This is a genomic window from Campylobacter concisus, from assembly GCF_003048555.1.
Classification (GTDB): Bacteria; Campylobacterota; Campylobacteria; order Campylobacterales; family Campylobacteraceae; genus Campylobacter_A; species Campylobacter_A concisus_AO.
In genome coordinates, this window is sequence record NZ_PIRR01000004.1 from 1 (window position 1) to 57,671 (window position 57,671).

57 protein-coding genes and 2 tRNA genes (1 of these 59 running past the window's edge) are annotated in these 57,671 nt (G+C 39.5%); 24 read left to right on the forward strand and 35 right to left on the reverse strand.

All coding sequences use genetic code 11. The features are described from left to right. Window positions 1-149: 149 nt before the first annotated feature. Window positions 150-596, reverse strand: a complete 447-nt coding sequence (gene ybeY, locus CVS92_RS00985) for an rRNA maturation RNase YbeY (protein WP_107788200.1) — start codon at window positions 594-596, stop codon at window positions 150-152. A 58-nt stretch (window positions 597-654) separates the two neighbouring features. Between ybeY and queC the strand changes: the two genes are divergently transcribed. Continuing rightward, window positions 655-1,335 (forward strand): 7-cyano-7-deazaguanine synthase QueC, encoded by a 681-nt coding sequence (queC, locus tag CVS92_RS00990; RefSeq protein ID WP_107788201.1) that lies wholly within the window; start codon window positions 655-657, stop codon window positions 1,333-1,335. Window positions 1,336-1,619: 284 nt separating this feature from the next. On the opposite strand, the gene mrdA is transcribed toward queC, so the two are convergent. The 13 genes from mrdA to CVS92_RS01055 all read right to left on the reverse strand — a co-directional run bounded on the left by mrdA (window position 1,620) and on the right by CVS92_RS01055 (window position 13,233). Next, window positions 1,620-3,458 (reverse strand): penicillin-binding protein 2, encoded by a 1,839-nt coding sequence (gene mrdA / locus CVS92_RS00995; RefSeq protein WP_107788202.1) that lies wholly within the window; start codon window positions 3,456-3,458, stop codon window positions 1,620-1,622. Continuing rightward, window positions 3,455-3,946, reverse strand: coding sequence for a hypothetical protein (locus tag CVS92_RS01000; protein ID WP_107788249.1), 492 nt, complete (start codon window positions 3,944-3,946; stop codon window positions 3,455-3,457). The genes mrdA and CVS92_RS01000 overlap by 4 nt, the downstream gene beginning before the upstream one ends. Window position 3,947: 1 nt before the next feature. Further along, a complete protein-coding gene (gene yihA / locus CVS92_RS01005) occupies window positions 3,948-4,559 on the reverse strand; it encodes a ribosome biogenesis GTP-binding protein YihA/YsxC (RefSeq protein WP_107788203.1) in 612 nt (203 codons plus the stop codon). Beyond that, window positions 4,556-5,032: a lipopolysaccharide transport periplasmic protein LptA gene (gene lptA / locus CVS92_RS01010; RefSeq protein ID WP_072594780.1), complete on the reverse strand. Its 477-nt coding sequence runs from the start codon at window positions 5,030-5,032 to the stop codon at window positions 4,556-4,558. Before lptA ends, yihA begins: the two co-directional genes overlap by 4 nt. Then, window positions 5,005-5,532 carry an LPS export ABC transporter periplasmic protein LptC gene (locus CVS92_RS01015; RefSeq protein WP_107788204.1) on the reverse strand — a complete coding sequence of 176 codons (528 nt, stop codon included), beginning with the start codon at window positions 5,530-5,532 and terminating at the stop codon, window positions 5,005-5,007. Before CVS92_RS01015 ends, lptA begins: the two co-directional genes overlap by 28 nt. Continuing rightward, on the reverse strand, window positions 5,523-6,011 hold the full coding sequence (locus CVS92_RS01020; protein ID WP_107788205.1) for a KdsC family phosphatase: 489 nt from the start codon (window positions 6,009-6,011) through the stop codon (window positions 5,523-5,525). Before CVS92_RS01020 ends, CVS92_RS01015 begins: the two co-directional genes overlap by 10 nt. Beyond that, complete coding sequence (gene hisB, locus CVS92_RS01025; protein WP_199906395.1) at window positions 6,008-6,583, reverse strand: imidazoleglycerol-phosphate dehydratase HisB; 576 nt, start codon at window positions 6,581-6,583, stop codon at window positions 6,008-6,010. Before hisB ends, CVS92_RS01020 begins: the two co-directional genes overlap by 4 nt. Before the next feature lie 15 nt (window positions 6,584-6,598). After that, the gene (locus CVS92_RS01030) at window positions 6,599-7,456 is read right to left on the reverse strand and encodes a septal ring lytic transglycosylase RlpA family protein (RefSeq protein ID WP_107788207.1); all 858 of its coding nucleotides are present in this window, start codon (window positions 7,454-7,456) and stop codon (window positions 6,599-6,601) included. Next, a complete protein-coding gene (locus tag CVS92_RS01035; protein WP_107788208.1) occupies window positions 7,443-8,654 on the reverse strand; it encodes a lytic transglycosylase domain-containing protein in 1,212 nt (403 codons plus the stop codon). The genes CVS92_RS01030 and CVS92_RS01035 overlap by 14 nt, the downstream gene beginning before the upstream one ends. 64 nt (window positions 8,655-8,718) lie before the next feature. Beyond that, window positions 8,719-9,504: a TatD family hydrolase gene (locus CVS92_RS01040; RefSeq protein ID WP_107788209.1), complete on the reverse strand. Its 786-nt coding sequence runs from the start codon at window positions 9,502-9,504 to the stop codon at window positions 8,719-8,721. Further along, a complete protein-coding gene (locus CVS92_RS01045) occupies window positions 9,501-10,757 on the reverse strand; it encodes a diguanylate cyclase (RefSeq protein WP_107788210.1) in 1,257 nt (418 codons plus the stop codon). Before CVS92_RS01045 ends, CVS92_RS01040 begins: the two co-directional genes overlap by 4 nt. An 87-nt stretch (window positions 10,758-10,844) precedes the next feature. Then, window positions 10,845-12,365: an AAA family ATPase gene (locus CVS92_RS01050; protein ID WP_199906393.1), complete on the reverse strand. Its 1,521-nt coding sequence runs from the start codon at window positions 12,363-12,365 to the stop codon at window positions 10,845-10,847. Continuing rightward, entirely contained in the window at window positions 12,358-13,233 is an 876-nt protein-coding gene (locus CVS92_RS01055) for an NAD(+) kinase (protein WP_107788251.1), read from the reverse strand. The genes CVS92_RS01050 and CVS92_RS01055 overlap by 8 nt, the downstream gene beginning before the upstream one ends. A 92-nt stretch (window positions 13,234-13,325) precedes the next feature. On the opposite strand from CVS92_RS01055, the gene aspS reads away from it, so the two are divergent. The 6 genes from aspS (at window position 13,326) to CVS92_RS01085 (ending at window position 17,705) form a co-directional block, all read left to right on the forward strand. Next, complete coding sequence (gene aspS, locus CVS92_RS01060) at window positions 13,326-15,083, forward strand: aspartate--tRNA ligase (RefSeq protein WP_107788211.1); 1,758 nt, start codon at window positions 13,326-13,328, stop codon at window positions 15,081-15,083. A 255-nt stretch (window positions 15,084-15,338) separates the two neighbouring features. After that, a complete protein-coding gene (locus CVS92_RS01065) occupies window positions 15,339-15,908 on the forward strand; it encodes an adenylate kinase (RefSeq protein ID WP_107788252.1) in 570 nt (189 codons plus the stop codon). 137 nt (window positions 15,909-16,045) lie between these two features. Then, window positions 16,046-16,510 carry a hypothetical protein gene (locus CVS92_RS01070; RefSeq protein ID WP_107788212.1) on the forward strand — a complete coding sequence of 155 codons (465 nt, stop codon included), beginning with the start codon at window positions 16,046-16,048 and terminating at the stop codon, window positions 16,508-16,510. Between the two features lie 71 nt (window positions 16,511-16,581). Further along, window positions 16,582-16,917, forward strand: coding sequence for a NirD/YgiW/YdeI family stress tolerance protein (locus CVS92_RS01075; RefSeq protein ID WP_107788213.1), 336 nt, complete (start codon window positions 16,582-16,584; stop codon window positions 16,915-16,917). Between the two features lie 69 nt (window positions 16,918-16,986). Then, entirely contained in the window at window positions 16,987-17,505 is a 519-nt protein-coding gene (gene ppa / locus CVS92_RS01080) for an inorganic diphosphatase (protein WP_021090924.1), read from the forward strand. Between the two features lie 123 nt (window positions 17,506-17,628). After that, window positions 17,629-17,705 (forward strand) — tRNA-Ile (locus CVS92_RS01085). Window positions 17,706-17,807: 102 nt separating this feature from the next. Here the strand turns inward: CVS92_RS01085 and CVS92_RS01090 are convergent. Genes CVS92_RS01090 through CVS92_RS01115 form a run of 6 tightly spaced genes read right to left on the reverse strand, consistent with a single transcriptional unit; the run spans window position 17,808 to window position 26,056 of the window. Continuing rightward, window positions 17,808-18,467, reverse strand: coding sequence for a M48 family metallopeptidase (locus CVS92_RS01090; protein ID WP_107788214.1), 660 nt, complete (start codon window positions 18,465-18,467; stop codon window positions 17,808-17,810). Continuing rightward, entirely contained in the window at window positions 18,457-21,534 is a 3,078-nt protein-coding gene (locus CVS92_RS01095) for a type I restriction endonuclease subunit R (RefSeq protein ID WP_107788215.1), read from the reverse strand. Before CVS92_RS01095 ends, CVS92_RS01090 begins: the two co-directional genes overlap by 11 nt. Window positions 21,535-21,551: 17 nt before the next feature. Further along, window positions 21,552-22,793, reverse strand: coding sequence for an HAD family hydrolase (locus tag CVS92_RS01100; RefSeq protein ID WP_199906394.1), 1,242 nt, complete (start codon window positions 22,791-22,793; stop codon window positions 21,552-21,554). A gap of 2 nt (window positions 22,794-22,795) precedes the next feature. Continuing rightward, complete coding sequence (locus CVS92_RS01105) at window positions 22,796-23,983, reverse strand: restriction endonuclease subunit S (RefSeq protein ID WP_107788217.1); 1,188 nt, start codon at window positions 23,981-23,983, stop codon at window positions 22,796-22,798. After that, window positions 23,980-25,470, reverse strand: coding sequence for a type I restriction-modification system subunit M (locus CVS92_RS01110; RefSeq protein WP_107788218.1), 1,491 nt, complete (start codon window positions 25,468-25,470; stop codon window positions 23,980-23,982). The genes CVS92_RS01105 and CVS92_RS01110 overlap by 4 nt, the downstream gene beginning before the upstream one ends. Window position 25,471: 1 nt before the next feature. Continuing rightward, window positions 25,472-26,056 carry a restriction endonuclease subunit S gene (locus CVS92_RS01115; protein WP_107788219.1) on the reverse strand — a complete coding sequence of 195 codons (585 nt, stop codon included), beginning with the start codon at window positions 26,054-26,056 and terminating at the stop codon, window positions 25,472-25,474. Between the two features lie 371 nt (window positions 26,057-26,427). Between CVS92_RS01115 and CVS92_RS01120 the strand changes: the two genes are divergently transcribed. Genes CVS92_RS01120 through nifB form a run of 3 tightly spaced genes read left to right on the forward strand, consistent with a single transcriptional unit; the run spans window position 26,428 to window position 28,920 of the window. Then, on the forward strand, window positions 26,428-27,288 hold the full coding sequence (locus tag CVS92_RS01120) for a substrate-binding domain-containing protein (protein WP_107788220.1): 861 nt from the start codon (window positions 26,428-26,430) through the stop codon (window positions 27,286-27,288). After that, entirely contained in the window at window positions 27,281-28,093 is an 813-nt protein-coding gene (locus CVS92_RS01125; RefSeq protein ID WP_107788221.1) for a 4Fe-4S binding protein, read from the forward strand. The genes CVS92_RS01120 and CVS92_RS01125 overlap by 8 nt, the downstream gene beginning before the upstream one ends. Next, window positions 28,093-28,920: a nitrogenase cofactor biosynthesis protein NifB gene (gene nifB / locus CVS92_RS01130; RefSeq protein ID WP_107788222.1), complete on the forward strand. Its 828-nt coding sequence runs from the start codon at window positions 28,093-28,095 to the stop codon at window positions 28,918-28,920. Before CVS92_RS01125 ends, nifB begins: the two co-directional genes overlap by 1 nt. Window positions 28,921-29,419: 499 nt before the next feature. Here nifB and CVS92_RS01135 read toward each other — a convergent pair whose 3' ends face one another. From CVS92_RS01135 to CVS92_RS01150, 4 genes are read right to left on the reverse strand one after another with little or no spacing between them, the layout of a single operon-like run. Next, window positions 29,420-30,775, reverse strand: a complete 1,356-nt coding sequence (locus CVS92_RS01135; RefSeq protein WP_107788223.1) for a sensor histidine kinase — start codon at window positions 30,773-30,775, stop codon at window positions 29,420-29,422. Next, window positions 30,759-31,418 carry a response regulator transcription factor gene (locus tag CVS92_RS01140; protein WP_107788224.1) on the reverse strand — a complete coding sequence of 220 codons (660 nt, stop codon included), beginning with the start codon at window positions 31,416-31,418 and terminating at the stop codon, window positions 30,759-30,761. Before CVS92_RS01140 ends, CVS92_RS01135 begins: the two co-directional genes overlap by 17 nt. A 41-nt stretch (window positions 31,419-31,459) precedes the next feature. Continuing rightward, window positions 31,460-32,083 (reverse strand): hypothetical protein, encoded by a 624-nt coding sequence (locus CVS92_RS01145; RefSeq protein ID WP_107788225.1) that lies wholly within the window; start codon window positions 32,081-32,083, stop codon window positions 31,460-31,462. 45 nt (window positions 32,084-32,128) lie between these two features. Beyond that, window positions 32,129-32,614, reverse strand: a complete 486-nt coding sequence (locus CVS92_RS01150; protein ID WP_107788226.1) for a PepSY domain-containing protein — start codon at window positions 32,612-32,614, stop codon at window positions 32,129-32,131. 442 nt (window positions 32,615-33,056) lie between these two features. Between CVS92_RS01150 and CVS92_RS01155 the strand changes: the two genes are divergently transcribed. The 8 genes from CVS92_RS01155 to CVS92_RS01195 all read left to right on the forward strand — a co-directional run bounded on the left by CVS92_RS01155 (window position 33,057) and on the right by CVS92_RS01195 (window position 40,556). Beyond that, window positions 33,057-34,214: a tyrosine-type recombinase/integrase gene (locus CVS92_RS01155; RefSeq protein ID WP_107788227.1), complete on the forward strand. Its 1,158-nt coding sequence runs from the start codon at window positions 33,057-33,059 to the stop codon at window positions 34,212-34,214. Between the two features lie 259 nt (window positions 34,215-34,473). Then, window positions 34,474-34,641: a type II toxin-antitoxin system RelE/ParE family toxin gene (locus CVS92_RS09115; protein ID WP_234398677.1), complete on the forward strand. Its 168-nt coding sequence runs from the start codon at window positions 34,474-34,476 to the stop codon at window positions 34,639-34,641. Beyond that, entirely contained in the window at window positions 34,628-34,900 is a 273-nt protein-coding gene (locus tag CVS92_RS01165; RefSeq protein WP_107788228.1) for a helix-turn-helix domain-containing protein, read from the forward strand. The genes CVS92_RS09115 and CVS92_RS01165 overlap by 14 nt, the downstream gene beginning before the upstream one ends. Before the next feature lie 1,131 nt (window positions 34,901-36,031). Further along, on the forward strand, window positions 36,032-36,814 hold the full coding sequence (gene fdhD, locus CVS92_RS01175; RefSeq protein ID WP_107788229.1) for a formate dehydrogenase accessory sulfurtransferase FdhD: 783 nt from the start codon (window positions 36,032-36,034) through the stop codon (window positions 36,812-36,814). Then, complete coding sequence (locus tag CVS92_RS01180) at window positions 36,807-37,574, forward strand: winged helix-turn-helix domain-containing protein (RefSeq protein ID WP_107788230.1); 768 nt, start codon at window positions 36,807-36,809, stop codon at window positions 37,572-37,574. Before fdhD ends, CVS92_RS01180 begins: the two co-directional genes overlap by 8 nt. A 27-nt stretch (window positions 37,575-37,601) precedes the next feature. Further along, window positions 37,602-37,790 (forward strand): hypothetical protein, encoded by a 189-nt coding sequence (locus tag CVS92_RS01185; protein WP_004321084.1) that lies wholly within the window; start codon window positions 37,602-37,604, stop codon window positions 37,788-37,790. A 182-nt stretch (window positions 37,791-37,972) separates the two neighbouring features. Next, window positions 37,973-39,301 (forward strand): aminotransferase class V-fold PLP-dependent enzyme, encoded by a 1,329-nt coding sequence (locus CVS92_RS01190; RefSeq protein WP_107788231.1) that lies wholly within the window; start codon window positions 37,973-37,975, stop codon window positions 39,299-39,301. 70 nt (window positions 39,302-39,371) lie between these two features. Continuing rightward, on the forward strand, window positions 39,372-40,556 hold the full coding sequence (locus tag CVS92_RS01195; protein ID WP_107788232.1) for a hypothetical protein: 1,185 nt from the start codon (window positions 39,372-39,374) through the stop codon (window positions 40,554-40,556). 73 nt (window positions 40,557-40,629) lie between these two features. On the opposite strand, the gene tupA is transcribed toward CVS92_RS01195, so the two are convergent. Further along, window positions 40,630-41,448: a tungstate ABC transporter substrate-binding protein TupA gene (gene tupA / locus CVS92_RS01200; protein WP_107788233.1), complete on the reverse strand. Its 819-nt coding sequence runs from the start codon at window positions 41,446-41,448 to the stop codon at window positions 40,630-40,632. A gap of 72 nt (window positions 41,449-41,520) precedes the next feature. Here tupA and tupB point away from each other — a divergent pair, with 72 nt between their 5' ends. From tupB to fdh3B, 6 genes are all read left to right on the forward strand, one after another. Continuing rightward, on the forward strand, window positions 41,521-42,213 hold the full coding sequence (gene tupB, locus CVS92_RS01205; RefSeq protein ID WP_107788234.1) for a tungstate ABC transporter permease TupB: 693 nt from the start codon (window positions 41,521-41,523) through the stop codon (window positions 42,211-42,213). Window positions 42,214-42,306: 93 nt separating this feature from the next. Beyond that, entirely contained in the window at window positions 42,307-43,260 is a 954-nt protein-coding gene (gene tupC, locus CVS92_RS01210) for a tungstate ABC transporter ATP-binding protein TupC (protein WP_107788235.1), read from the forward strand. Between the two features lie 300 nt (window positions 43,261-43,560). Then, a complete protein-coding gene (locus CVS92_RS01215; RefSeq protein WP_107686650.1) occupies window positions 43,561-44,286 on the forward strand; it encodes a molecular chaperone in 726 nt (241 codons plus the stop codon). Continuing rightward, entirely contained in the window at window positions 44,273-44,449 is a 177-nt protein-coding gene (locus tag CVS92_RS01220) for a twin-arginine translocation signal domain-containing protein (protein ID WP_084040950.1), read from the forward strand. The genes CVS92_RS01215 and CVS92_RS01220 overlap by 14 nt, the downstream gene beginning before the upstream one ends. 47 nt (window positions 44,450-44,496) lie before the next feature. Continuing rightward, window positions 44,497-47,307, forward strand: a complete 2,811-nt coding sequence (locus CVS92_RS01230; RefSeq protein ID WP_234398678.1) for a molybdopterin-dependent oxidoreductase — start codon at window positions 44,497-44,499, stop codon at window positions 47,305-47,307. Window position 47,308: 1 nt separating this feature from the next. After that, on the forward strand, window positions 47,309-47,950 hold the full coding sequence (fdh3B, locus tag CVS92_RS01235) for a formate dehydrogenase FDH3 subunit beta (protein WP_084040953.1): 642 nt from the start codon (window positions 47,309-47,311) through the stop codon (window positions 47,948-47,950). A gap of 197 nt (window positions 47,951-48,147) precedes the next feature. On the opposite strand, the gene CVS92_RS01240 is transcribed toward fdh3B, so the two are convergent. The 10 genes from CVS92_RS01240 to CVS92_RS01290 form a co-directional block, all read right to left on the reverse strand. Next, window positions 48,148-50,391 (reverse strand): molybdopterin oxidoreductase family protein, encoded by a 2,244-nt coding sequence (locus CVS92_RS01240; protein ID WP_234398676.1) that lies wholly within the window; start codon window positions 50,389-50,391, stop codon window positions 48,148-48,150. Between the two features lie 258 nt (window positions 50,392-50,649). Continuing rightward, window positions 50,650-52,329 carry a hypothetical protein gene (locus tag CVS92_RS01250; RefSeq protein ID WP_107788239.1) on the reverse strand — a complete coding sequence of 560 codons (1,680 nt, stop codon included), beginning with the start codon at window positions 52,327-52,329 and terminating at the stop codon, window positions 50,650-50,652. A gap of 34 nt (window positions 52,330-52,363) precedes the next feature. Next, on the reverse strand, window positions 52,364-52,630 hold the full coding sequence (locus CVS92_RS01255; RefSeq protein ID WP_084040956.1) for a helix-turn-helix transcriptional regulator: 267 nt from the start codon (window positions 52,628-52,630) through the stop codon (window positions 52,364-52,366). 333 nt (window positions 52,631-52,963) lie between these two features. Then, window positions 52,964-53,038: transfer RNA gene (locus CVS92_RS01260), tRNA-Asn, on the reverse strand. A 112-nt stretch (window positions 53,039-53,150) separates the two neighbouring features. Next, window positions 53,151-54,173 (reverse strand): tRNA 2-thiouridine(34) synthase MnmA, encoded by a 1,023-nt coding sequence (mnmA, locus tag CVS92_RS01265; RefSeq protein WP_107788240.1) that lies wholly within the window; start codon window positions 54,171-54,173, stop codon window positions 53,151-53,153. 48 nt (window positions 54,174-54,221) lie between these two features. Beyond that, a complete protein-coding gene (locus CVS92_RS01270; protein ID WP_107788241.1) occupies window positions 54,222-54,815 on the reverse strand; it encodes a TIGR00730 family Rossman fold protein in 594 nt (197 codons plus the stop codon). Beyond that, on the reverse strand, window positions 54,815-55,663 hold the full coding sequence (gene fliY / locus CVS92_RS01275; protein WP_072594737.1) for a flagellar motor switch protein FliY: 849 nt from the start codon (window positions 55,661-55,663) through the stop codon (window positions 54,815-54,817). Before fliY ends, CVS92_RS01270 begins: the two co-directional genes overlap by 1 nt. After that, window positions 55,653-56,756, reverse strand: a complete 1,104-nt coding sequence (gene fliM / locus CVS92_RS01280; protein ID WP_054196277.1) for a flagellar motor switch protein FliM — start codon at window positions 56,754-56,756, stop codon at window positions 55,653-55,655. The genes fliY and fliM overlap by 11 nt, the downstream gene beginning before the upstream one ends. After that, the gene (locus tag CVS92_RS01285; protein ID WP_021090868.1) at window positions 56,756-57,460 is read right to left on the reverse strand and encodes an RNA polymerase sigma factor FliA; all 705 of its coding nucleotides are present in this window, start codon (window positions 57,458-57,460) and stop codon (window positions 56,756-56,758) included. Before CVS92_RS01285 ends, fliM begins: the two co-directional genes overlap by 1 nt. Further along, a protein-coding gene (locus tag CVS92_RS01290; protein WP_021090750.1) for a hypothetical protein crosses the window boundary here: on the reverse strand, window positions 57,432-57,671 show its 3' portion. It continues 105 nt past the right edge of the window; only the last 240 of its 345 coding nucleotides appear in the window; its start codon lies off the right edge, out of view — the gene reads right to left on this strand; it ends in the stop codon at window positions 57,432-57,434. The genes CVS92_RS01285 and CVS92_RS01290 overlap by 29 nt, the downstream gene beginning before the upstream one ends.

Sequence of the window (57,671 nt, forward strand, 5' to 3'; positions counted from 1 at the left end):
TGCCAGAAGGCTCATTGTTAAAAGTACAAAATGCAATCTACTTTAAAAATTTAAGCGAGATAAAAAAGCTTAAAAATTTTATCTATATATTGATTTTATGCCAAAAAGAGGAGCTTTTAGAAGAGCTTCACAAAACATCTGAAGAAAATCTACTCTTTTAAGTTTTTATTATTTATAAGATCGATTAGCCTAACATCCTCGCTTCTTACGATTAGACTTTTAGGCAGCTCAAATTTTTTTATCACTTCGCACTCTTTTTCTCTCATTTCACCATCATCTTTTTCATGATCAAATCCCAAGATATGAAGTAATCCATGTATAAAAAGTAGTGCGGTTTCGGCCTCTTCACTATGATTTAGCTCAGTGGCTTTCTCTTTTACCATATCTTTGTTTATAACGATTGAGCCAAGTGGGGCATGAATGACAAGCTCAAGCGGAAAGCTTAAGACATCTGTAGTTTTATCAATGCCTCGCTCGGTTTTATTTAGTTCTCTCATCTCTTCCTTATCGACAAAAACTAGCTCGATTTCTCCTAGTGTCAAATATTCACAAATTTCATCTAAAATTTTTGGATAGCTCTCTTCGCAAAGTATCATTTTAGGCTCTTTCCTTGGTAACTTTTTGTATAATTCTAGCAAAAATAAAAGGCAAAATATGAAAAAAGCAGTTTGTATAATGAGTGGTGGTATGGATAGTACGCTTTGTGCTGTAATGGCAAAAAGGGCTGGATATGAGATCGTAGCGCTTCATTTTGACTATAACCAAAGGACAATGAAACGCGAAAAATGTGCATTTAACGAAATTTGCGAAAGATTAGGTATTACAAAAAAGATGAGTTTAGATGTTAGCTTTATTGCCAAAATAGGCGGGAATTCTTTAACCGATGAAAGCTTGCAAATAAGAAAAGATGGAGTGGAAAAAGATGTGCCAAATACTTACGTGCCTTTTCGAAATGGTATTTTTATCTCGGTCGCTGCCGCACTTGCTGAAAAAGAAAATGCACAAGCTATCTATATCGGTGTCGTAGAAGAAGATAGTTCAGGCTATCCTGACTGCAAAGAAAGCTTCATAAAAAGTATAAACGGGTCCATAAATTTAGGCACATCACCTAGTTTTTCGTGTGAGATAATTACTCCACTTGTAAATTTAAGCAAGGCTGACATCGTAGCAAAATCTCTTGAGCTTGGCTCGCCACTAGAGCTTACTTGGAGCTGCTATGAGAGCGAGGACAAGGCATGCGGGCTTTGCGATAGCTGCAGGCTAAGGCTAAATGGCTTTAAAAAGGCAAATGCCACTGATAAAATCTCATATAAAAATCAAAAAATTTCCTTATGAGTCTCTAAAAGTAGCAAAGAGATATCTTACTTTGCTACGTTTTACTATATTTAAACATTTTGGAAATTGATATTTTTCCTAATCACCACATTTTATTAAGCAATGCCATTTAACGAATTTAAAGATACATCAACACTTAGGCTCTTGCTAGCTACCAAAAACATAAATTCTCGATCAAGCTTGCCAAATTTAATAAGGAGGATTAAAAAGTAGTTAATAAATTTAGCCAAGGGTACAGTAAAAATTTATAAGTAAGTGGTTGCTACCACGGCTTTTTAGTGATCTTATTTCTTCTTATTGTCTTGTTTTTTATTTTGATCGCTTTGGATTTTTTCTAAATTTATATATCCCATTTCAACGAGTTTATTATAAATTTGAGCGATTTTTGGTCCAGCCGCACTTCCACCATGGCCACCATGCTCGATAACCATTGTGATAACGTATTGCGGATCTTCATAAGGCGCATATGTAGTCATCCACGCATGAGATCTTTGCAAATACGCCATATCCTCTTCTTTCATACGTTTCTTTTCAGTTTGAGAAATTCCAACGACCTGGGCAGTACCTGTCTTTGCAGCAACTTTAACTAGGCTTCCAATAAAATGCCTATTTGCCGTTCCTCTTTGGTGATTTGCTACTTCATACATTGCATGCCTAATGGCTGGTAACTGTGATTTTTCAAACGGCGTAAAAGCATCATCTGTTGGTGTAAAATCAACATCCTTGCCATCAATGCTCTTTAAAAAATGTGGAGTCACATTTAGCCCAGTTGCAAGGCCTGCTGTATATTTTGCCACTTGCATAGGCGTGACCAAGAAATTTCCCTGTCCGATAGAGGTGATGAGGGTCTCGCCTTGAAACCACGCCTTGCCATACTTCCTCATCTTCCACTCTCTACTTGGCAAAGTCCCCACAAACTCATTTGGCAAATCAACCTCGGTTTTTCTACCAAAACCCATACGTTCAAGTATCGGTACAATAGCGTCGATCCCTATCTTTTGACTACCTTTATAAAAATAATCATCACAGCTCTCTCTAATTGCCGTATTCATATTAACATTTCCATGTCCATGAGAGTTCCAGCAGCGGAATTTACGCCCTCCAAGCTCATACGAGCCACTACAAAAAAAGCTATCGTATTTACTCATACCATTATCCAAAAACGCAAGCGCCATACCCATTTTTACGACAGAACCTGGCGGATAAAGGCCGTTTATTAGCTTGTTTGTGAAAGGATGATCGACGTTTTTTACAAGCTCTTCCCATTCAGGCTGAGAAATTCCAAGCACAAATGGGTTTAGATCGTACTCTGGAAAGCTACCAGCAGCTATGATAGCACCGTCTTTTAGACTCATGACTATGACGCTTCCTGCATCTTTGCCAAAGACATCAGCCACAAACTGCTGAAGCTCAAGATCGACTGCAAGCTTGATGTTTTGACTTTGTGGTGCTTGATAATTTATCTGCTCGATCTCTTCATTTAAGGCATTTACCTTTATCTTTTTAAACCCTTGAATTCCTTGTAAGATCGGATTATAAAACCGCTCCACGCCACTTCTTCCAATGTAATTTGTAAGCTTCGTCAAAGGATCATTATCCATATCTTTTTGATTTGCCCTACCGACATAGCCGATGATGTGAGAAGCTAGATCGTTATACGGATAGTGGCGTTTTGAAGCGGGCCTTATCTCTAAATTTTCACGCAAAGAAAGTGATGCAAAAAATGGCAAAAATTTATCATAATCAATAAATTCAACCACATTTATAAAATCTTGGTTATAAGCTGAGTCGTTTTTTATGTATTCATTTTTAAGTTTAGTGACATTTAGATCACTAAATAGTGAGCCAATGTAAGCTAGCTCATCATCTAAAATTTTTACCTTTTTATTAGCACTTAAATGAGGTCTAATGGATACTGAAAAACCAAGACGATTAACAGCCATTGGCTTATCATGTGCGTCAAAAATAATACCCCTAACTGGCGGAATATAAATAGTCTTTATAGCGTTTTGCTCTGCAATTTCGTTGTAGTAAGTATTTGAGTTTATGCTTAGGTGATAAATTCGTCCCAAAAGTATAATCCAAAAAAGAGCGATCACACTAAAGACGATGCGCATTCTCATAGCACTTTATCCCTAAAAAGAACAATAGCAAGGATGCTTTCAAATGCTATAAAAAATAGATATTCAAATGAAAATGCTAAATTTTGCTCATTTAAAACGTAAGCAAATAGGTTATTTACAAGAAATGTTAAAGTATATCCAGCTGCTACAAAGATGATAAGTAGGCAGTTTCGCCACTTCATTGTGGTATATAGCCAGTCTAAAATAAAATTATAAAAAAGCAAAAATGCAATAATTGTTGAAAAAAGATGAAATCCATGAATTTGCTCAGCAAATATTATAAAAATTATCGCAAAGTACCAATTATGCTTAAACTCGTCGTATTGCTTTTGTTTTCTTGAATACTCCAAAATCATATAAGTAAAAAAAATGCCAATGAGTGGTGGCAAAAAGCCAAATTGCGTAGTTGCGATCTCGTATGAGAATAAAAAAACAGCCCACCAAAATTCTTTAAAAATTTTAATATCTAAGCTGCTTATGGTTTGCATTTTATCTACCAAGAACGTTATTTATGATAGCTTCTCTAGCCTTTTCGATACCGCTTTTATTAAGAGTTGAGACCAAGATGCCGCTTGGATCAAATTTCATTACCGCACTCTTTTGGCTTTGATTTAGCTTATCACTTTTTGTATATAAATTTAAAATTTTCTGGTCAGCTCTTAAAAAGCTTTTTAGATAAGCATCTACATTTACGTCTATGTCTAAATCAAAATGTCTAGCGTCAATTAGATGTATAAAAAGTCTAATGTCGATTCTAAATTTCAAAAACTCATCTAAATTTTTACGCCATTCATCATGCTTTGACTTTGCCACTTTTGCATAGCCAAAGCCTGGCAAATCAACCAAAATGAGCTTAAATTTATCTTTTTCGCCCTCTTCTTTTTGCTCACAAAACTCGGCCTCAAAAAAATTTATAAGCTGAGTTTTACCAGGAGTCGATGAGCTTTTGGCTAGATTTTTTTGATTTACAAGTGTATTTATGAGGTTACTTTTACCAACATTTGATCTGCCCAAAAAGACGACTTCGCTTGTTACGAAGCTTGGAGCCTCTTTTATACTTGGACTTGATGTGATAAATTTAGCACCTAGTGGCCTTATCACTTATCTTTTTCCTCTACCTGAAAGATAAATTTAACAGGCTTTTTCTCATCACTATTTACGCTATATGTGCCATCTTTTTGATTGACAACGATCTTTTCGCCATAAACATTTTTATCAGTTTCTACCTCATGCAAATAGCCATTTCCACTAACAGTATATATCTGTTTTGCTGGCTCGTATGTAAGAGTATTGCCTTTACCGTCGTAGTGCTTATCTTTTATAAAAATTTTTGCTCTAGCATTGCCAGTGGCCACATATTTTATAGGCTGGCGTTTTTTGTCAAAATAGACAACCACCTTATCTGCCTTAAGCTCATCAAATGAACCCTTTTTGATATTTACATTACCTATAAATTCACTAGTTTGCTTATTTTCATCTGCAAAAAAATCATTTGATGTGATTTCAACTTGCTCTGCATTTAAAAATGTAAAACCCAATATCACCGCTAAAATCGCTGATTTTCTTCTACCCATGCCCTTAACCCTTTTACCTGCGTTTGTTTTTTGCCAAGATCATAGCTTCCACTCTCACCCAGCGCCTTATCATTATTTCTTATGAGTGTGAAATTTGCTTCAGATCTTACTATTTTTGTTTTTGTTCCATATATCACTTCCTCACTTATAAATCTCAAACTATCGTTGTTTTCATAGTTTGCATTCTTTTGAAAGATGATTTCGTCATTTTGTGAGATTGCTTTGTCTGAGCTTAGAAAATGTTTTAAATTTCCTCTTAAAATTTTTGCTTTAAAACTCAAAAATTCATCTTTATCGTTGTATCTATTTAGCTCATCAGCCTCGTAGACTCCGCTTATTTTCGTGGAATTTATCTCATAATCTATCACGTCATTTATCTGCATATTTGATATCTTTGTGTCGATCTTTAAAACATTTGCAAGGTATGGATCTTGAGCTGCCAAAAATATCATCACGACACTAAAAATGGCCACGACGAAGTAGAAAATTTTTACAACCAACGCTTAGACCACTCGTCATATAAATTTTCTGATTTTATAATAAGCTCGATCATCTCTCTAACCGCGCCATTGCCACCTTTGTGTTTTAGCTTTGTCTTTACTTCAAGCTCTTTTATCGCATCTTTTGGTTTAAAGCTCCAAGCAACTGCATTTAAAATCTTATAGTCATTGTAGTCATCGCCGATAGCTGCTGCGTTTTTAAAGCTAAGCCCTTCAAATTTTAATATCTCACTCGCCACTTCAAATTTATCACCAACACCTTGATAGACGTGATTTATCTTTAGATCTTCAGCTCTTCGCTCAACAATAGCTGACTTTCTGCCAGTTATGATAGCTACTTTTTTGCCAAGTTTTAGCCAGCTCTCTATCGCGTAGCCATCTTTTACATCAAAAAATTTAAGCTCTTCGCCGTTTGCATTATAGATGATCTTGCCATCAGTGAGGCAGCCATCAACATCTAAAAATATAATCTCTATCATAAAACGCCTTTTGTACTTGGAGTGCCGATCCTTGCGTTTTTAGCAAGTGCTCTACGAAGTGCGACGGCGAATGATTTAAATGTTGCTTCGATGATGTGGTGAGTGTTTTTACCACGAATTTGATTTAGATGAAGCGTGATAGCTGAATTTATAGCAACTGCCCTAAAAAATTCCTCCGCAAGCTCAGTGTCAAACTCCCCTACTTTGGCATTTTCATTAAAATTTTCATAGACAAGGTAGGCTCTATTGCTAAGATCTAACGCACAAAAAACAGCTGCCTCATCCATAACAACACTCGCCTCACCAAATCTTTCAACACCACTTAAAGGATACAAGGCCTCTTTTAAAAGCTGACCCAAAACTATGCCGACATCCTCAACGCTGTGGTGAAAATCCACATACGTGTCGCCCTTGCATGAAATTTCAAGATCAAGCAAAGAATGCTTTGTAAAAGCTTCAAGCATATGGTCAAAAAAGCCAATGCCAGTATCTATCTTTGCAACCCCGGAGCCGTAAATTTTAAGCTTCATTAAGATTTGTGTCTCTTTTGTATTTCTAGTTAGTTCTAAAATTTCTTCTCTCACGCCCTAACCTCTTACTATAAAAGCACCTTGGAATTTACCGCTTCTTGCATAATCCCTAGCCTCGTCCTCACTTCTAAAGCCATTTAAAAATACCCTATAAATGGTCGAGCCATCTATAGTAAATGTCCTAACTACCGACTTATAACCATCTATGCTTTGATGCTCTCTTTGATATCTGTTTGCGCCCTCAAGGTTTTTAAATGAGCCAATTTGCACCATAAAATCTCCACCTACGACTCGTTGCTCTGACGAAATAATAATGCCTCCAGTTGGAGCTGTCGGAGAGACTGGATTTGGCACTTTTATGCCAGTGCTTGTCGGTTTTGCTTGAGTGTTAATGCTTGCAATAGCATTTATATCTTCATTAAAGCCTATGACTTCCATACTGACTGGAGCTGTGCCTGTACCGATAATATCAAGTTTAGTTGCAGCCGCCTTTGAAAGATCTAAAACTCTATCAGCCACAAAAGGTCCACGATCATTTACACGAACAATGACGCTTTTTTGATTTCTTAAATTTGTTACTTTAAGGATCGTATTCATCGGCAAAGTTTTGTGTGCTGCAGTCATATTGTACATATTATAAATTTCGCCGTTTGAGGTTGTTTTACCATGAAAATTTGGACCATACCAGCTCGCTGTACCACTTGCCCTATCACCCACACTTACAACGGTTGGGTAGTATGTTTTGCCATTTATCGTGTAAGGTCTCATTGTTGCTTTTTGGATAGAAGCTGAATTATTGCCTCTTACATTAGTTGGGCCACTTGGTGTAAATGGTGCCCCGTTCCAAGAGCAACCAGTAACTAGAAGAGTAAAACTTAGTCCTATATAAAATTTTAGGCTCTTATGGTATGACAATATTTACTCCAACATTTAAATTTGAACTAGCAAAAGAATTTGCATCTTTTAAATCTTTTTCGCTCACATTAAATTTTTTAGATAAAGAAGCTATCGTGTCACCAGTTTGGACTATATAGTTTTGAGATTTATTTTGTGCGGAAAATGGAATAATTAGTTTTTGATTATAGCTTACGGCATTTGTGCTAAGCTCGTTGTAGTCCTTGATCGCTCTATGACTAACACCTGTTTTTTTAGAGATAGAAAGTAGTGTTTCGCCTTTTTTTACAACGTAGGTATAAAAATTATTTTTACCGTTAAATGGCTTGAAATTTTCTGCAAAAAGCTGTTTTTTGTTTTCAGGGATATAAACATAATAATCTTTTAGAGTTGGTGGAGTAAATACAAATTTTAAATGCGGGTTGTTATTTTTCATTTTTTTTGTACTAAGGCCGATACTATCGCCTATTTGAGCTAAATTTGTACCGCCAGGTACTTTTACTTTTACAAGCTTTAGTCCTCCGTTTATGTTCAATAAAGATGAATCTTTAGACATCAAGAAGTCCGCGTCTTTTGCGGTATATGCTGCTCTTAAAATTTTAATAACAAAATTTCTAGTTTCGGCTGGAAGGTATTTTTTCTCCGCGTCAAGAAGCGTTACAAGATCATCTGTGCCAGCTTTTTGTATAGCTCTTTTTAAGGCTCCATCGCCGCAGTTATAGGCCATAGCTGCTAGATACCACTTGCCAAATTGATTTTTAAGCGACTTTAAATAATTTGTAGCCGCAATAGTAGACTCTACTGGATCTTTTCTCTCATCTACATATTGACCCACTTTTAAACCATGAAGTCTAGCCGTTTGCTCCATAAACTGCCACATGCCAGTAGCTTTTGCGTTTGAGACTGTATGATTTGAAAAGCCTGATTCTATCATAGCTAGATAAAAGAATGACTCAGGTACACCGGATTTTTTGATCTGCTCTTTTACCATCGGTATATACATATAACCATTTTTTAGAGCTTCTGTAAATGTTTCAAGTTGTGATTGTTTGATACCTTGTCTCATCTTTGCATAGTGAGAAGTCTTCATAAAGCTAGCATCAATGTCTAGCTCTTTTAAAATTTTTACCTGAGTATCGTATGAGCTTTTTTCAGGTGTATTTGCTAGTAGCAAGGTACTACATGCAAACATTAAAAATATTTTAAGCATTGCTTTCATTTCTATCCTTTTTCGTGTCAAAACTTAAGATGCTAGCATCTTAAACAAGTGCAACGCTCAAAATTTAAGCAAAGCACTTAAACAACCTTTTGGCATTATTTGAAGTTTTTTCGCAAGCAACTTCAAATTCAAGGTTTAAAATTTCAGCTATCTTTTTAGCAACAAATGTCGTAAACGCCGGCTCATTTCTCTTGCCACGATTTGGTTCTGGCGTGAGATAAGGAGCGTCAGTTTCAATAACTATCCTATCAAATGGGATTTTTGGCAAAATTTCGACTAAATTTTTAGCATTTTTAAATGTTAAAACACCGCCTATACCAAAATAAAAATTCCCAAATTTACAAAGCTCTAAAAGAAGCGGCGAAGCATTATAACAATGCAAAATCGCTCCAGCTTCAAGCTTTGGTGCATACTCTTTTAAGATATTAAAAGAGTCCTCATTAGCCTCCCTAATGTGAAGAATAACGGGTTTTTTTAACTCAACAGCTAAATCAAGTTGAGCTAAAAAAATACGTTTTTGATCCTCTTTTTCTTTTATCTTTTCATTTTCATCTTTTGGCAAGCGAAAGTAGTCAAGACCACATTCACCAATCGCCACACACTTTTCATCTTTGGCAAATTTTCTTAAAATTTCAATGCTAAAACTCTCTTTATCATATGGATGAACTCCAGCGGCAAAGAAAATGTCAAAATTTTCACGCGCTATTTTAGCTGCTTTTGGTAAATCATTGATATCAGCCCCCGGAATAATAAAGCCCTTTAGCCCTAAATTTCTAGCTTCATCTAAAATTTTATCAAGGTCAGGATCATAAACTTTACTATCCAAATGACAATGCGTATCTATAATCATAAAGCTATTTCTACTCTGTTTCTACCATTTTCTTTTGCGGTGTAAAGTGCTGAATCGCAAGCCTCAAGCATATCGTCTATCTCGCAATGCCCATTGCCAAAAGATACACCTATAGATATGGTCACTCTTATTTTTTGTTTTTTTATAACTACTTCATTTTCAGCCACTTTGGCTCGTAAATTTACAAAAAATTTGACAGCTTCTTCTCTGCCTATCTTTTTAAGCACAACGCAAAACTCTTCGCCGCCAAATCTAGCAACGATGTCACTTCCTTTTGTATTGTCATTTAAAATTTTTGCAATTGATTTTAGTATCCTGTCTCCGCCATCATGGCCATATGTATCATTTATCTTCTTAAAATAATCAATATCAATCATTGCAAAAGCATAAGGCTCATTGGTCTCTTCAGCTGCTTGGACATACTCTTCCACGTCGGAATAAAAAAATCTTCTATTATAAACCCCAGTCAAGAAGTCACGATTTGCAAAATTTGCTATCTTATTTATATTTTCCATCGCTTCGATCGTATTATTAACACGGCATATTAGCTCTTCTTTTGAAAATGGTTTTGCTATAAAATCGCTCGCACCATTTTTTAAAAATATTGATGCGTCAGTCTTTTCGCTAGGCGATGTCATAACGATTACACCAAGACTATTTTTATCTTTTTCTTTTCTAACCTCTTTTAGAACTTCAAGACCATCTTTTACCGGCATTCTATAATCAGTTATTATAAGATTTATATCAGGATTATCCGCAAAATAGTTCATTGCCTCTTCGCCGTGAGCTGCGGCCAAAACTTTAAACTGAAGGCTGGTTAATATCTTTTTTATCATATTTCTAAAAGGAAGCGAGTCTTCGACAACCAAAACCTTATATTGTCTATTTTTGCTCAGTCTATTTATCATTTGAAAGATATAGTTGATATCGTCCATGTTTCCTTTATAAACATAATCAACAATATCTTTATTTATAAATTTTTCCCTTGTTTCATCATCAATACTACCTGTTAAAACAATAGCTGAAAGTCCTTTGGAAAGTGCATAATCAACGATCTCGCCATTTGGAGCATCTGGCAAATTTAAATCCAAAATAGTCATAAAATAATCTTTATCATGCTCATTAATTAGCATTTGAGCCTCGGCAAAACTGTATGCGACATCAATTGCCATCTCGTCAATACTCTTTTCCATTTGCATAACAATCAGCTTTGCTAACGCCTTATTATCATCAACTACAAGAATTCTTTCCATATTATTTCCATAAAAATTTTATCAAATTAGTGACGATTTTATCAAATAAATTTATTTACAAAGCTTAAATTAATAATTTAAATTAAGCTACTTTAAAAGCCCTTTAGCAAAATTTATTGCTTCTTCGCTTATATGTTCGCCACTTATCATACGCGCAAGCTCGTTTACACGCTCCTCTTTGTCAAGCTCTCTTACGACCGAGTTTTCCTCGTGACGCTCTACCAAAAAGTGTGAATTTGCCTTTGAACTAAGCTGTGGCTGATGTGAAATGGCAAAAATTTGATAAAAATTTGCAAGCTTAAGCAAGACATTTGCGATGCTCATCGCCTCTTTTCCACTTAAATTTGCATCTATTTCATCAAGTATGATGACATCACCGCCCGTTTTTGTGATCTCGCTAGATGCGGCTATAAAAGCCAGTCTTAGGCGGTTTAGCTCGCCTGAACTTAAATTTTTAAGTGAGGTCTCGTTTAAATTTAAACAAACCTCATCAAGCCCTAAAATATCAAGTCTTTTTTCTTCTATTTTTAGTGTAATATCTGGCATATAAAGCTCTTTTAGGTATAAATTTATCATCGTCTCAAGCTCTTTTAAATTTACGCCCCTTACCCTGCTTAAAGCACCAGCTAGCTCATTTGCCTTTTTGCTCAAAATTTCAAATTTCTTCTCAAGTTCACTCTTTTCAAAGCTTAAATTTTCATATCTGGCAAGCTCTTTTTCCTTTTTAGCAAGTGCTTCCAACGCCTCTTCCTCGCTGCCGTATCTTCTGATGATGGCATTAAGAGCTTCTATCCTATCAAGCACGCTCTCCACGTCGATATCGTCAAGCTCCTCCATATTTAGGCTATCTCTTGCGACCCTTAGCTCGTTCATCGCATCTTCAAAAAAGCCGTTGTCAAGGTCGCTGATGCTTAGCGCCTCATTTACGCTGTGCTCTAGCTCAAATATCCGCTCAGCCCTAGCCCACGCCTCATTTATCTTATCCTTTTTACTAAGCCTCTTTTTTGTCTCCATAAGCTCTTCAAACTCGCCTTTTTTAGGTTCCACGCTTCTTATCTTCTCGATCTCAAAGCTAGCAAGCTCCTTTAGCTCCTCGACCTTTTTCTCTTCCTCTTTGATAGTGGCTAGCTCTTTTGAAATTTTAGAAAATTCTAAAAATGCCTCTTCAAATTCCTGCTTTGTTTCTTTAAATTTCTCATTTTTCGAAATTTCTAGCCTGTCAAGCAAATTTAGAAATTTCTCATTTTCAAATTCATTTGCCTCTTTTGCCGAGAGATATTTGATGTGCTCGCGCGCCACTTGGGCTAAATTTTTCTTTGAGATGGCTTGTTGATTTATAAAATACCTCGTGCTCTTATCTTTTAAAAGCTTAAAAATATTGACCTCTTCGTTTTCTATGCCAAACTCATCAAGCTCAAATTTATGCTCCACGTCAGCCTCAATCAGCCTTGCTTCGCTATCTTTTAGCCCAAAAACAGCCATTATGGCGCTCATTAGCACCGACTTACCAGCGCCGCTAACGCCCGTAAATACGCTAAGACCCTCTTTAAAATTTAGCTCGACATTTTTAAAATTTAGATAATCCTTAATCAAAATTCGATCAATCATTATAACCCCAGTGAAGTTTCTCTTTTAAAATTTGAAAATAATCCCTACCGATATGGCGTATGAGCCTCGCTTTTTTCTCGCTCAGACTCATGCTGACGGCTGAAATTTTACTCATATCAAACCTATCTTGCCCATCAAGTACCAAAATCGCATCACTATTTGTTCTAAATTTGACTGTGTGATTTTTCGTAAGCACGACTGGACGCTGTGTAAGCGAGTGCGAACAGATAGGAGTTACTGTGAAAACTTCGCTTAATGGATAGATAATAGGACCATTTGCGCTCATGTTATATGCCGTTGTTCCAGCAGGTGTCGCCACTATAACGCCATCTCCAAAATATGAATTAAAATATTTTTCATTTAAAAGTGCCTCGATATGTGTCATCGAACCACCATTTTTACTAACGATGACTGCATCGTTAAATGCTATCTTTTGCTCGGTTTTGCCATCATTTTTATGAAGCGCGACATCAAGCATAAAAGGCATTTCTACCTCAAATTTACCATCAAAAAAGTCTTTAAAAAATTTCTCACTCTCATTAATCATTATGTCAGTTAGAAATCCGAGTCTACCAGCGTGTATGCCAAGGACAAGTGGCGAGATGTGGGCTAGCTTTCTACAAGTTGAAATGATCGTGCCATCTCCGCCAAGAGTGATCAGAAATTCACACTCTTTGGCCAATTTTATAAGCTCAAAACCACTTTTTTCTATGCGCTTAGCACAATTTTTTTCAAGCAAAATTTCTGCGTTATACTTTTTTAAAATTTTTTCTAATTTTTCTAAATCTTGCCTAAATAATGGATAATCTTTAGCAATAAGTCCTACTTTTTTTGTGCAAAAAGTATTAAATTTTTGTTCATTTTTCATGTAAATGATTGTAACATATTTTATTTTAACAAAGCTTTTCAAAAGAAAAAAGCGACTATAATTGCCTAAAAAACATTGCAAAGGAGCATTTTATGCGAAGTCATTATTGCACCGATCTTAGCAAAGCTGATATCGGTAAAGAAGTAATACTTTGTGGCTGGGCAAACACATATAGAGACCACGGCGGCGTCGTTTTCATCGACTTAAGAGATGTTAGCGGGCTTATACAATTAGTTTGCGACCCTGCTGACAGCAAAGAAGCACACGACGTGGCTGCAAAAGTAAGAGATGAATATGTCTTAAAAGCAAAAGGAAAAGTAAGAGCTAGAGGCGAAGGACTAACCAATCCGAAGCTAAAAACTGGCGAGATAGAAGTAATAGTAAGTGAGCTAATCATCGAAAATCCAAGCGAGCCACTACCATTTATGATAGGCGATGAGAGCGTAAATGAGGACATCAGGCTAAAATACCGCTTTTTAGACCTTAGAAGCGAGCGCTTGCAAAATATATTTAAAATGCGTTCTCGCGCAGCGATCGCAGCTAGAAATAGCCTAGATAAAATGGGCTTTATCGAGTTTGAAACTCCAGTTTTAACACGCGCAACTCCAGAAGGTGCGAGAGACTATCTAGTGCCAAGCCGTGTATATCCGGGCCAATTTTACGCACTCCCACAAAGTCCACAGCTATTTAAACAGCTTTTGATGTGTTCTGGCTTTGATAAATATTTTCAAATCGCAAAATGCTTCCGCGACGAGGACTTAAGGGCTGATCGCCAACCAGAATTTACCCAAATAGATATTGAAATGAGCTTTGTCGAGCAAGAAGATATCATAAATATGGCTGAGACGATGCTAAAAGACATCTTTAAAGCCTGCGGATACGATATCAAAACGCCATTTAGACGTATGAGCTACAAAGAGGCAACCGAGACTTATGGCTCAGATAAGCCTGATCTTAGATATGATCTAAAAATGATCGATGTGATCGATATTTTCGAGCGCTCAAGTAATGAAATTTTTAGCTCTATCGCAAAAGATAAGAAGAAAAACCGCATCAAAGCGCTAAAAGTGCCAAATGGCGACAACATCTTTAGTAAGCGCGAGATGAATAGATTTGAGGAGTTTGTACGTAAATTTGGTGCACAAGGTCTTGGCTACTTCCAAATGAAAGAAGAAGGACTAAAAGGCCCACTTTGTAAATTTTTCGAGCAAAGCGATCTTGACGAGATCGTCTCAAGATGTGAACTAAAAGTTGGTGACGTCGTATTCTTTGGCGCTGGTAAGAAGAAGATCGTGCTTGATTACATGGGAAGATTTAGAATTTTCCTAGCTGAGCAAATGGGCATCATTGATCAAGACAAGCTTGAGTTTTTATGGGTGCTTGACTTCCCAATGTTTGAGCAAAATGACGACGGCAGCTACTCTGCGATGCACCATCCATTTACAATGCCAAAAAATATAGACGAGCCTGATCTTGAAGATATCCTCTCTATCGCTCACGACGTCGTGCTAAACGGCTTTGAGCTTGGCGGCGGAAGTATAAGAATTCACAAAAACGACATCCAACAAAAAGTCTTTAAGCTTCTTGGCATAGATGAAGCCGAGCAGCGTGAGAAATTTGGCTTCTTGCTTGATGCCTTGACATTTGGTGCGCCTCCACATGGCGGTATTGCGATCGGCTTTGACAGATTAAATATGCTTGTAAATAAAGCAAGCTCGATCCGCGACGTCATAGCCTTTCCTAAAACACAGCGCGCTCAGTGCCCACTCACAAAGGCACCAAGCTACGCTAGCAACGAACAACTTAGAGAGCTAGGACTAAGGATAAGAGAAAAAGAGCAAAAGGCTTAAAATTTGCCTTTAAAAAGAGATGGAATTTTGTCTTTAAATATTTTTTTTAGACAAAATTCCATCCTGTAATTTAAATTTATAAAAAGATGCCTCCGACTTGGCGGCTAATTAAATCAAAACTTGCCTAAGTAGTTTGAGATGATTTTTGTGGTTGCGACGTAAAATTTTGCGCAGATAGAACACTTAGTTCATCAAGCTAAATTTTACTAGCTCCGCAAAAAGCGCTCAAAAGACAAAGGCAATAAAAGGGAAAAAATGAAGAATTTATTTTTAATCATAGGCGCTCCAGGCAGCGGCAAAACAACAGACGCATCACTCATCGCACAGCATGATGAGAAATTTGCACACTTTTCAACTGGCGATCTTTTAAGAGCTGAAGTAGCTAGCGGTAGCGAGCTTGGCAAACTAATAGACGGCTTTATCTCAAAAGGAAATTTAGTCCCACTTGACGTTGTTGTAAATGCGATCGTCTCAGCTATCAAAAGCTCGAATAAATCAAACATCATAATCGACGGCTATCCAAGAAGCGTTGAGCAAATGACTGAGCTTGACAAAGTCTTAAGCGAGCAAGATGAAATTTCTCTAAAAGGCGTCATCGAAGTAGATGTTAGCGAGGACGTGGCAAGGGCTAGAGTACTTGGCCGTGCAAGAGGCGCTGACGACAATAACGAAGTCTTTAACAACCGCATGAAAGTATATCTTGATCCGATCAAACCTATCCGCAAATTTTACAGCGAAAAAGAGCTACTTCACGTGGTAAATGGCGAGCGTGGCATCGATGAGATCGTAGCTGATATCAAAAATTTACTAGCTAAACTTTTATAAACTCACAGACCTTGCATCAAAATGTGCAAGGTCCCAAAGAAATATCATTCGAATATACTTATTTTTAATTTTATTTTAAATGTAACTTCTCTACAATTCTAAATTTATTTTTAACAGACCTAAACAAAGATGAAATTATGCATAAATTTAAATTTATAATACTACTTGCGATCATAGCTATTTTTACTTTTACAGGATGTGCCAAAAAGTATATAGAGATGGTTGAAAAGGATACCACATATAAGTACAGCAGTGCTAAAGCGGTTTGTGGAGAAACTGAACTTGATAAAAAGCTGGAAGGACACATAAATACATTTTTAAAAAAGAAAAACCAATACGGTGACGACCTAATCATAAAATGCGATATACAAAGAACAAAAAATGGAGTTAGGATCCTTAGACACTTAACCCTAGGCATAGGTGGTGCTGGCAAATCCGAGACATTCGCAGTCATAAATTTAGTCGATCAAAGTGGCAAAGAGGTGGCCAAATTTAACGTTACTGTCGAGATTAGATATGGCTTTCTTGGTGGTAGCGCAGATAGAGCGCTACCGATTACCGCTAAAAACATCTATAAAATTGTTACAAAAGATTTTATGTAAAAACTTACCTTTTATTAATATCATAAATGTACTATCCTTTAAAATTTCACAACCGATTTTAAAGGATAAAAATGAAAAAGATCATAACCGCTGCAATATCTGCTAGCATCGCAATGGCTGGAGGCTTCATATCAAAGCACTCAAGCGAAACAATAAGCGTAAAAGATGCCTTAAAACTAAACGACGACACCAAAGTTGTGCTAGAAGGTAAGATAAAATCACATATAAAATCAGACAAATATGAATTTATCGATAAAAATGGTGATGTTATTGTTGTTGAAATCGACAATAACAAATGGGGCAACATAACAGTCAATGAAGATACACCTTTACGAATAAGAGGTGAGATAGATAAAGACCTTACAAAAACAGAGATCGATGTAGATAGCGTAGAGGTTGTAAAGTAGTTAAATTTACGAGTATTTAATGCAAAAAATACTAAAATCAAGAAAATTTCTAATACAAAGGACGAATATATGGACGTTTCAAAGATCAAATTTGGCTCAAACCCAGACAAAATCAATGCCGTAATCGAAATACCTTATGGCTCAAATATCAAATACGAGATCGATAAAGATAGCGGCGCAGTCGTGGTTGATCGCGTGCTTTACTCAGCGATGTTCTACCCAGCAAACTACGGATTTGTGCCAAATACACTTGCAGCTGATGGCGATCCAGCTGATATTTTGGTACTAAACGAGTATCCACTCCAAGCTGGCAGCGTCATCCCTTGCCGCTTAATAGGCGTTTTGGTGATGGAAGATGAAGCAGGCATGGACGAGAAGCTTTTGGCTGTACCAGTTACAAAGATCGATCCAAGATATGAAGCGATAAAAAGCTACGAAGATCTACCAGTTGCAACACTAAATAAAATAAAAAATTTCTTTGAAACTTATAAAATTCTTGAGCCAAACAAATGGGTAAAAGTGAAAGAATTTAAAGATGCAAATGCTGCAAAAGAAATTTTAGACGCTGCTATTAAAAATTATAAATAATTTAAAGCCCTATTTTAGGGCTTTTCTCTTTTTAAATTTGCTAGTTTTATACGCTGCATAAAAAAGGATATTTTTATATTTAGATAAGCTTTTTCTTGTATAATACGATTTTCTTTCAACTGTGGGTTCATAGCTCAGTTGGTTAGAGCATCCGGCTCATAACCGGATGGTCCCAGGTTCGAGTCCTGGTGAACCCACCACTTACTTTATCAACATTAAAAAATTAAAAATTTTTCATCACTTTTCCTTAGATTTTAAAATACAAAAAAATGTTTAATAACCCAAAATTTAAGCCAAATTTTCTAAGCTCTTTCCAAAATTTCCTTGCGTTTTTGCCAATCAGGCATATAAAGCGCTAGATAGTCATAAAATTTCTTTGAGTGATTTGGATACAGTAGGTGAGCAAGCTCGTGAAATACGACGTACTCGATGCATGCTTTTGGCTTTTTGATAAGCTCTATATTCAAATTTATATATGATTTATAGGGATTGCAACTCCCCCATCTTGTTTTCATCTGCCTTATTTTTACGCTTTTGATATCTTGTTTTACTATTTTGTTAAATTCTTGCAAGATATTAAAAAAATATAACATCGCCTTTTCATAGTACCACTCATAAACCAAATTTTCTTTTCGTTTTATATCGCTTTCATCTTTTACAAATAGCTCAAGATAGCCACATTGAAGCTTTACACGCTCCTCTTTAGACTGCACGACTTTAAGCCGGTAGCTTCGCCCAAGATATTTAAAGTCTTCGCCACTTACGTATTCTTTTTTGGGCGTCTTAAATGAGGCAAAAAACGCACGCTTTTGCACTATCCATTTAGCTCTTTTTTTTATGATAAATTTTATATGCTCATCGCTTGCGGCTTTTGGCGCAGTTAGGATTGCTTCGCCATTTGGTCTAACTTTTAAGGTGATATTTTTCACCTCTTTTTTGATGATTTTTACCTCATTTAACATAAAAGCTTATCTCTATTCCACGGATAGTTTGGTAAATTTTTTCCTTCTCATCGATAGAAACGCCGTATTCGTCCTCGACATCCCAAAGGGCATCCTCCATAGCGCTTGTTATCTCATTTTCTACATCTTTATTTTTGTGCCATTCTGGTTTTTTGGAGGCCTCTTTGTAAATTTCATAAAATTTCACGCTCAAATTTTTAGCAACCACCTCAACATCCACAAGCTCCACATCTGCCAAAATGTCAAGCAAATTATCATAAATAGCAAATAAAATTTTCTTACCATTAAATTCTTTTGGATACCTGTCTTCATTTGGCTTTAAAGCACCAGTTATTAGGTCTTTTAGTAGTTTTGCTTTGGCAAGTTTTTCTTCCTCACTTAGCCTTTTTGCTTTATACTCGTCGATGATGTCTTGTATCTGCTGCGCTATTGATTTATAAAACGCTGGGTTTGAGTCCATTTTCTCTTTTACCACCGCGCTTACTGCGCTGATGATCGTGTCAGCCTTTGCATTTTTACCCTCAACCCTTTGCACCTCATCGTCAAATTCCGTCTCAAAGATATTTACAAGCCTTGTAAGCTCATTGATCCCTTGTGCATTTACGTAAGTATCAAGCAGCTTTTGCATCTGCGCTTCGTATTTGCCAAAGTCGCAAGCCTCGTGATATCTTAGCTGCACAGCCTTTCTTAGCTCGTTATAAAATTTAACCCTCTGCTTATAAGCTTTGATCTCCTCTTCGCTTAATATGTCATAAATTTTCTCACTTGAAAGCGCTAGTTTAAACGCCCTTGCAAACTGTGATAGCCACTCTTTAAAGTCATCTCGTTTTTGCACGTCCTCTAAAACCGCCACGTAGCTTTCTAGATCATCTTTAAATTTCACGCTGCTAAAAAGATCATCCAGATGAGTATAGTAAGTCTTAGCCTTTATTATCTCGCTTTTTACGTCTATCACGGCTCCAGTTATATCTTCTGGGTCAAAGCCACTTAGCGAAGCATAGCTAGTAAGCGCCTCATCAAGCTCACCTAAAAGCCCTCTATAATCAATAATATAGCCATAATCTTTCCCATCATAAAGCCTATTTACTCTAGCTATGGCTTGGAGCAAATTATGCTCTTTTAGCTGTTTATCTATATAAAGCGTGCTTGCTCTTGGTGCGTCAAAGCCAGTTAAAAGCTTATCCACAACAATAAGCAAGTCTATCTCGTCACCATAAATAAATTCATCCTTCACATGTTTTAGATACGCTTCCTCGCTACCGTAGTCCTTTATAGTCTCTTGCCACGCCTTTGCGACATACTCTTTATGCCCGCCCTCAAGCTCCTCGTGCTCGTTGCTTGATATCACATAAGCACTTTTTATCTCTCCAAATTCTTCAAATATCTGATGATATTTTATAGCGTCATATTTTCTTTGCGTTGCTAGCATCGCCTTAAAGCCACTTTTTTTCAAAGTCTTTTTGATGTGCTCATTTATATCCACAGCTATTAGCTCCAGCCTTTGCTCGCTTGATGCCACACGCTCAAACCTCGCCCACTTTTGCTGCAAGTCCCTTTTAGCTTCATCGCCAAGCTCTCTTGATATGAGGTCAAATTTCCTAGTTAGCCCCTCAGGGTCTAGCACCTCTTGACCCACATATCGCCCCTCGTAGAGTAGCGGCAACACGGCTCCGTCTTTTACCGCATCATCTATCGTATATCTATGAATTTCTCCGCCAAATTTAGCAAAGCTGTTTTTCTCGCGCTTTAAAAGCGGCGTGCCAGTAAATCCTATATAACAAGCAAGAGGCAACGCCTTTTTCATAGCCTTATGCAGATCGCCGCCTTGCGTGCGGTGGCTCTCATCCACTAGCACAAATATATCGCCATCTCTTATCACTACCTTTTGATTTTTCACCTTTTCAAATTTATGCACAAGCGTAGTTATCACACTAATGCCACTTTGTAGCTTTTCTATCAGATCGCTTCCGCTACTTGCTCGCCCTGCTTTTACGTCCGTGTTTTCAAAGGTCTCATGTATCTGCCCGTCTAGATCTATCCTATCAGTTACTACGATGATCTTTGAGTTTATATAAATTTGCTTTAAAAGCTTTGTTAGCATCACCATAGTAAGCGACTTGCCGCTTCCTTGCGTGTGCCAGATGAGTCCGCCCGCTCTTACGCCGTCCTTTACCATTGATACTCTCTTTAGCGTCTCTTCGATAGCGAAAAACTGCTGATAGCGGCAAACCTTTTTCATTTTCTTATCAAACACTATATAGTGCCTAACTAGCCTTAGCAGCCTATCTTTAGATAGTAGAGCAAAGAGCGTCATATCAAGCGCACTTATCTCTCTATCATTTATCAAGCTCTTTAAGCTCTCTTTTGCTTTTGCTTCGTCCTGCTCTTTCCACACACTATAAAATTTAAACGGCGTTCCAGTAGTGCCGTATCTTGCTCCACTGCCATTTGCCGCGATAGTTAGCTGGATGTATTTAAAAAGGTGCGCTATCTCATCTTTACCCTGCTCTTTTTCTAGCTGCTTTATGCCGTTTTTAAAGCTCACGCTTGATTTTTTAAGCTCGATTACAACTATTGGTATGCCGTTTATAAAAAGCACAAGATCAGGCCTTCTGTGTTTTTGTGCGTCGCTCTGGCTTACTCTACTTACTTCAAATTCTTCAGTCACATAAAAGTCGTTGTTTTGCAAATTTTCAAAGTCTATAAATTTAAAAGAGAAGCTCCTCTTCGTCCCATCTTCTAAATTTTCTTCTAAACTGGTGCCAAGCAAGAGTAAATTCGTGATCCTTTCATTTGCGACCATTAGCCCTTCGTTTAAAGATACCCCAGCTAGCTCATCGACCGCTTTTAAAACGTTACTTTGGCTAAATTTATATCGCTTGCCCTTATACTCGTAGCCATTTATCTCGCCAAGCTTTTTGGTTAAAATTTCCCTAAACAAAACCTCGCTTGTTTTACCGCCGCGAAGCTTTAAATTTTCCTCCCTGCTTATAAATTTATAGCCCAAGCTTTGAAGCAAATTTATGCTGTTTTGCTGGATCTTATTTTCTGAAGTATCTGGGGTCATTTGGTATCCTTATTTGGCTAACTTCTCTTTAAAGATTTTTTTACGATTTCATTATTATCGTATTTATTAGTATTGCTAATATCATTCAATAAAAACCTCAATGCCTCTTTAGTCTCTTCATCTATCTCATCTTTTTTAAAACGTATAACAGAGAAAAAATCATCATCTAACTTATCAAAATTCTTCTCCAGTAAATCCGCAGTATGCTCATTTTTATTTTGATTTAATTTCGCTATTTTAGCTGTTCCAATATAATTTCCATTATTCCATATATAAAACGAGGTTTGATATCCGTGGTCATCCCATGAATATTTTTTTAAATATATTTTATTTGTTTTGTTAGTATCTTCTAATTTAAATCCTTCCGTTTTAAGAACACTTAAATAATATTGTTTATCCCTTGCTTGATTATTGGATTTTTGTATGTTTATTTCTACAGTATTTTGCTTATTATATATTTGCAATTTTCCATTTTTTAAATTTAAACTAATTCTATCTATCGTAGATTTTATAATAGCATCTATCTCCGATCCATCAGTATAGTCAGCTTTGGCAATATAATTAACTCTATTTTGCTCCAAAAGTGTTTTGGCAGTCTCTTTATTTTCATCATAAACAGCAATTGAAGTTCCACCATTAGTTTTTAGTAACTTCATAGCTGGAACATCAGTTTCTCCATCACCTATATATATCATGTTCTCAAATAAAATACGTCTTTCATTCTCTGGTATATATTTATTAATTAGTTTATTGTCCCAAGCGTTAAGAATTCCTTTGCTTATCCTGTATAAATATTGAGTTTTTGTCGTATAGTTAATTGCCAAAGCTGGCCAAGTCGGTTTGCCGTATTCATCATACATAAATGATGACGCATAAATATTTTTAAATTTATTCGCTATAGTAGTTCCATCGATCATTTCTTTAGTACCTGATGATACTATATAATGCTCAATCGATATCCCCTTTTGTGCAGCATAATCATTAATCCTTTCAAAAAACTCTTCCACGCCGTTAAAGTATTTAACAGTTTTACCGTGTTTGCTAAGCTCCTCTCTTGTAATTTTTGCACCAGCACCATATGCTTTTGTCACAATCAAATACATATACGACAATATCTCATCCATATTGTTTTCTTCAGATAATTCTTTTACTTTATTCCAGAAATCTTCTTTTTTTATACCCAGTGTTGTTGGTATAAAAGAATTTTCTTGTATATTGCCTCTTGCCAGTGTTCCGTCAAAATCATATGCGATTGCCATTATTACATTGCTTTTTTCACATAACATGTTCTTGTTTCTCCTATTAGTAGTTTTTGCATCAAGCCTTGTTTTTGCTTTTTTAAATTTTCTAGCTTTAAATTTAGTAAATTTATCTCATCATCACAAGCCATTAAAACTTCTGCGATTTTTTGTTGTTCGTTTAAATTTGGAAGCTTTATTTTAAACCTTAAAAAATCCTCTGGACTAACTGCCATTCTTTCATACACGGTCCCCTCTTCAAATTTTCTAACTTTTTGTATAAAATCATTTTGAGTTAGATAAAATCCAGCAAAATCGTTATCAAGCTCATTGCAACATTCAAATGTTACATATATGGGTGAAAAGATGCCATCGCCATAAATATTTTTGCAAATTACACCAAATTTTAAATTTGCTGGATTGTAGCAAATATCGTTTAATCTTGTTATTTTATACTGCTTATTATCATCTTTTACTAAAAAATCCCTATCATATCTTTCACTCTTTGGAACAACTCCGTCTTTTGTTAAAGATACATGCTCCATATCAAAACCTTTGTTTTGATATGCTTTACGCTCTTTTAGAATTTTACCAAGCTTTGTCTCTTGCCACTCGTCTTTGAACTCGGGAAAGCGGATTTTAGCTGTGAGTAAATTTTGCATAATGGCTTTTTTAAACTGCTTTTTGCTTTCTATCAAATTTATAGTTAAATTTATAGCCTCATCCCAAGTAGATAAAATTTTCGCTATCTTTTTTTGCTCTAGTTCAGGCGGTATAAAAAACGGCATCTCTGACATATATTCCCAGTCTGCGCGCGGCATTTTCGTACCAGACGTTTTATTAGCGATTTGGTTAAATTTATCCGACTGCACTAGATAAAATAAAAAATCGTTCGTAACCTTTTTACCTTGTAAAACCCAAATTTCAGATGAGCAAACGCCATCAAATTTAGCTTGACAAAATTTTTGCAGATACGGGCGAAGTTTTCCGTATAAAATTTGTCCTTTTTTAAATTCGTTTTTTATACTTTTTTGTTCACCAGAGCTTATAAAACCTAAAATTTGACCTGTTTTTTGAGATAAATGTTCAAGCTCAATGCATTTTTTGACCTCGTTGCTTTTGGTCGGATCAAATTTAGACGACGATATTTTACAAATTTCGCCTAGCTCGCATTTACTCCATCCGCTTGGTAAATTTTTAAATTCGCTCATAGCCCAAGCTCCGCAAGATACTCGCTCATCTTGCTTTGAACGCTTTTTAGCTCGGCTTCAAGGCGTGAAATCTCAGCCTTTGTAGCCTCGATATCCACAAGCTCTTCTTCTTCAAAAGTATCGACGTAGCGAGGGATGTTTAGGTTATAGTCGTTCTCTTTTATCTCGCTAAGGCTTGCTAGGTGGGAGTATTTTTCTATCTCGCTTCTGTTTTTGTAGGCAGTGACTATCTTTTTGATATTTTGCTCGGTTAGCGTGTTTTGGTTTTTACCTTTTTCAAATTCTTTGCTAGCGTCGATAAATAGCACATCTTCGTTTGCGCGGTTTTTCTTAAAAATGAGTATGCAAGCAGGGATACTCGTGCCGTAAAATAAATTTGCCGGTAGTCCGATGACGGCGTCAAGCAAATTTTCTTCGATCAGCTTTTGGCGGATCTTGCCCTCATTTGCCCCGCGAAATAGCACTCCATGCGGAAGCACGACACCCATTTTACCGTTATTGTTTAGACTTTTTATCATGTGCACGACAAATGCGTAGTCGCCCTTGCTCTTTGGCGGCAAAGCATAACTGCCAAATCTCATAAAAGGATCGTTCCCAGCAAAATCAGCCCCCCATTTATCGAGGCTAAAAGGGGGATTTGCCACGACTATATCAAAGGTCTTTATAAGGTTATCTTGTAGATGAAGCGGGTTTCTGATCGTATCGCCCCACTCGATGACGGCGTCGTTTATCTCGTGCAAGAACATATTCATCTTGCAAAGCGCATGAGTTTGGCCGTTTTTCTCTTGTCCGTAAAGGCGGAAATTTTTGCTACCGACCTCTTTTGAAGCCTTGATAAGAAGCGAACCAGAACCGCAAGTAGGATCATAGATCATATCGCCATCTTTTGGCTCAACTAGCTTTGCAAGAAGCGTCGAAACCTCGCTCGGCGTATAAAACTCTCCGCCTTTTTTGCCTGCGTCGCTCGCAAAATGAGCTATAAGATACTCGTATGCGTTGCCTATTATGTCGTTGCCCTCAAGCATAGAGGGGCGAAGATCTAGCCTAGCGTCGCTAAAATCCTCAAGCAAATTTTGCAAGATGGCGTTTCTCTCTTTCGTGTCGCCGAGCTTGTTTTTGTTATTAAAGTCGATGCTTCTAAAGATGCCCTCAAGCTTGTCTTTGTTGTCTTCTTCGATCTTTTCTAGAGTTTTGTTTATTATCTCGCCTAAATTTACGGCTTCTTTGTGCGCCAAAAGATACTCAAAGGTGCAACTCTCATCAAGCTTAAATTTCTCTTTCTTTAGCTTTGCTTCGATCCTCTCGCTCTTGTCGCCGTATTCGGCTTTAAGCAACTCAAGTTTTTCCTTATAAAAATCAGATAGATACTTAACAAAAAGCATCGTTAAAACATAGTCTTTATAGTCGCTTCCGTCCATCGTGCCGCGAAATGTGTCGCAAGCCTTCCAAACGACGTTATTTATGATCTCTTGTGTGGTCTTTTGCATCTTAGTTCTCCTCTTTTATTAAATTTTCAAATATTCTTTTGTGATATTTTTGCTTTTGGACTGCTAGATTCTGCAAAATTTCGCTCTCCTCGCGAGCTAAATTTAGGTATTTTACTATCTTGTTTTGGGTTTGCAAATTTATGGCAGGTATTTTTATGTTATTTAAGCTTGCAACGCCTATCATCGCTATTGTAGTGCCTGAAACATCTGGCGCAAGGGCTCTTTTAACGGCGCTGCTGTTTAGATAATGCGCCACAAAATGCGGATCAAATATGTCGCTTTTAACCCTTATGCGAACCATCAAAGACGAATAGATAAGATCATCATACTCCTTGTCTATATAAACGGCGAAATTTGGCTCTCTAAGCCGCAACAAAATATCACCACGGCTTACTTTATACTCCTCGCTTATTTGCTCATTTGATATAAACTCATCGGCAAATGTGTCATCAAAGAGTGCATTTTCGTTAAAGGACTTTAGCGAGACTACTTTATAGCGAAATTTCTCATCTACGTTTTTGTCCGCCTTTTTGCGGTTTAAAACTAGACCGGTTTTTATATCAGATATGTCGCTTATTTTTATCATTTTAAGATGCTCCTTTCTGTATTATTTTAAAAATAATACTAATGCTTTTATGAGCGAAGTATAACAAAAAAAGTAAAAACTAGCAATATATTTTTATATTATTTACAAAATAATACATCAAATTGACGACTAAAATCTTACTTATTTTTTAGACATTAAATTTACAATATAATTTTTTATCTTATTAAAATTATCTCGCTTTTTAAAACTACTTTTGGTTATAATTACACCAAATTTGGTCGCAGTTGCGATTTACATTTGCATAAATTTATCTTCAACTACCATTTTGCAAATTTCAAAAGTCAAATTTCACAAGTTTCGCGTGCCGAAAATATCAAATTTACATTTCTTAAATCCCAAAAGGAGATTTCATGGAATTAAAACAAACCGGTATATCACGCCGTGGCTTTTTAAAAGGTGCTTTAGCCACAGCTGCTGCTGCCACTCCGCAAACAATGCTAGCTGGCTTTACGCCATTTAAGTCTGACTCGCTTCAGGTTTGGTCGTGTGGAGGCCTATCTGAAGCATTTAACGAGCTAAATGCCATTTACGAGTCAAGAACAGGACACAACATCCAATACACTGGCGCCTTTGCTGGTGCTCTTGGTAAGTCGCTTTTAGCACTTCAAAGCACGACCGAGCTCTTTGGAGCAAGGGTTTTAGACCTTTCTAAAAAACTTCGTAAAGCTGGACTTAGCCTCCACTTTAGGCCGCTATGCTTTACTGACTACGTCCTAGTCGTGCCAAAAGGAAACCCTGCTGGTATTCGCGACTTAAAAGACCTTGCAGAGCCAGGAGTTAGAGTGATGCTGCCTCTTAGATCATCGCCCCCTGGCAGTGGCCCAGTCAAAGGGATATTAAAAAACTCAAACCTCACTGATGCGGTGATGAAAAACATGGTCGCAAACGGATCATGCGTCATAAATATGATGTGCGAGCTAGTTGATGGCAAGGGCGATGCCTCGATCATCGAAAAGCGCCTAACAACGCACAATAGGTTTAAAGATAAGATCGAGTATATGCCCATCGATGAAAAGCTCATCCCGCCTGGACCGCTCACTTTTACGCTAAATATAATGAAATATGCAAAAGATAAAAGGCTCGCAAATGACTTTGCAGACTTTGTTTGCGGCACCGAAGGGCAAGAAATTTTTGAAAAACATGGCTTTACCTCCATTTATTCAGCGCGTGGGCTAGAGCTTATAGAAAGGTTTGGTGTAAAAGATGTGTAGTAGCTGTAATAGCGCATGCTCTAATAGCAGTGCATGCGGCAATGTAAATTTAAAAAAGAAAAGCAAAAACTCTCCCACAACAAAGATAAGACGCCTAGTGCAGCTCATCTTTATAGCAGGCATCGGACAATGGGCGTATTATGGCATTTTTAGATGCCCCTTTGTAGTGCCATTTGTAAATTGCCAAAACTGCCCTATTATCACCTGTTGGGGGCGGATCACGTCGCTGTTTTTTGGATTTTGGCTATTTATCCCAGCGCTTGTCATCCTCTTTGGTAGAGCATTTTGTGGCTGGGTCTGTCCAGCAGGCTTTGTCAATCAAATGCTTGGTAAATTTGCCTTTTTCAAGCTAAAAATTCGCAGCAAAAAGCTAATAATCGCTCAAATAGGCATGCTAATTGCCATAGCAATCAGCCTTTGGGTCTATTTCGTCTGGGGCAATCCTCGCATGATGATACCTATAAGAACGAGCGACGAGTACCTAACTGCCGTCACTTTGTCACTTCGCTTTGGCGAATGGGAGTGGGTCACTCGCACAGTGATCATCATCTCAGTTATGCTAGCCTCGCTAATTGTAGCTAACCTTTGGTGTCGTTTCGTCTGTCCATCAGGCGGCGTGCTTGAAATTTTGCGTAGATTTTCGATATTTCGTGTCTATAAAACAAGTGCTTGTGACGACTGCGACGCATGCTTGCGCAAATGCGAGATGGGGACAAGACCTGATGAGATGAACTGCACAAACTGCGGTGACTGCCTCAATGTCTGCCATGCAAATGCCATTAAATTTGGAAGGAAAAAGAACTAATGATTTTTCGCACTAAGGCTGATCTAGACAGCCACCCATGCTTTAACAAAAAGGCCTCCGCTAACTACGGACGCGTGCATCTGCCAGTAGCACCTCACTGCAACATCCAGTGCAACTTCTGCAACCGCATATATGACTGCGCTAATGAAAACCGTCCTGGCGTAACAGCAAAGGTGCAAACTCCAGATGAATCAGTGAAATTTTTAGAAAAGCTCTTTAAATTTAGACAAGACATCTCAGTCATCGGCATCGCTGGACCTGGCGATCCGATGTGTGACGCTGATAAGACGCTAGCGACCTTTGAAAAGTGTAAGTCCCACTTCCCAAATACCCTGCTATGCCTATCAACTAATGGACTAGCGCTGCCTGAACACGTTGATGAGATCGTGCGTCTTGGCGTGAGCCACGTGACAGTGACTGTTAATGCCGTGACGCCAGATGTTGGCTCGAAGGTCTATTCGTGGGTGAGATATGAGGGTAAAAACTACTACGGCGAAGAGGCTGCTAGGATACTGCTAGCGCGCCAGGACGAGGGCATCCGTAAGCTAAAAGAGGCTGGTATGCCAGTAAAGATAAACACCGTCGTCATCCCTGGGGTCAATATGGACCATATCCAAAGCATCTCAGCAAAGGCAAAGCAGTGGGGAGCTGACATAATGAACTGCATGGCGATGATACCGGTGCATGATACGCCTTTTGAAAATTTAAAATCCCCTTCAACCGATGAGATCCACCGCATCCGCAGATCAATAGGTAGTGACATAAATCAAATGTCGCATTGCAGTAGATGTCGCGCTGATGCATGCGGCAAACTTGGCGAAAGATAGCGATAAAAGGCACTGAATTTAGTGCCTTTTGCATTTTTGGTTTTTGGTTTTACTTGTGGCTCTCGGCTAAATTTTGTAAATTTTGTTAGATATCAAAGTTATAAAAGGCATAAAAAGGTGCTGTTTATTAGTAGCTAGAATGAGTTTTGCTCAAAATCAAAGTGGCTAAAATTCTTTACATTGCTTTGCAAAACATCTTTTTACAAACCCTTTTAAAAGCCATTTAAATGGGCTTTAAATCATACGTCTTAGTACTTTACTTACTATACAGACCTCAACCGCTACTATCTTCATCTATCTCGTAACTTTGATAGTCTTTGTTGATGCTTATGATATGAGCATGCCCTAAGAGCTCTTTTTGGGGCAACTTAACCATGAAATTTCTGCAAAAGTTTATGACTTTAACTTTGTTTTAAAAATATAGACGCCGTTTTATGCGGCGTTTAAATTTATACTCGTATTTATTTGCTATTTCATAAATTTTGTCTTAGCAAACTGCCTAAATTTTCACTTCTTTTAAATTTACAAGCTCAAATTCTGCCCAAAATTCGCATCCAGCTCCAGCTTCGCTTTTTACTCCAAGCTTTGCGCCGTGAATTTTAGCGATGTTTGCAGCAATAGCTAGGCCAAGACCGCTGCCTGTGTTTAGGCTTTTGTTTCTTGAGCTATCGGCTTGATAAAATTTATTCCAGATTAGCTCGCTATCTTTTTTAGAGATGCCCATGCCATCGTCTTTTACAGACAAAAGTGCGTGCGTTTTTGTGAGGGTTAAATTTAGCTCAATCTTAGCTTCTGCAAATTTTAGTGCATTGCTTAAAAAGTTATCCACCAGCCTTGAGATCATCAGCTCATTGCCAAGTATTTGGGCATCTGGTGCTACAACGCAGCTAAATTTTAGCCCCTTTGCGCTTGCTAGCTTTTTATAGTCGGTAGCTAAATTTTGCAAGATAGAGCTTAAATTTATATATTTTAGCTCCAAATTTCTGCCAGCTTCCAGTCTTGAAAGCTCTAAAATTTGATCTATCAGCGAGGTTATCTTTCTTGACTGCTTAGAGATGACCTCCAGCGACTCCTTGGCCTCGTCCAAATTTTGCGCATAGTTCGCAGCGTAGTCGCTCTCAGCCATGATGACAGATAGTGGCGTTCGTAGCTCGTGCGAGATGTCTGAGGTAAGCTGTTTTTCGCTTTGATAGACCTTTTCAAGCGAGTCAAGCATCTGGTTAAAAACGCTTGCAAGCGCGTGCAGCTCGTCTTTGCCAGTAGGTAGGTCGATACGCTTTGAAAAGTCCCGGCTGCTGCCTATCTCAAGGGCAGTCTTTGACATCGTAGTGACTGGTTTCATCGCGTTTTTTATCGTTTTGTAGCCGCCGTAAAGCACAAAAATAAACAAAACTGGCACAAAAACGCCCAGCGCTAGTAAAAATAGCCCCTCTTTTTTAAAAAATTTCTCCGCATTTATCACACCTCTGACCCAGACACCTTTGCCTCTAGCTGCGATATCGTAGTAGTAAAAGCGGTTTTCGCCGTTTTCAAAAAGGCGCACTGCACCGCTGTTCATCTTAAGTGAAATTTGAAAGTGTTTTGGCGATAGACCGCCGATCACATCGCCTTTTGCGTTATATTTTATAAAAAATATCCCATCATCGTATGGCTCAAATTCATCCATATCATTGGCGATTTTGGTGACTGATTTGGCTAGCTTTTTTTGGCTCACGTCCTCAAAAACCTCATCCGCCACGACCGCCGAGATAGCAATGAGAGCCGCCACGATAACGATGATAAAAAACGAGTACCAGAGTGTTACGCGCGCCGTTATCGGGATGTTTGCAAGCGCTTGCTTAATCCTTAACAACATAGCCAAGCCCTCTTTTAGTCTGGATCACCTCGCACTCGCCAAGCTTTTTTCTTATGTTTTTTATAAGCACGTCGATGACGTTTGAGCCGCCCGTGTAGTCAAAGTCCCAGACGTGCTCTTTGATCTGGTTGCGAGTTAAAATTCTGCCCTTGTTCAGCATCAAAAACTCTAAAATTTCATACTCTTTGCCAGTTAGTTCGACCTGCTCGCCGCTAAATTCGACTGACTTTTTAGAAAGGTCGATCTTTAGCTCGCCTGCGCAAATTTCACTAGCCATGTTGCCGCTGTTTCGGCGAATGAGCGTGCGCACCCTGGCTAGCAGCTCCTTAAAGTCAAATGGCTTGACCAAGTAGTCATCCGCACCCGCGTCAAGCCCCTTCACAACGTCGTCCACATCGTCTTTTGCCGTTAGTATTAGCACAGGGGTCGCTAGCTTTGCGGTGCGCAATCTTTGCAAAAATGTAAGTCCGTCCATCACCGGCATCATAAGATCAAGCACGATGAGATCGTAGTGCGCTACGGCGGTAAAGTCCATCGCCTCCTCGCCGTTAAACGCGCTATCGACGCTATATCCATTTTTCTTTAGGTGCCTTGTAATGACGTTATTTAGGTCTATTTCGTCCTCGACGACTAAAATTTTCATCCCTGCCTTACCTGCCTCACTTGGTTTTGCCAGCTATTTTATCAAATTTGACTTTTTATCTTTAGATTTAAAATTTCGCCATTTGCTGCGCCTATCTTAAAATTATATAAAAAGCCGTTAAATTTAGCCCTTGCATCATAAAAATACTCCGCTCCAAGCGTGCCAAAGCTTTGTTTTTTCGCTAGATAAATCGGCTCAAATTCCACCTCTTCTGGCTTTGTTTTTAGGCGCTCTAGGATAAGCTCTTTAACTCTTTCTGGTAAGATGTGAGCTAGCCCTACAAATTTGGCCTGCTCTTCATTTATCTTTGATAGCTCCGCCCTTTGCGCCTCGTCTTTTAGGTGGTTTGAAGCGTTTGATAGCCACACTCCAGCCTTGCCTGCGTAGATGAGCGTACCCGCTACACCTTGAAGCGAAAGCTCAAGCGCATTTTTAAAGAATTTTTGAGCTTTGCATTTCGGAGCTGTTTGGCTTAAATTTTTATCTAAATTTTCAGGGCTTTGCTCGCTCTTTCTTAAATTTTCGCAACTATTTTTATTAGCACCAGCCTCGGCATTTTTACTTAAATTTTCTCTCGCACTTTGGCTAAAATTTTCATTCAAATTTCTCTCTAAGACTTGCTTGCTAACTTTCTCGTTTAAATTTTGATCTAAATTTTCACTCATCTTTTTTCACCTTTATAAAATTTAACACCCAAAAAGGGCGCTAGATCACTTTGTATAGTTGCCCATTATCTCGCCAGTTTGAGCGTTTATGATCACTTTTTTCTCACTCCTGTCGCGCTTAAGCTCTACTTTGTATATCCAAGCACCATTTTTATTATCAAGCTCTGCCTCATCAAGGCTCCAGCCAGCCTCAAGTGCTTGAGCTTTGGCCACAGCCTCATCGATGCTAAGAGCAAATTTTGAAAAATCTACTGCTTCGATCGGCAAGATATGTTTTTTATTTTTATTATCTACTTTAACGATCTGACCGCTGTTAGCATCGATCTTGATCTCTTGTTTTACCCCATCTTTAAATGACTCTATCTTGTAAAAAGTCACGCCCTTTTTGACGTTCATCTCGATATCTTTGACGCTTGAGCCTGGGAAATTTTTCTCAGCTATATTTAAAGCATCCTTTGATGTGATAGCTGCTTGCAAGCCTGTTACCCCTAAAACTGCTGCTAAAACTGCTGTGCCTAATATCTTTTTCATTTTTGATCCTTTTATTTTTGATTTCCAACCTTCGTTTGGATGAGCGCATTATAAAAGCCTTAAATGAAGCTAGAATGAATAAAGGAAATTTATTTTAACTTCGTCCAAAGATGAATATCTAATCGCATTTTGATTACGAATCAGAACGATATACTTTGAAACAATAAATAAATCTGAAGGGAAATAAAGGGGAAAAATACAAAAATAAGAAAACTTAAAGTTCTTGAAACATCGTTAAAATCAGGGTTCTAAAATGATTTTTGAAGATAAATGGCTCCGGATGCTGGGTTCAAAAATATATAATTCTTAAATACTCCAAAATAGTCTATAAATCCCTAAAATACGCCATTTAATAGCTTAAGCATATTCTAAGTTACACTAAAATATCATACATTTTTACAAATTCCGGGAACAAATAGGGAACAAATTTAGGGGGGGTATTATGGCAGGAAAGCTTAAAAATTACAACTCTGCTTTTGGAGTCAATAAATATCCGGGAATTTTCTTTAATAATCTAGCTAGCGGCGACGTGGTTTTTTATATGAGAGTTACGCTTGAAGGCAAAAAGGCCAACGTAAAAATCGGATCAAAATCCGAAGGCGTAAATATAACCTACGCATATAATAAAAAGAAAGAATTCGACGCCAAGCAAAGAAACGGCGAATTGCCAGATAGCATAACCAAGAAAATAATAGCCAAGAACAACAAAAACTCGCTTAAATTTGATGAGATCGCAGACGCATTTTTCGGATTTAAGCTAGAAAAAGAACCCGATAACGCCGTCAATATAAAAGAGCAAAGACGAGATTACGAAATTTACCATAAGGATAAGTTAGGCGGTCTAGCCACGACGCAGATAACACCCGAGATGATAAATGAGCATCATAAAGATATTTCTCAGATAATCTCACCTAAAACCAAACGAAAGCTGTCGCAATCCAGGATAAACGCTATAATGGGTATAGTTAGGACGATTTTTAATCACGCTATAAAAAATGACCTTATCGATCATATTAGCCCATACAAGATAGAACTAAAAAAGCCGAGCAACAAGCGAGAGAGATTTTTGGAGCTTATCGAGATAGAGCTTTTACGCAAAGAAGTAGCGGGCAAAGAAGACTTTGCCCTAGAGCTGTTCGTTGAGCTTGCGCTTTGTACGGGAGCTAGATTAGAAGGAATTTTAAATATCAAGAAAAAGGATTTAGCGTTATCTACCAAGTCGGTCACCATAAGCGATTTTAAAATAAAGAGCACGTATACAGGGTTTTTAAGCAAAAGGGCGTTAGAAATGATAAATCAAATTTATACCGCCCTATCCCCGAACGATTTTTTAGTAAATAAGCCAAAAGCTACTATTCAAAACGTTTTACAGCCGTTACTAAACAAGCTTTTTAATCAGAATTTAGATATAAGCGACGCAACCAATAGAGTAGTCATTCACACCCTTAGGCATACGTTCGCTTCGCATCTTGCTATAAAGGGCACTCCGATACTAACGATAAAAAAGCTAATGAATCACTCTGATATCAACCATACCTTAAGATACGCTAAACTAATGCCAGATAGCGGAAGGGAGATGGTGGAGAGGTTGTATGAATAATTTTATGTCAAGTTGTTTATTCAGCAATAAGTATATAAAACAAACCGCAATTTATATCATATATGGTATACGGCTTAGTTATAGAGAAGGATTGCAATGCGGAGCGTAAAATTTGCAAACGAAGCCATAAAAGACGAGTTCCTAGGATTACCCGTAGAACTTAGACAACGAAGCCATAAAATGTTCGAGCTCTTAGAGGCTAGGGGGTAATACCTTAGGGGAGCCGTACACCAAAAGCCTAAATGACGGACTATTTGAGATACGTATAAAGTCGGATGAAGGTATAGCTAAAAGCATATATTGTTATGAAATCGGCAAAAGGATAATAATTCTGCTAACTTTTGTCAAAAAAACGCAAAAAACGCCAAAAAGCATACTAAATTTGGCGGAACAAAGATTAAGGGAGTTTAAAGATGGGAACCGTTAATTTTAGAGAAGTTTTAAAAGAAGAGCTAAAAAATCCGGAATTTAAAGCGCAATACGATACGTTAGAGGACGAATATAAAGCCATAGAAGCTTTAATAGACGCCAGAAGCGAAGCCGGGCTAACTCAAAGCGAGGTAGCTAAAAGGATGGGCATAACCCAATCAGCCGTAGCTAGGATAGAAAGCGGAGCGTATAATATCAAGTATAAAACATTCTTTAACTACATAAAAGCTTGCGGTAAAAGAGTGGCGATAGTTTGAGTGAGATTAATTATCTAGCAAATACTCAAGTCAATACAGAAGAAAATATTAAGCTTTGTTGATTATCAAATCGGGGCTTTTTTGCAAATACGACTGTTAGTAATTTGGAAAAAATAAGATCGTTATGGTATAAATATATTTTTAACACGATAAAATCGAGATTTTTAATACGTCTACAAAAATAAATACGGCTATATTATAACGATGCTTGTTTTATTAAATAATCTTAATCCCACACAAAAATACTCTTCTTTTTGATTTTTATTTCTTGCTCAAAAAACAATCTCTACTTTAATCTTTATTTATGCTATATAAAAACCAACAAAATCTCAATTTTTAAAATTTGTGCTAAAATACCAAATAAAAAAACAAAAGTAAATTTCCATATAAACCAAAATTTACTTTAACTTAATAAAAAATAACAGTTTCTAATTCCATCGTACAGTTTTAGAACTTAATATCATTTATCAAAACATCAAGAATAAATAACCTCTACATAGGACAATATGTTAATACTTACTTAGCAAACTCAAATGAGTTTGCTGTAAGGTCTTGGCAGACGGCCGATATTTTTCTTTGTCTAGGCAAAAGAAAAATATAAAAACTTAGACGAAACTTTATCGCTCGAAAATGATTTTTCATCGGCAAAATGTCTAAGTTTTCATATAAAAAGCCCTTAATGAATATAATTAAGGGCTTTTTATATACGGTCGGCGTGTTTGAGTCATGCACGGGCTATATAACAGTAAAATACGGCTTGACAAAATTAGTTTTTTGACTCGACTCTATAATATAAATTTCCTTCTCGGTCTTACGTCAGGCCGCAAATTATATTTATGATTTTCCAAGATTTAACCTACATATGCGGCAAGTTATGTGCGATCTCGTTCTAGCCTTATGCTATTTTTTATTATTCCTTCATTTCTTATGCAAATAATAGATAATGATAAAATCGTGGTCAAAAATATCTTAAGATATATGCTAGATTCGCATATATAAATCATCATCGGATACCGATAAAAACGCGCTAAAATACGTTTAAGTTTTTGCTTGATTTAAGCAAGATTTCACTACAATCAAATCCTAAATTTAGATTTTCAAGCTATCATTTCGCAAAAATTAAGGAAAATCATGCAACCTATTTTTACGACCCAAATCACCAAATTTAAAGGCGCGCAAAAAAGCGCCGTTGATGATATTTTGGTGCGCGAGATCAAGCTTGAGATCTACATAAACGGCAAGCGTTTCGGCGCGGTGATGGCAACTCCGACCGATCAGGAGGCACTAGCTGCAGGCTATCTCATCAGCGAAAATTTGATCGCAAGCCCTGAGGATATCGAGAGTATAGAGCTTTCAGGCGACGCTTTAAGCGTGCGGGTAAAGGCTAAAATCAACGAAAAGCGCCTCGAGCAGTTTGACGAGGAAAAGGTGATAATCAGCGGCTGCGGACGTAGCTCGACGGCAAATATCGATCCCGAGGCTATGGCGGCGCGCTCGATAAAGGGCGAGGTTAAATTTCACAAAGACGAAATTTTGCGCCAGATGGGGCAGTTTTACACGCAGTGCGAGCTATACGAGATGACGGGCTGCGTGCATACGGCTAAGCTTTTTGTTAGCGGCGAGCAGTTTTACATCGGCGAAGATATCGCCCAGCACAACACGATAGATAAGGCCGTCGGCAAGGCGGTATTAGCCGGCGCGCAGCTGCAAAATTCGTTTTTGATGGTGAGCGGAAGGCTAAGCTCCGAGATGGTGGCAAAAGCCGTCATGCACGGCATCCCAGTGCTCGTCTCGCGCACGGCTCCGACTAGCCTTGGCGTCGTGATAGCGCGTAAATTTAACCTCACGCTGTGCGGCTTTGCGCGCGGCGAAAACATAAATGTATATAGCGGCGCGGAGAGAATCTATGAGTGAGCAAATCCGCGAACTGATAACAAAACTGCTAAATCCAAAGGGCAGGCTGGACTGTGGCGCGGCGTTTAAGATCGCCGCAAAACTGGGCGTAGAGATCGGCGAGGTTAGCGACGAAGCCGAAAAAATGGGCGTAAAGATCGACAACTGCGAGCTAGGACAATTTGGCGGGCTGGAAAACGGACGCGGCAAATACACCGTTATGACGCAGCTAAAGCAGATGGCTGACGAAAAGGACAGGATCCTGTGCAAAGACGCTAGAGATGCGGCTGCGGGCATGGGTCTAAAGGTGATCCGATCGACGTTAAAAGACTATAAAATCGACGTAAAATACTGCCAGCTGGGGTGTTTTAAGGAGAAGAAAGGAAAAAAGATGAGAGTAAAAACCAAAACTTGGATAGAAAACGACGAGGGCGAGCTTATCTTCGGCAAGGGCAAAACCGAAGTCCTAGACGTCATCGCCGAGGTTGGCTCGATCTCAAAGGCCGCCGAAATCCTAGGCATGAACTATAAAAAATGCTGGAATCATCTGCAAATTTTGCAAAAAAATCTAAAAGAGGAGCTCTTTACCACCAAGCAAGGCGGCGGCGAAAATGCCGGCACGACGCTAAACGAACGCGCGCATGAGCTCATAAACGCCTATAGGCAGCTACAAAACGATATCGAGGACTTTGCGGATAAGCGCTTTAAGGAGCTATTTTTGAAAAAAGACGGCGAGAAAAATGACGCAGCTAAAGACGACAAAAAAGATAAAAATAAATAAAACCACATCAAATTTAAGGGAGAAAAAATGTACGTAAAACTAAACGATAGGGTCTATCTAAACAAAGATAAGATCACCAGAGTAAAGGTAGATAGCGTCCAAGACGGTATCAGGATCCGCTTCTACGAGGGGCAAAATCAAGTCGCTAAAAGCGGACGCTTTGAAACCGAAGCAAAAGCTATCGAGTGGCTAGAGAAAAATTTTATAAACAAATAATAAAATGGTCGTGAGCCTCTGTGGCTCGCGCTTCTGTGCTTTATCAAGTTAAATTTGCCGCTTTGCGGTTAAATTTGACTTGCTCAAATTTAATCTCCAAATTTACTAAATCATTTCCAACGCAAAAGTCCCAAATTTGCGAAAATTTACTATAATTACCGCATCAAATTTAAAGAGTAAAAATGGCAAATTTAGACGAAATAAGAAAAAATATCATCCTAAAACAAGGCGTGCACTATTTTGATTTCGCGGCTTCGGGGCTTGCTTATGAGCCCGTAGAGCGCGAGATAGCGGACGTTTTAAAAACCTACGCCAACACACACTCCGACAGTAGCTCCAGCGCTATCATCACGCAGCGGCGCTATGAGGGCGCGAGAGAGAGTCTAAAAAAGCTACTTGGGCTTGACGAGCGGTTTTATCTCATCGCCTGCGGACAGGGTGCGACAGCCGCGATCAAGAAATTTCAGGAGTTGCTTGGCATCTACTTGCCGCCTGCGACCAGAAGCGCGATCGGCGAGGCGAATTTACGCGCCGCGCAGCTTCCGCTCGTGCTCGTTTCGCCATACGAACACCACTCAAACGAGCTTAGCTTTCGCGAGGGGCTTTGCGACTACCTGCACGTACCTCTTAGCGAGTCCGGCGAGATCGATCTGATTGCGCTTGAGCGCATCCTAAAGCTAAATGCCGGACGCCGCATCATCGGCTCGTTTAGCGCTGCCTCAAACGTCACGGGCGTCATCAGCGACTATAAAAAGATCAGCGAGCTAATAAGGACCGCGGGCGGTATTGTCGCTTTTGACTGCGCGGCGCTGAGCTCGCACGCAAATTTAGACTGCGATTATTTCGACGCTATTTTCCTCTCGCCGCATAAGTTACTTGGCGGACCTGCTAGCTGCGGGCTTTTGGCGATCAAAAAGGAGCTATTTAACGGTGACGTGCCGACATTTGCCGCGGGCGGGACGGTTGCATACGCTAGCCGCGAAGGGTACGTATTTTTAAAAAATCCCGAGCAGCTAGAAGAAGGCGGTACGCCGCCTATCACCGGGCTTATGCGGGCAAATTTGGCATATGCGCTGCGAAACGAAGTGGGCTTCGAACAAATAAAAAGTGCCGAGGACGAGCTCGCGCGGCTTTTTGAGCGCGAGCTAGCAGGCATAGACGAGATCATAAACTACGCTCCAAAGGGCGCGCCGCGGCTGCCGATAATTTCCTTTAACGTGCGCGGCGTCTCGGCGTATGATTTCGCCGCGAGCCTTAGCAACGACTTCGGCATCCAGACTCGCGCGGGCGTGATGTGCGCGGGGCCCTACGCTCACGATCTGCTAGGTATCAAAGAGGGGCGCATGCCAGAAAGTAAGCCCGGCTTCGTGCGCGTGAGCCTGCACTACACGCACACCGAGCAAGACGTGCGCTATCTCGTGGGCGCGATAAAATCTTGCATCAAAAAACACCGCGAAATTTGGGGCGAAGAAAAAGCGATGTATGAGATGTTCGGCGGGAAAATTTTCTAAGCGCAAAAAATAAAATTAACTATGTAAAAGTTAGATTTATGCGAGCAATATAAACCACCTGGAGTATAAAATGAATATTCAAGTACTAACTCAACGCACTTGCTTTTTGAGAGATAAGAATTTTTGTATAAGCAAAATAAGCGAGCCGAGAAGTTTTGATGAATTTGATTATAATATAGTAGATTTTAACGATGGTCAGCTCTGGAAATTTGATAAAAATAAAAGTATATGTTTGGACATTAAAGGATTTGCTCGCTTATTATCAAAAATACTTCAGGAAACTAAAAAAAGTAATACTTTGATAATAATGCCACAAAATATAACAACAGGAGAAATTGGTGGCGATGGCTGGACAATAAGTACTTACAATATAAAAATATCTAGTATAATTCAATATTTTCCAGATTCTTTATCGCCAATGATACGCAATTTTCCAACTATCAGATATGAAAAAAGTGTAACTAAAATAGATGATGACATATTCTTATCTGATTTTGTTTTTGATGAGTCTATATACAGATCGTTAAAAAAATCAAACGGTGGAAAAGATGTTATATTGGATATTGAGGGCATATATGTAACAACATTAGATATAAAAGATAATAATGAGGTTGGCGTTATGCTTGATTTTATATTATCTCAATACCATAAATCTATAGCTCCAGAATGGATAAGTAATATAGAATATTTTAGTAATAGAAGTTATTTGAGTGAAAAAGACGAAGTATTGAAACAGCTTGATGTATTAGAAAAGGAAATATCTAAAAATAATAAAATCAAATCAATCCTATATTCAACAGGAGATGAGCTAGTTGGTGTAGTGAAGGAAATCTTAGTAGATATTTTCAAACTAACAGACAGTCATTTTACAGATGTGAAAAAAGAAGATTTTAGATTCGAATTTGAAGATGTTAACTTTATGGTAGAGATAAAGGGAATAAATACAAACGTCAAAAATAGCAATATAGCACAGTGCAAGAAACATGTAACTGATTTAATAGCCGAAGACGATACCAAGTCTCCTGGCAATGTAAAAGGCCTGCTAATAGTTAACCCTCAACGCGACATAGAGCCTGGCAAAAGGGAGCCGATACATGCCAATCAAATAAGTTATGCAAAAAGTGAAGGTATATTAATAATAACGACTTTAGAATTACTAAAATTATATCAAGCATACACTAAAGACGAAGTTGTTAGTAATAAATGTTTTGAGACGTTTAAAAATAACGTCGGAGAGTTTAAATTTGATTTATAAAAAGGGCGCAAAGCGCGCCCGAATCACGCAAATTTAAGCCATAAATTCGACTCAAATTTGCGCGTAAATAAAATTAGTTCTTGCGAGTATTCGCGTCAGGCGTGAAAAGCGGCTTATTTAGCAGCTTAAAGTCGCCGATAAATTTCTGACCCTCTTCGCTTGTCGCCCACTCGATAAATTTATTCGCGTTTTCGATGTCGGCCTTAGCGCAGTGCTTCGGATTTACCGCGATTAGCGAGTAGAAGTTCTTTAGGTCGTTGTCGCCCTCGTTGATGATAACCATCTCAGGCGCGCCTTTTTTGGTGTCCTCGTACTTGATGTAGGTACCGCGGTCGGTGAACGTTACGCCCTTTTGCTCGGCTGCTGCGTTGATAGTAGCTAGCATGCCTTGGCCGGTTTGCATATACCAGCCGTCTTTTTCAGGCACTTCGCCGATGATTTTTTTCCAGATACCTTTTTCTTTGTTGTCAGTGCCTGATTTATCGCCGCGAGAGAAAAATTTGATATTCTCTTTTTTGATCAGCTCAAAGCTCTCTTTTATGTCTTTGCCTTTAAATTTATCGGCGATAGATTTATCGGCGATAACGACGAAATCATTGTACATTACGGCTTTTCTCTCGACGCCAAAGCCTTTTTCTACGAATTCTTTCTCAACTTTTGGCGAATGCACGAAAAGTATGTCCGCATCGCAGTTTTCGCCAAGTTTTAAAGCAGCGCCCGTGCCTACGGCGGTCCATTTGATATCGACGCCGGTTTTTGCCTTATACACAGGGTAGATCGCGTCTAGTAGCCCCGTGTTATCGGTGCTGGTGGTGGTAGCCATGATGAGTTCGCTATCGCCCGCAAACGCCAAAACGCTCGCGATTAGCGAGCCTAATATTACTTTTTTCATTTTTCTCCTTTTTTAAAAGTATGCTATTATAGCATACTAAATTAACCATATAAACATACGGAGAAATAATATTTGGACTTTCTACTAAACGGATTCTTAGAGGCCTTTAGGCTGCTTTTTAGCGGCGATGAGGAAACGTATTCGGCGATCAGGGCGACGCTTTACACTTCGAGCGTTTCGATATTTTTTACGATTTTAGTCGGTTTTCCGCTAGGCTTTACGCTGGGATTTTACGATTTTAAAGGGCGCAGGATTTTGAGACTGCTCAGCGATACGGCGCTTGCGATGCCCACCGTTGCGATCGGACTTATTTTGTATGCATTTATCACGCGAAACGGCCCGTTTGGCGAGTTTGGGCTACTTTTTACGCTAAAGGCCGTGATGCTGGGGCAGTTTGTGCTAGCACTACCTATCATCATCTCGCTAAGCGCTAGCGTCGTGGAAAATATGGACAAAAAACACTATCTAACCATCCTAAATTTACGCCTGAGCGCGCCGCGGCTAGTGGGCTGCGTGCTTTACGAGCTAAGGTATGCTCTGATGGTGGTCGTAGCGACGGCGTACGGGCGCATCGTAGCTGAGGTCGGCGTGGCGATGATGATCGGCGGAAATATCAAATATTTTACCCGCACGATCACGACCGCGGTGTCGCTGGAGACGAATAAGGGCGAGTTTGCGATGGGTATAGCGCTGGCTTTGGTGCTTATCTTTATCGCATTTGCCGTAAATTTGACGATACACGCGCTAAAAAGGCTGGATAAATGAAATTTGATAAATTTAGAAATTTTACGCTCGCAAAAAGTAGCCTGGGCGCGTCAAATTTGAGCTTTTTTGTAAATTTAACGAGAAAGGCGCAAAGTGATAAACGTTAGAAATTTACGCCTAAGCTACGGCGCAAGCGAGATTTTAAACATCCCGCGCCTTGATATCGACGTTAGCAAAATCACCGCGCTAACGGGCAGTAACGGCAGCGGCAAAAGCACGCTAATGCGAGTGATGTCGTTTTTGCAAAAGCCAAGCTCGGGCGAAGTGCGGCTGTGGGGGAGCAGCGCGCCGAGTCTAAATTTACTGCGCGACGTTAGCGTTTTGTTGCCAGAGCCCGCGCTTTTAAAACGCTCCGTGAGGGAAAATTTTAGAGCCGTTTTAAAAAGCCGCGGAGTGCTGGGGGAATTTGACGAGCGAGCGAGCGAGGCGCTAAATTTGGTCGGGCTTGACGAGAGCTTTTTAAACAAGCGCCACTTTGAGCTTAGCTCCGGACAGACGCAGCGCGTTAGTTTTGCGTTAAATTTGGCGCTTAGATCGCGTCTTTATCTACTCGACGAGCCGACAAATAGCGTGGACGTGGGCACGTCAAAGCTGTTTGGCAAGGCGGTGCTTTACATGCGGCAAAGATACGGCTGCGGCTTTGTGATCGCTAGCCACGACGACAAATGGCTAACCGCCATCACCGAAGAAAACGTCTTTTTGCACAAGGGGCGCGTGTGCGAATTCGAATACAAAAATATATTCGACGCGCGGGACGGGGTTTTAAAATTCGACGAAAACGCGATCGTAAATTTGCCGTTAAATTTGCGTAGCGCCGCAAAGATCGCCGTAAACCCGAGCAAAATCATGCTAAGCAAAACTCCTGTAGATGGGTGCTTGAGCGGTATTTTGCATTCGGTTTCGCTCTATCTTGGCAAAGAGCTTTTGGTGAAAATCAAAGTCGGCGACTTTTTGATAAAAACCCTGGCGGCGAATTCGCAAAATTTTAGAGTCGGCGAAAATATTTATTTTAAATTTGACGAGGAAGCGTTTTTGGGGCTTGAATGAGCCTCAAATTTTGCAAATTTTGCTTCAAATTTTAAATTTAGACTCGTTTAACGCCCGTTAAAATAGCCTAGTTAAAAGTAAATATCAAAATAAAGCGTAAATGCGAGATATATGCTGAAATTTCATATTTATTTTATCTCCTAAAATTCGCCGTAAGCAATATGCAACTAAGGCATATTTAAGCATATATTAATTTTTTTGATTTATTTTTTTTTAAGTATAAGAAATAAGCCAAAACATAGTATAGTTTCACAATCGAGAAAAATCTCAAAAAATAGATAAAAATGATAAAGGAAGGCGATGACTAGCAAGGGCGAATTTGCGGCGGGACGCGGGCTTTACTACTCGCTATTTTCGCGTTTTTTCGTTTTTAGCCAAGACGCCGACAGATTTAGCGGCGTAAACGCGATGCTAGGCCTTGCCTCAGCGCACGCTCTAAACGAAGAATCGGCCGCCGCGATAATGCGCATACAGGTAAAATTCGACGAGGAAAATTCGCAAAATTTAGCGGATGAATTCGATGAAATTTTCCACGCTCTACCAAGTCCACTCAGAAACTCGCTATCCTACTACGACGAGGGCTACGAGGTCGGACACGCCTGCGCAAAAGTGCGTAAAATTTTAGCCCGCACAGACATTAGGCGCGACGAGGCTAAATTTAAAGAAAACGAAGACAACGTGGGTTTCGTGTTTGCGCTAATGAGCGAATTTATCGCGAGAGAGAGCGAGCTGGAGCTATACGGCGAGCTTGAGGAGCAGCTCTTTAAAGAGATCATAAATCCAAACATCGACGAGTTTATAGAGAATCTTTTTAATCACGAAAGCAGCGAAATTTACAAAGACGTAGCGGTACTTCTGCAAGGATTTATAGAGTTTGAACGCGTAGTTTTAAGCGCGCCGCGTCCTATAAATCAAGGTGAAAACAAAAAGACCTTGGACGGAGTTTCAAGATCCGAGGCCATAAGAAGGCAAAAAAACCGAGTGAGAAAGCTAAAAGCTATGGAGGAAGAAAATGCAAAAAAATAGGCGAGAATTTTTAAAAAAGGCGGGGCTAGTCGGCGCGGCAGCGGCTACGGCCGGAGTAGCGACGGCAGCGGCGTCAAACCTAAAATACGGTAAAAGCAAAAAGACCGAAGTGCTTTATAAAAGAAGCAAAAACTGGGATCTATACTACGAACAAGCGAAATAAATAAAATTTAAGAAAGGATGAATATGTCTGAGGCAAATTTACGTCTTATGCCCCACTCAAACGCAGTCGGGCGAAGATCGTTTTTAAAAATGGCCGCGCTAGCAGGCGTAGCGGGCGGCATGAGCGGGCTGGCCGCTAGCGGCGTAACTAGAAGCGCCACAAAAGAAGAGATGGCAAATCCGTTTCCAAACTCTAAAATCGTAAAAACCATTTGTACGGTTTGCTCCGTTGGATGCGGAGTGCGCGCCGAGGTAGAAAACGGCGTTTGGGTACGCCAAGAAGTAGCCCAAGATCACCCGGTAAGCGCTGGCGGCCACTGCTGTAAAGGCAGCGACGTCATCGATATGGTGCGCTCTCACTGCCGCGTGAAATACCCGATGAAAAAAGTAGGCGGCAAATGGAAACGCATCAGCTACAAAGACGCGCTTGACGAGATCGGCGCCAAATTAAAAGCGTATCGCGAGAAAAACCCTGAACAAGTGATGTTTCTAGGCTCTGCAAAAGATTGCAACGAACAAAGCTATTATATAAGCAAATTCGTAGCGATGTTCGGGACTAATAACCTAGATCACCAAGCCCGTCTTTGACACAGCTCTACAGTCGCCGGTGTGGCGAATACTTGGGGTTACGGAGCTATGACCAATCATCTTGGAGATATCCAAAACGCGAAGTCTATCTTTATAGTGGGCGCAAATCCGGCGGTAAATCACCCGGTCGGCTTTAGACATTTTCTAAAAGCGAAGGAAAATAACGGCGCAAAGCTAATCGTGGTCGATCCAAGATACACGAGAACTGCGGCTAAGGCTGATTATTTTGCTCAAATTCGTACCGGCACGGATATACCTTTTATGTACGGCATGATGAATATCATCTTTGAAAACGGCTGGGAAGATAAGGAATTTATAAACGACCGCGTCTACGGTATGGATCTGATCCGCGAAGAGGCTGCCAAATGGACGCCTGAAGTCGTGGCCGATGTTTGCGGGATCAAAAAAGAGACGCTTCTTGAGATAACCGAAGTTTATGCCAAAAATCGCCCGGGATCGGTCGTTTGGGCGATGGGTCTAACTCAGCACACCATAGGCAGCTCAAACACTCGTATCGCTCCGATCCTGCAACTAGTGCTAGGAAATATGGGCGTATCGGGCGGAGGCTGTAATATTCTGCGCGGTCACGACAACGTTCAAGGCGCGACGGATATGGCGAATTTGCCGACCGAGCTACCTGGGTACTATCCAAAAAACGAAGCCAACTGGAAATACTTCGCTAAGATGTGGAAGGTCGATTTTGAATGGCTCCAAAAGAATTTCGTTAAGCCTGAAATGATGTTTAAGCCCGGATTTACGCTATCAAAATGGTGGGCGGGCGTGCTTGACGGTAAAAACGGCAACGAAGCCGTAGATAATGCCGGCGACAGTATAAAAGCCTTAGTGGTAATCGGCAACGGTATCACATCAACCGCGCAACAAGTAAAGGTAAAAGAAGGCTTAGATGCGCTTGAACTTTTAGTGCTGGTAGATCCTTTTGTAAACGATGCCGGCGTGATAACGGACAAAAAAGACGACGTCTATATACTGCCTGCGGCGACGCAGTTTGAAACTAGCGGCACGGTCGTAGCGACGAACCGTAGCGGCCAGTGGAGAAGTCAGGTCGTGGAGCCTTTGTTTGAAAGTATGCCCGATCACGAAATTTTATTTGAGCTTGCCAAAAGACTAGGCTACTATGACGAGCTAACGCGCACGATCAGGGACGCTGAAGGCAAGATCGAGTGGCCTGAAGTCGCTACGCGCGAGATCGCAAATATAATTAAAACTATCGGCATGACGGGTTGGACTCCGGAGAGACTCAAAAAGCACCAAGAAAACTGGGATAAATTTGACGAAAAAACGAGTCTAGGAAAACCGGGCACCGTAGTCGAAGGCGAGTACTACGGTCTGCCGTGGCCGTGCTGGACGGAGGATCATCCGGGCAGCCCGATACTCTACGACATAAACAAATCCGTTAGACAAGGCGGTATGGGTTTTAGAAACCGCTTCGGCTTAGAGCATAACGGAGTTAGCCAATTAGCCGCAGACGGTAGCGCGCCCGTAGATTCGTTTGTCAAGGGCGGATATCCTGAGATCAAAAAAGATAACATCGAAAAGATACTAGGCATCACGCTAACCGAGGATGAAAAGGCTAAAATAGGCGGCAGCTGGATACATGACGATAGTAATATCATCGCTAAAAAATGCATGGAGAAAAACATCGCTCCGTACGGTAACGCGCGAGCTAGGACGATCGTTTGGACTTTTGCGGATCAAATTCCTCTTCACAGAGAGCCGCTGCATACGCCTAGATTTGATCTAGCGCAGAAGTATCCGAGCTTTGAGGATAAGAAACTTCAAAACCGCGTCGATACAAAATTTAAATCCGTCCAGCTAGCAAAGGACTACTCAAAAGAGTTTCCTATCATCCTCACGACGGCTCGCCTCGTAAATTTTAGCGGTGCGGGCATGGAGACGAGAGCTAGTATGTATCTAAGCCGCTTGACGCCTGAGATGTTTGCGGATATCCACCCTGAGCTTGCGGCTAAACACGGCATTAAAAACTGGGATTTCATCTGGGTTCATTCGCCTGAAGGTACTAAGGTTAAGGTGCGCGCCAGAGTGGTACCGTCCGTTAAACCCGACACCATCTTTATGCCGTTTCATTATGCGGGTTATATGCAAGGCACCGATATGACGGGTAATTTCCCTGACGGCACGAAGCCTTATGCGGTAGGTGAGAGCGCAAATACCGTCACTAACTACGGATATGATATAAACACTCAGATTCCTGAAACCAAAAGCGGTCTATGCCGCATAGAAAAGGCATAAAATGAGCGAATTTAACGATAACAATAGACTTAAATTTTACTGCGACGACGATAGATGTATCGACTGTAACGGCTGTGCGGTAGCTTGCGACGAGGCTCACGAGCTGCCTCTTGGCATCCGCCGCCGCCGCGTCATCACGCTAAACGAAGGCGTACCAGGTAAGGAAATTTCAACCTCGATAGCCTGCATGCACTGCGAGGACGCGCCGTGCTCGCTGGTTTGCCCGGTTGATTGCTTTTATATCAGGAGCGATGGTATCGTACTACACGACAAAGATATCTGCATCGGCTGCGGATACTGTCTATACGCGTGTCCGTTCGGTGCGCCTCAGTTCCCGCGCGAGGGAGTTTTTGGCGCCAAAGGTTCGATGGATAAGTGCACGATGTGCGCAGGCGGTCCGCTACCGACGAATAGCGAAGCCGAGCGCGAAGAGTACGGCCAGGATAGAATTTCAGAAGGCAAAGTGCCGGTTTGTGCGGCGATGTGCTCGACAAAGGCGCTGCTAGTAGGAGAATCGGCAATGATAGAAAAAATCTACGGTGATAGAGTCAAGGCTCGCGGCTACGGCTTTAAAGACCTAAAACAAACTCTGACCTGGAAGCTCGCCTACTATGCTGGCGATAGGCTTAAAATAAAATCTTAAAATTTAGCTCGCTCTTGCCGAGATTGCGGGAGCGAGTAATCTCATCAAATTTGACGCGGTTTGTCTGCGTCAAATTTGACTCACGCTTCTTTGATTTCATTAAATTTTACATGGGTAGTTCGTCAAATTTGAATGCGGGTAAATTTAAAATAAAATAGATAAATTTAAGTATAAAAGGGCGGTCTCCCGCCCTAAATTTACGCTCTAACAGGCGATAAATACGGATTTGCCGAGTGCATCGACATCTCGTTTTGCTCTCTAAATTTGATAAATTCCTCTTCGCTTAGACGCCTGATGTTTGCTATCGTCATCTTTAGCGGCGTGATGCCTGAGAGCGGATCGGGATCGCCTGCGTTTGCTAGCTCGTTACCGTCGGCCTCGCTGTAGTGGAAGGTCGTAAATATCGTGCCTTCTTTTAAATCCGGATTTACGCGTAGTTTGGCCGCGATCTGGCCGCGTTTGTTTTGTACGAGCGCGTAGCAGCCCTCCTCTAGCTCCCTCTCGCGAGCGATATCGGGGCTTACCTCGATGAGCGCGCCCTCGATGCCAGCACCGTATTCAAGAGCCGGACACTCTCTAGTCATCGTACCGGTGTGGTAGTGATAGACCTTGCGTCCGGTCGTAAATAGGCACGGATATACCTCATCAGGTACCTCGCTAAGCGCGCCGCTACCGACCGGATAGCCGTCCGGGATATTCATCTTGGCTCTAAATTCGGCCTCAGCCTTTGCGCGCCACTCTTTATCGTCTACGTAAAGTACCGGCGCGAAGCGGAATTTGCCGCCAGGCAGCATGGACTTGTGATCGGAGTAAAGTACCGGCGTGCCAGGGTGTTCCTCGTCTGGGCACGGCCAGCTGATACCGCCTAGTTTGCCTAGTCTATAATAGCTTATGCCGCCGAAAAATTTAGGCATGAGCTCCCTTAGCTCGTTCCAAATTTGCTCAGGGCTCGCAAAATCAAATCCCTCTAGTCCCATGCGGTTTGCGATGTTGCAAACGACTTTCCAGTCAGGCTCCACGCCGCTAACGGGCTCGCTAGCCTTTCGCGTGCGTTGGACGCGGCGAGAGGTGTTGATAAACGTTCCGTCCTTTTCGCCCCAGCCAGCGGCAGGTAATACGACGTCGGCCTTGTGCGCGCTTTCTGTAAAAAACAAATCCTGCACTATAAAGCAGTCTAGATGATGCACGGCGTGGGCGAAGTGCTCGGTCCAAGGGTCGCTCATTACGGGGTTTTCGCCGTAGACGTAGAGGACTTTTAGCTCGCCGCTATCCATTTTATCCGGCGCTTGCGTTAGCTTAAAGCCCGGAACCGGATTTAGCTCAAAGTGCCATACTTTGCGCGCTTGCTCCTGTGCATAAGGGCTATTTACCGCGCCGGCCGGGATGACGTTAGGCAGCGCGCCCATGTCGCATGCGCCTTGGACGTTGTTTTGACCGCGCAGAGGATTTACGCCCGCACCCTTTTTGCCTAAATTTCCGGTTAAAACGGCTAAATTTGATAGCGAAAAGACGTTTGACGTGCCGTCGCTAAACTGCGTGATACCCATCGTGTAGCAAATCGCCGCCGCGCCTGCTTTAGCATACATCCTAGCTGCTTCTATGATGAGCTCTTTTTTTATACCGGTTTCGCGCTCGAAACGCTCAGGCGTAAAGTCCTTAACCGCTTCTTTTAGATACTCAAATCCCTCGGAGTATTTTTCTATAAATTCGCTATCTTGCAAATTTTCGGCGATTATGACGTGCATCATCGTGTTTAGCGTTTTGATATTCGCTCCGATCGGGATTTGCAGATAGATATCGGCTTTTTTGGCCATATCGGTGCGTTTTGGATCTACGACGATCATCTTTGCGCCGCGCTGAAGTCCGCGCTGCATCTGCATAGCGATGATCGGGTGGCACTCGCTCGTGTTGGTACCGATGAGTAAAAATACGTCCGTGTCGGTCGCAAATTCGACCAAGTCGTTCGTCATCGTACCGTTTCCTAGCGTGCTGGCAAGACCTGCCACTGTAGGAGCGTGTCAAAGGCGGGCGCAGTGATCGACGTTGTTGCTGCCCTGAGCGCGGAAAAATTTCTGGAAAACGTAGTTGTCTTCGTTATTTGAACGAGCAGAGCTAAAGCCCATGATCGAGCTTGGGCCGTATTTTGCGACAGTGGATTTAAATTTATCTGCGAGGAAATCATAAACCTCCTCAAAACTCACTTCTTCAAGCTCGCCGCGTTTGTCGTAGACGCCATTTAGCTTTCTCATCATCGGTCGGCTTAAGCGTTTAGGAGAGTTTACGAACTCCCATCCGAACATTCCTTTTAAGCAAAGCTCGCCGTCGTTTACGTGGTGGTCTTTGCTGGGTTTGGCGTCTACGATTCTACCGTTTCGCACGATAAGATCGATGCCGCAGCCCGTACCGCAATATGGACAGGTGGTCTTTACGATCTCTTCCATTTTTGCTCCTTTCTAGTATTACTGAAAATTATGAGATTATTATACAACTGCAAATATAAATTTAGTTTTAAGATTAGTATATTTTTTTAAGGATTATTTAAGTAATATGCAAATTTAGAATATTACTTTTTTGGCTAAATTTGCCTTTAAAATCGTATTTTGAAAGAAAAATCACATATTAGTCATTTTGATAAAATTTGTCCTACCGGTACCACTCTATAACAATCTATTAAAGATTTCTCGCTGCCGATAACTTGTTTATATCTCCATCCCATCCCTACTGTATGCTTTGCCTTTTATCTCATTTTTTATCTCTGTAGGCTCATCATCCAGTAGCTTACTAAAATTCGGTATTAAATTGCTTATTTTTGAGATAAAATTAATAACCTTCGTTTTAAAGCTTTCTAATATAGTTAACTTATCCTGTAAATTTTCTATCCTTTCGTCTTTAACTTTTACTTCTTCTTCTAGCTCAGATATTCTTTGAACTTTGCCATTTATAGAAGTTTGTAGTTTAATGATTTGTAGTAGCTTGCTTTCATTGTCTTCCTTTAAGGCATTCTCGTTACTTAACGACGCCTCCAGCTCTTCGTTTCTTTGTTTCAAAGACTGATTTGTTTTTTCTTTGCTTTCTAGATCTGTATTAGCTTCTTCGAGCTTGCTTTGTAGGGCATCGCTTTGGTAGGCCTTTTGTTTTAGTTTATCTATTTGCGCTATATCAGCTTCAATATTTTCTAATCGGCTTTTTAATTTATTGTTTTCATCTTCTTTTTGGATTAGCTCGGCCGAGAGGTTGCTTATTTGCAAATTCCTATCTTTTATAATATTGTCTTGATTGTTTAGGTTCGCGTTAATCTCTTTTAGATTTTTATTTTCTTGGATTAGATTTTCATTGGATTGATCCAGCTCGTTATTTTTTGCAATTATCTCACCCTTGTTTATTAGTTGATTCGTTAGCTCGTAAACCCTTTGTTTTAGTTCTACGTCGGTAACTATACTTATATTATTTTGCATTTGATCTAATACTAAATTCGTAAGACTCGTTATAAAAGTCTTATCGTCCTCGATTTCCAATCTCAAATAGTCTTTGCCGAACATAGACTCTTTCTTTTTTATATACTTTCTTGCTTCATCGACTATGGATTGTCTAATTTTATTTTTAAACTTTTGCTCATTACTATACTCTTTTTCGGTTTTGTGCATTTGTTTTATATTTTTATGCCTCATCTTAGAGCCTAGCTCGCCGCGCAATGCTATGCCCTTAAACGCCGCCCCTCCCATTTCTTGCATACCTCTGCCGAATTTTAGCGTTTCGCCCTTGCCGTTAAACCTAAGATTTTTATGGTTTTCAAATTGGTAATTCGTAAAAATAAGCTGATAATGCTTAGTTTTCTCATCGTTGTGCTCAGCGATTAGCAGGCATTTAACGCCGTATTTAGCGCAATAATCGTTTGCAAATCTTCTAACTCTGTCGAGCGAGACCTGAGCGTTGATAAAATTTACTTCGGTTTTATTTAGCCCTTCTTTGGATTCTTTATTCCGATCGGTGCCGAAACTTATGACTATTTCGGAAAACCCGACCATATTTTCTCGCCAACGATTCTTTACCACCTTGCCGTTTTTATAGATTTTAGTTTGGGCTTCGTAGTCGGCCTTCATTTTTTCGTGGTATTTTTTCAAGAGTGCTTTTATATACTTTCTATCGCTAAATTCCCTATCGCTATTAGGCATCTCTCGCATATTGCCGTTATCGTTATATTCGCTAAGCACTATGTATCTATTATTACGGCTGTTGCCTCTAAGATATCTGATCTTAGAGGCGTGCTTAACCTCTCTAACATTGTGCTCATACCTTATAATAGCCTTTTTGAGCGTCAAGAATTCGCTTCTTACACAAAGAACTAGGCTGTGTCCGCCTATTTGAAGAGCATCACTCATTTTTAGTCCTTTTCTTTATTATCTACTATAGAAATTAAGAGCATGTTTTAACCCTTTTTTGAAAAATATAAGTCGCAATGTCCGTTATCGCAAACGCTATGCGAGAATTCTTTGCATCTCCCATCTTTATATAACGCGGAATATCTCTGCCCTGCGATATACGAAGATCAAGAGTAGATACGCCGATGCCAAGAACCCCTGCGGTTTGCTTTCTGTCTAGAACTACCTTTCCTTTATATTGGCTAGATATGTGCTCAAGAAGCGTTTTGTACTCTACATCGTTATATAGTTCGTTAAGCATCCCATTTTCTCCTTATGCTTATTCTTATATAACTAATTATATGTACTTTTCATTTACTCTTGCTATTTTGAGTAGTTTTTGGATAGTTTTTGAAAAATTTTTAATACCCTATGATTCCTTAGGGTATTTTAGAGTAATTTAGGATAAAAAATGTTTTCTTGTTTTTAAAAACAAAAATAAAGCATCTTAGATTGACTTAGAAAACATGGCGAGAAATTGGAATATTAAAAAATTTCGGGAACAAATAGGGAACAAATTTTATAAAACTAAGAAAACTTAAAGTTTTTGAAATATCGTTAAAATCGGGATTTTAAAATGATTTTTGAAGAAGAATGGCTCCGGATGCTGGGTTCGAACCAGCGACCAAGTGATTAACAGTCACCTACTCTACCGCTGAGCTAATCCGGAACACTTGAAAAGAGCTCGTATTATAAACGAAAAGATATGTTTTGTCAATAAATTTTAGCTTAATTTAGAAAAAATCGCACAGAGCCCAATAAATTTTTATAAAAGGCTAAAACTAGCCTTTTATAAATCCACTTGCAATAACCTTATCACCATCATACATAACACAAAGCTGGCCTTGTGCCACACCAAGTGCATTTTGATTTAGCGTTAGTTTCGCTGTTTTATTCTCTTTATCAACCTCAACAAAAGCATCAAGTTTAGGGCTTCTATATCTTATCTTGGTTTCACACTCAAATTTATCTTTATCTATAAACAAATTTACGTTTTCAAGCTCAACTACTTTTTGAGCCAAGTCATCTTTTGTTCCTACAACGATCTCATTTTTATCGGCATTTATCTTTATAACAAAGTGTGGCTCATGGGCGCCAAAAACCTCAAAACCACGGCGTTTACCGATAGTATAGTGCATATAACCTTGGTGACGGCCGATTATTTTGCCGTCTTTATCAACTACGTTTCCTGGCAAATTTGTATTGTAATGCTTATTTAAAACCTCGATATAAGTATCTTCCACAAAGCAAATTTCACTACTTTCTGCCTGCGTAGCAAATTCTTCAAGCACTTTTACACTTCTTGCAAGCTCTTTTATATCTTTTTTAAATTTATCCCCAAGCGGGAAAATAACATCTTTTAATATCTCTTTTGGCACTTGGGCTAAAAAGTAGCTTTGATCCTTGCTAGGATCTTTTGCACATGTGATAAATCCATCAATAACTTGCACATAATGCCCAGTAGCAAGCTTCTCACAGCCATTTGCCTTTGCAAAATCAAGCAGTGCACCAAGCTTTATAAATTTATTGCACAAAGCACAAGGATTTGGCGTCTTGCCCTCTTTATAGAGCTTCACAAAAGGATCATAGACAAACTCGTTAAATTTATCTTGAAGATCCAAAATATGCACCTTTATGCCAAGATACTTGCCTACTTTTTTTACTTTTCTGATATTTTCTTCGTGATATCCTGGCTTTTGATGTAGCATCATATAGCAACCTTGCACTTCATGACCAGCTTCTTGCAGAAATTTAGCCGTCATAGTGCTATCTACACCACCGCTCATTGCGACCATTATTTTCATATTTTTTACCTCTTTGAAATTTAAAAGGGGATATTTTATATCTTATTTTTAAATAGCCAAAATTTCATTCACAATAAGCTCTAAATCATCGGTGATTTTGTATAAATTTATATCTTCTTTTTTTATTGTTTTTTGGCTAACTAGCGTATTTTTTATAAACTCATCAAGCCCTTGCCAAAACTCGCTCCCAAAAAGAAAAATTTTTACTTTTTTACTACCAACTTGAGCAAGTACTAAAATTTCAAAAAGTTCATCAAGAGTGCCAAAGCCACCCGGAAAGACGACAAATGCGACTGAACGATCGGTAAGTGCAAATTTTCTTGGGCTTAAATTTGAAAAGAGATATTTTGCCGTAACGTAAGGGTTTGTATTTTGTTCAAACGGAAGCCTCACATTTAGGGCTATGCTTGGCGATTTTGCACTATCAAACGCACCCTTGTTCGCAGCTCTCATTATGCCGTCCCCGCCACCAGTTAAGATGGCATATCCTAGCTCGTTTAGCTTATAAGCTAGTTCATAAGCCTTTTTGCAGTAGAAATTTTCTTCATCAAATCTAGCCGAGCCAAAGAAGGTAACATTTTTATTTTTATATTTTAAGACGTTTGGAAAATTTAAAAGATCACTAACTAATTCATTATTCATTATTTTAACTGTTGGAGCCTCTCGCGTTTTGAGCCTATCTGAGTGATCTGGATGCCAAAGTTTCCATCGATTATGACAACTTCGCCAAGGGCTATTACCTTATCGCCGATCAAAATTTCAAGCGGATCGTTTGCTAATTGATTTAGCTCGATAACTGAGCCAATATCCATGGTAAGCACATCTTTTAAAAGCATTCTTTTTGAGCCGATACGAACACGAATAGGTAGCCTAACATCCATTATAAGCCCGATATTTCTCATCTCTTCAGCGCTAAAATCGCCCTTAGCTACGTGAGGAGTGCTTGCTGGTGCAGCTGGTGCTTCGGTCTTTGTTGGCTCAAAAAATTTCATCAGCGAATGATCGCAAGCAAAACCGATATGCTCACTTAGATCTTCGATTTTGACATTAAATAAAAATAGCTTTTCATAAACACTAAAATCAAGCGAAGAATTTTCATCTAAAAAATTTACATTTATTACTTCAAAATTTATCTTTGGCATGCCCTTTTGAGCGCCCAAAGATGTACTAAAAGCACTAAAAAGGTTTGAAAATATCTCTTTTGCAGCGTCAAGCTCATCACTGCCTAAATTTTCATTCTTTGAAATTTCCTCTTCGCCCATCATCCATTCGCTAATGGCACTTATTAAAACTGGAGTGCATACTATCTCTGTTTTAGCATTGATGTCGCCGCTTAAAGAGATATTGGCCATCACTACCGGCGGCTTTATGCCATTTTGCGTTGGTGCATCAAATTCATTTCTTTCACCAACCTCTGGAGCTCTGCCCGTAAGTCCTTCGATAGTAGCTTTTAATTCATTAGAAAATATATTAAAAAAATCATTCATCATCTTCGTCGTCCTCTTCTTCTTCCATTTTGCGCTCATTAGCTTCATACGCCATCAGCTTTGCTTTTCGCTCTTCTTCGTATTTTTCTAAGATATTTTTGATCTCGTCTTTATCAGAGCGTATTAATTGCTCAATCCTTATAGATTTTCTAAATCTATGAAGCCCAACTTCAGCTAAGAAAACTTCTTTTTTATCGATACAAACGATCGCCTTATCATCAGCTCCTCTATCAAGCCTTAAAATATCGCCTTCTTTTAAATTTAAAAACTCATTTACGCTGATGATCGATTTGCCAAGTATGGCTTCATATAAAATTTCTGCTCGTCCGATAAGTGTTTTTAGCTCTTTGTTTCTACTTTTTTTTGCACTTGTTTCGCCAAGCATAATGTCCCTGTTTGCAAGGCGTGAGAGTATCGGTTCAAGGTAGATGACTGGATAGCATAAATTTATCATACCGCTTGAGCCACCAACTATGATCTCCATAACGACCATGATGACGATCTCGTTTTGAGAGACGATCTGTACGACATTTGGACTGCTCTCTTTAGCTTCCACATTTGGATACATATCAGTTATCATCGACCAGCTCTCTTTTAGACGCTGCATGATCATTCTAAGCACCGCATCAAGCAAATTTACTTCGATGTCGGTTAGCTCTCTATTTGCTTCAAAATTTTCACCAGTTCCGCCAAGCAAACGATCTATCATCGGAAAAGCAATGCTTGGATTTATCTCCAAAACACAGTTTCCATCAAGCGGCTTTATAGAAAATACATTGAAACTAGTTGGGCTTGGCAAACTCATCAAAAATTCGCCATAAGTCATTTGATCAACACTGTGAAGTCTGATCTCGACGATACTTCTCATAACACTAGAAATTTGACTAGCTAAATTTCTAGCAAGCTTATCATGAATGCCTTTTATCGCACGGAGTTGCTCTTTACTAACGCGGTTTGGACGCTTAAAATCATAAATAATAATCTGTTTTTGTTCGCCTTGCGATCTCTCTTCGACCTCGATATTACTCGTATCGCCGTCTTCATCGACAACTTCAAGTAGCGCGTCTATCTCTTCTTGACTTAAAATATCAGCCATTAAACCCCCAAGCTACGCCTAATACGATCAAGCAAACGTTTATGAATTTGTGAAATTCTACTCTCGCTGATATTCATGATCTGGCTTATCTCTTTTAAATTTAGCTCTTCATAATAATAAAGCTGAACCAACATCTGATCTCTTTCGTCAAAATCTTTTAAAGCTTCTTCTATTTTTAAAATGAGATCCTCTCTCTCAATGCTTTTCTCGACATCATTTTGACCAATTAGCTCCATTTGCTCGTCTATTGGCAAAATAGTAATGATACCGCTAACGCCTCTTGCCTCTCTTATCTTCTCAATATCTTCATTAAGCTTTTCGGCCAAATACTCATCACTTGGCTCTTCTTCAAATTCATTAAAATAGTTATCTATCTCACTATTTATGCTCTTTACGAGTTTTCTATCGCTTCTACTGACAACATCAAGCGTCCTTAGATAATCAAGCATAGAGCCATAAATTCTCTTTTTGCCATAACCCCAAAAAGAGTCATTTTGCTCCTTGTCATACTTCCTGCTAAGCTTTATCATCTCTTCAACACCAATGCTTATTAGGTCGTTTGTATCTATGCTTGATGGCAACCTCTCTTTAAGCCTAAACGCCATTGCACGCAGTGCTGGCATATATTTTAAGACGATTTCGTCTTGTTCCTTTTTTATCGTGTTTTTATAAGCGTTAAGCTGCTTTTGCTTTAACTCGTGCATTTCGTTTACCAGAATCAAAATTTTCAGCAGTCATTTTTACCATTATATTTTCCATACGCTTTTCTCTAGTATTTAGCTCAGAGATGAGATAGTCTGCGATCTCTTCGTGTTTTTGTTTGTCAAAAATTTTAGTTAAAGCCCTTTTCACATCGATGTAGTTCATTATAACAATGTGAATTATAAGATAAAAAAACAAAGTAATAACTAGTGT

Excerpts from the sequence above, each read along its gene's own strand:
- CVS92_RS01040 (WP_107788209.1), bottom strand. The coding sequence starts at position 9,504 with ATGATTATAGATACGCATTGTCATTTGGATAGTAAAGTTTATGATCCT.
- CVS92_RS01255 (WP_084040956.1), bottom strand. The coding sequence starts at position 52,630 with ATGCTTAACGAACTATATAACGATGTAGAGTACAAAACGCTTCTTGAG.
- CVS92_RS01075 (WP_107788213.1), top strand. The coding sequence starts at position 16,582 with ATGAAAAAGATCATAACCGCTGCAATATCTGCTAGCATCGCAATGGCT.
- nifB (WP_107788222.1), top strand. The coding sequence starts at position 28,093 with ATGATTTTTCGCACTAAGGCTGATCTAGACAGCCACCCATGCTTTAAC.
- CVS92_RS01155 (WP_107788227.1), top strand. The coding sequence starts at position 33,057 with ATGGCAGGAAAGCTTAAAAATTACAACTCTGCTTTTGGAGTCAATAAA.
- mrdA (WP_107788202.1), bottom strand. The coding sequence starts at position 3,458 with ATGAGAATGCGCATCGTCTTTAGTGTGATCGCTCTTTTTTGGATTATA.
- CVS92_RS01100 (WP_199906394.1), bottom strand. The coding sequence starts at position 22,793 with ATGGCAATCGCATATGATTTTGACGGAACACTGGCAAGAGGCAATATA.
- CVS92_RS01050 (WP_199906393.1), bottom strand. The coding sequence starts at position 12,365 with ATGATTGATCGAATTTTGATTAAGGATTATCTAAATTTTAAAAATGTC.
- CVS92_RS01150 (WP_107788226.1), bottom strand. The coding sequence starts at position 32,614 with ATGAAAAAGATATTAGGCACAGCAGTTTTAGCAGCAGTTTTAGGGGTA.
- CVS92_RS01285 (WP_021090868.1), bottom strand. The coding sequence starts at position 57,460 with ATGCACGAGTTAAAGCAAAAGCAGCTTAACGCTTATAAAAACACGATA.
- lptA (WP_072594780.1), bottom strand. The coding sequence starts at position 5,032 with ATGGGTAGAAGAAAATCAGCGATTTTAGCGGTGATATTGGGTTTTACA.
- fliM (WP_054196277.1), bottom strand. The coding sequence starts at position 56,756 with ATGGCTGATATTTTAAGTCAAGAAGAGATAGACGCGCTACTTGAAGTT.
- CVS92_RS01145 (WP_107788225.1), bottom strand. The coding sequence starts at position 32,083 with ATGAGTGAAAATTTAGATCAAAATTTAAACGAGAAAGTTAGCAAGCAA.
- CVS92_RS01125 (WP_107788221.1), top strand. The coding sequence starts at position 27,281 with ATGTGTAGTAGCTGTAATAGCGCATGCTCTAATAGCAGTGCATGCGGC.
- CVS92_RS01055 (WP_107788251.1), bottom strand. The coding sequence starts at position 13,233 with ATGAAAAATGAACAAAAATTTAATACTTTTTGCACAAAAAAAGTAGGA.
- CVS92_RS01065 (WP_107788252.1), top strand. The coding sequence starts at position 15,339 with ATGAAGAATTTATTTTTAATCATAGGCGCTCCAGGCAGCGGCAAAACA.
- CVS92_RS01090 (WP_107788214.1), bottom strand. The coding sequence starts at position 18,467 with ATGTTAAATGAGGTAAAAATCATCAAAAAAGAGGTGAAAAATATCACC.
- CVS92_RS01185 (WP_004321084.1), top strand. The coding sequence starts at position 37,602 with ATGTACGTAAAACTAAACGATAGGGTCTATCTAAACAAAGATAAGATC.
- CVS92_RS01120 (WP_107788220.1), top strand. The coding sequence starts at position 26,428 with ATGGAATTAAAACAAACCGGTATATCACGCCGTGGCTTTTTAAAAGGT.
- fdhD (WP_107788229.1), top strand. The coding sequence starts at position 36,032 with ATGCAACCTATTTTTACGACCCAAATCACCAAATTTAAAGGCGCGCAA.
- CVS92_RS01020 (WP_107788205.1), bottom strand. The coding sequence starts at position 6,011 with ATGATAGAGATTATATTTTTAGATGTTGATGGCTGCCTCACTGATGGC.
- fliY (WP_072594737.1), bottom strand. The coding sequence starts at position 55,663 with ATGATGAATGATTTTTTTAATATATTTTCTAATGAATTAAAAGCTACT.
- CVS92_RS01045 (WP_107788210.1), bottom strand. The coding sequence starts at position 10,757 with ATGGAAAGAATTCTTGTAGTTGATGATAATAAGGCGTTAGCAAAGCTG.
- fdh3B (WP_084040953.1), top strand. The coding sequence starts at position 47,309 with ATGAGCGAATTTAACGATAACAATAGACTTAAATTTTACTGCGACGAC.
- queC (WP_107788201.1), top strand. The coding sequence starts at position 655 with ATGAAAAAAGCAGTTTGTATAATGAGTGGTGGTATGGATAGTACGCTT.
- CVS92_RS01190 (WP_107788231.1), top strand. The coding sequence starts at position 37,973 with ATGGCAAATTTAGACGAAATAAGAAAAAATATCATCCTAAAACAAGGC.
- CVS92_RS01070 (WP_107788212.1), top strand. The coding sequence starts at position 16,046 with ATGCATAAATTTAAATTTATAATACTACTTGCGATCATAGCTATTTTT.
- CVS92_RS01250 (WP_107788239.1), bottom strand. The coding sequence starts at position 52,329 with ATGAGTGATGCTCTTCAAATAGGCGGACACAGCCTAGTTCTTTGTGTA.
- CVS92_RS01220 (WP_084040950.1), top strand. The coding sequence starts at position 44,273 with ATGCAAAAAAATAGGCGAGAATTTTTAAAAAAGGCGGGGCTAGTCGGC.
- aspS (WP_107788211.1), top strand. The coding sequence starts at position 13,326 with ATGCGAAGTCATTATTGCACCGATCTTAGCAAAGCTGATATCGGTAAA.
- ybeY (WP_107788200.1), bottom strand. The coding sequence starts at position 596 with ATGATACTTTGCGAAGAGAGCTATCCAAAAATTTTAGATGAAATTTGT.
- CVS92_RS01105 (WP_107788217.1), bottom strand. The coding sequence starts at position 23,983 with ATGAGCGAATTTAAAAATTTACCAAGCGGATGGAGTAAATGCGAGCTA.
- CVS92_RS01110 (WP_107788218.1), bottom strand. The coding sequence starts at position 25,470 with ATGCAAAAGACCACACAAGAGATCATAAATAACGTCGTTTGGAAGGCT.
- CVS92_RS01135 (WP_107788223.1), bottom strand. The coding sequence starts at position 30,775 with ATGTTGTTAAGGATTAAGCAAGCGCTTGCAAACATCCCGATAACGGCG.
- CVS92_RS01195 (WP_107788232.1), top strand. The coding sequence starts at position 39,372 with ATGAATATTCAAGTACTAACTCAACGCACTTGCTTTTTGAGAGATAAG.
- CVS92_RS01115 (WP_107788219.1), bottom strand. The coding sequence starts at position 26,056 with ATGATAAAAATAAGCGACATATCTGATATAAAAACCGGTCTAGTTTTA.
- tupA (WP_107788233.1), bottom strand. The coding sequence starts at position 41,448 with ATGAAAAAAGTAATATTAGGCTCGCTAATCGCGAGCGTTTTGGCGTTT.
- CVS92_RS01000 (WP_107788249.1), bottom strand. The coding sequence starts at position 3,946 with ATGCAAACCATAAGCAGCTTAGATATTAAAATTTTTAAAGAATTTTGG.
- CVS92_RS01215 (WP_107686650.1), top strand. The coding sequence starts at position 43,561 with ATGACTAGCAAGGGCGAATTTGCGGCGGGACGCGGGCTTTACTACTCG.
- CVS92_RS01270 (WP_107788241.1), bottom strand. The coding sequence starts at position 54,815 with ATGAATAATGAATTAGTTAGTGATCTTTTAAATTTTCCAAACGTCTTA.
- CVS92_RS01140 (WP_107788224.1), bottom strand. The coding sequence starts at position 31,418 with ATGAAAATTTTAGTCGTCGAGGACGAAATAGACCTAAATAACGTCATT.
- CVS92_RS01035 (WP_107788208.1), bottom strand. The coding sequence starts at position 8,654 with ATGAAAGCAATGCTTAAAATATTTTTAATGTTTGCATGTAGTACCTTG.
- ppa (WP_021090924.1), top strand. The coding sequence starts at position 16,987 with ATGGACGTTTCAAAGATCAAATTTGGCTCAAACCCAGACAAAATCAAT.
- CVS92_RS01165 (WP_107788228.1), top strand. The coding sequence starts at position 34,628 with ATGGGAACCGTTAATTTTAGAGAAGTTTTAAAAGAAGAGCTAAAAAAT.
- mnmA (WP_107788240.1), bottom strand. The coding sequence starts at position 54,173 with ATGAAAATAATGGTCGCAATGAGCGGTGGTGTAGATAGCACTATGACG.
- CVS92_RS01095 (WP_107788215.1), bottom strand. The coding sequence starts at position 21,534 with ATGACCCCAGATACTTCAGAAAATAAGATCCAGCAAAACAGCATAAAT.
- CVS92_RS01180 (WP_107788230.1), top strand. The coding sequence starts at position 36,807 with ATGAGTGAGCAAATCCGCGAACTGATAACAAAACTGCTAAATCCAAAG.